The organism is Bradyrhizobium sp. 154, assembly GCF_023073875.1.
Classification (GTDB): Bacteria; Pseudomonadota; Alphaproteobacteria; order Rhizobiales; family Xanthobacteraceae; genus Bradyrhizobium.
Window position 1 is genome coordinate 111287 of the sequence record NZ_JADPKG010000027.1, and the last position, 56029, is coordinate 167315.

A 56029-nucleotide genomic window follows, 5' to 3' on the forward strand; every position below is an offset into this window, starting at 1 on the left:
CATTTGGTCTCGGCCGAGCAGCTCAACAGCCCGGTGAATGCAAGACAACTCGCAGCCTTCCGCGGCATCGCCAGCGAGTTCTCCGGCGTGCCGGCGGCGCTCGCCAATTCCTCCGGCATCTTCCTGGGCGCGCCCTTCCAGTTCGACATGGTGCGGCCTGGGGCCGCACTCTACGGCGTCAATCCGACGCCGGAGGCCGATAATCCGATGCAGCAAGTCGTGGATCTCAAGGCGCGCATCGTGCAGATCCGCACCATCGAGCGCGGCGAGACCGTCGGCTATGGCGGCACCTGGACCGCACGGCGGCCGACCAAGCTCGCGATCATCGCGGTCGGCTATGCCGACGGCTATTTCCGCGCCGCCAGCTCCAATGACGGCACCCGCGGCGCCGAAGTCATCGTGGCCGGAAAACGCTGCCCGGTCGCGGGCCGCATCTCGATGGACCTGATCGCAATCGATATCACCGACCTGCCGCCGAACGCGGCGCGGCGCGGCCACATGGTGACGCTGCTCGGCGAGGGCATTACCGTCGACGAGCTCGCGCATCATTTCGGCACGATCGGCTATGAGGTGCTGACCAGCCTCGGCCGCCGCTATGCCCGCCTCTACAAGGGCGGCAATATCGTGGAGCCGGTGACAAAGCCAGCTGCCGCACAGGCAGTTGAGCAGCCGCCCTCCCCGCCGTCGATCGAGCAGCCGGCAAGCCCGCCGCCGCTGCGGAGCTGAACTGCTCCTCGCTTACTTCTTTTTCCGGTTGTCCAGCGCCGCCTTGCAGGTCGCGCTGAGCTGATCGCGCTTGCCGTTCAGACAGGCGACGATGCCGCCGCCGGGCGCGATGCCGGCGCAGAATTTGTCATAGTCCGCCTTGCACGCGCCGCGCGGATCGGACGATTGTGCCGATGCGCCTCCGGAGAACGCGACGACAAGTGCGATGGCAATAAAGCTCAACTTGGACATTGTGTCTCCGGAATCGGAAGGCAGAAGCGTCAGCCCTACATGAAGATTGCGACATTCAACATCAACAACGTCAGTCGCCGCCTGCCCAATCTCTTGGCATGGCTGCGGATCGCGAAGCCCGATGTCGTCGCGCTTCAGGAGTTGAAGGCAAGTGATGGCGAATTTCCGGCGGCGGCCATCGAAAAAGCCGGCTATGGCGCAGTCTGGCGTGGACAAAAGACCTGGAACGGCGTCGCCATCCTCGCCCGCAGCGCCGAGCCGGTGCTCACCCGCGACCGCTTGCCGGGGACGACCGACGATCACGAAGCCCGCTACATCGAAGCCGCCGTCCGCGGCGTCATCGTCACGAGTATCTATCTGCCGAACGGCAACCCGCAGCCCGGGCCGAAATTCGATTACAAGCTGGACTGGTTCGCGCGGCTGAGGCGCCACGCCAAGAGCTTCATCAAGCAGGAGCTACCGGTGGTGCTCGCCGGCGACTACAACGTCGCGCCGACGGCGATCGACATCTATCCGACGCGCTCATGGGACAAGGATGCGCTGATCCAGCCGAAGAGCCGTGCGGCGTTTGCCTCACTGGTCGAACAAGGCTGGTGCGACGCGATCCGCGAACTGCATCCCGAAGAGCGCATCTACACGTTCTGGGACTACAAGCGAAACCGCTGGCCGCGCGATGCGGGCCTGCGGCTTGATCATCTATTGCTCAGCCCTGCCCTCGCCCCGCGCCTGGTCAAAGCCGGCGTCGACAAGAAGATCCGCGGCGAGGATGGCGCGAGCGATCACGCGCCGGCGTGGATCGTGTTGCGGTGACTCCTCACCACAGATTCCTGCCGTCGATCACGTTCACCGGTACCGCGTCCAAATCGAAATCGTCGAACAGGCGCGCATTCACGGCGACCTTGGGATTGTCGAAATCGGGCTTGCCCGTCGACCAGTCCGGCGATTCCGAATAGGTGCCGCAGCCGCAATTCGCACAGAAGTGATGCTTGACGGAGCGGCTGCCCCAGAGATAGGTCGCGACGTTGTCGGGGGCAGGCGGAACTGCGCCGGTGTGTAATAGGCCCATAGCGCGCCGCGCTTGGTGCAGAGCGTGCAGGTGCAGCGCGTCACGCTCGACGGCGCCTCCGTCACCTCGAACACCGTCTCACCGCAATGACAGCTTGCCTCGATCGGCATGATCCTCTCTCCGTTTAGTCAGGACATGGTCGTAGCCGGCCGCTGCTGCCAACATGCTGTCAGCAGCCTCGCCATTGGGTTTCAAAACCCACGCGGATGGCGGTCATCCGGTCGCTCCAACAGAACATGGAAAACAACCCCATGCACAGTAGCCCACCCCTATCCGCTCAATGGGTTACGCGTATTCCGATTCCATTTGACTCGTCGGCCTCCAAGCCGGCCGTCTGGAAGCAGTTCGCGCATTTTCCGACCCATTCAATGTTGAGCCTCTTGACCTCAGCGGTGCTGGTTATCATACTGGTCTGACCAGGATCAGACCAAGAGACGTGGGATGGAGCTCAAGCGGGCGGTCGAAGGCGAAAAAGGGTTCGAGAAGGTGTTCGCCTTCTTGCGCGAGCGCCTGCTGGCGGGCTCGCTCAAGCCCGGCGACCGGCTGATTTCCGAACGCGAGCTGGCGACCCTGCTCGGCGTCAGCCGGCCGATTGTCCGCGAAGCGCTGCGGGCCCTGACCGTCCTCGGCATCGTCGAGATCCGCCACCGCATCGGCACCGTGGTGACGCGGCCGGACGTCTCCGTGCTGAATGACTTCTTCACCTTCGCGCTGGCCCAACAGGCGGACATGCTCGATGACGTCATGCAGGCCCGCGTGGCGATTGAATGCCAGGCGATCAGGCTGGCCTGCGAACGCGCCAACATAGCCGATTTCGAACGTCTCCAACGCGCGCTGGCAAAAATCGGGGAAACGATCGACGAGGCGGATGCCGGCGGCATGGCCGACTTCGACTTCCATCGCGCTATCGTCGTCGCCTCGCATTCGGAGACGTTGACGGTTCTACACAGTTCGATGGGAGGCCTGTTGACGCATTCGCATCGCAGCCGCCGCGAGCTGGTCCAGGCTTTCCCGTCGATGAAGACGTATCTGATCGATGATCACCGGCGCATCTTCGAAGCGGTCATTGCACGTGATCCGGAGCGCGCAGATGCGACGCTGCGCAAGCATTTTGCCATCGGCGACGAATACCGGCGGCGCGCCGTTGCCGGCGACATCGACAAGACCAGCGCCTCAGGTTGATCGCGGCAGGCCAATCAAGCAAGAAACCAATCAAGCAAGAAACGGACTGACACCATGGGACGGAACGACAAGGGCAATGTCGGCTTCATAGGCATCGGCACGATGGGACGCGAGATGGTGCGCAACCTTCTGGCGGCCGGACACGCGGTTCGCGTCTTCGATCTGAACGAAGTCGCGCTGGCGGAAAGCGTCAAGGAAGGTGCGACCCGCACCAACAGCCCCGCCGACGCCGCGCAAGGCGCCGAGATCGTCATCACCATGCTGCCCGACACGCCCCATGTCGAGGCGACCATTTACGGCGACCATGGGCTCCTGAAGTCCCCTCCTCCCGGCAAGCTGATCGTCGACATGAGCACGATCTCGCCGGTCGCCGTCCGTCGTATCCATGCCGAGCTGCAAAAAGCCGGTGTCGGCTTCATCGACGCGCCGGTCTCGGGCGGGCCTGTGGGCGCCAAGAACGCTGCGCTGTCGATCATGGCCGGTGGCGATGCCGAAGCCTTTGCCAAAGCCGAGCCGTTCTTCCGTGCGATGGGCACGACCATCACGCATGTCGGAGCCTCCGGCGCTGGCCAGACCGTCAAACTCTGCAACCAGCTGATCTGCGGCATCAACATCCAGGCCATTTGCGAGGCGGTTGCGCTCGGGCGCGCCTCGGGGGTCGATCTCAACCTGCTGCGTCGGGTGCTGCTCGGCGGCTCGGCTGCCTCGTGGATGCTCGACAAGCTCGGCCCGTCCATGATCGAGGGCGACGTCGGCGCCGGCTTCCGCATCGACCTGATGCTGAAAGATCTGCGCCTGGTGCAGGAGCACGCGCAGGCGCTGAACGTGCCGCTGCCCGGCACTGCGCTCGTCACCAGTCAATATGTCGATGCGCGCGCGCATGGCGAAGGCAGCAACGGCAACCAGGCGCTGTTCCGCGTCTATGACCGCATGACCAACCAGGTGACGGGCTGAACCCGATACGATGACCCTCCAACTCGACTTTCCCGCAGTGCTGGAGCGCTGGCCAAGTTTTCTGGCCGGTGCCGCGCTCACGTTGGAGTTGGCATTCTTCGCGACCGTGCTCGGCGCCCTGCTCGGAACGCTTGCGGCGGTCGGGCGCGGCACGCATAACGCGCTGATCGCGGGCGCCTGCAAGGTCTATGTCGAGACCATCCGCAACACCCCACTGCTCGTGCAGATCTTCCTGGTTTATTTCGGCCTCGCCAGCCTTGGCCTAAAGTACTCCGCCTTCACCGTGGCGGTGGCCGCGCTGACCATCAATGTCGGCGCCTATACCGCCGAGATCATGCGGGCCGGCTTCGAGGCGATCCCGCGCGGACAGATCGAGGCCGCCGAAGGGCTGGCACTGTCGCGTCTCCAGATCTACTGGCACATCATCCTGCTGCCGGCGATCGAGAAGGTTTATCCGGCGCTGACCAGCCAATTCGTGCTGCTGATGCTGGCCTCCTCGGTCTGCTCGCAGATCTCGGCCGAGGAGCTCACCGCGGTCGCGAACTACATCCAGTCGGACACGTATCGCGCCTTCGAGACCTACATCATCGTGGCCGTTCTCTACGTCATCCTGTCGTTGGTGATGCGCGCGGGCTTCTGGGGCCTCGGCCTCGTGCTGTTTCCGCGCCGACGCCGGCTCGGCACGCCGTTGTGAGATGACCATGGGCGGACATCTCAACATCAATCATCTGATGTTCCTCGGCCAGGGCGCGCTGTGGACGATCGGATTGTCCATGATCGCGCTGATCGGCGGCGGCATCGTCGGCTTCGTGATTGCGCTGGCGCGTATCTCGCCGCTCAAATCGGTGCGGATCGCCAGTGCCGTCTATGTCCAGCTCGTCCAGGGCACGCCGCTGCTCGTCATTCTGTTCCTCGGCTATTTCGGCTTGGCCGCCATCGGCCTGAAGGTCTCGCCGCTCGCGGCGGCCGGCGCCTCGCTGACGCTCTATGTTGCCGCCTATCTCGGCGAGATCTGGCGCGGCTGCATCGAGTCCGTGCCGAAGCCGCAATGGGAGGCTGCCGAAGGCCTGGCGCTGAGCCGGACCCAGCGCATGATGAAGGTGATCCTGCCGCAGGCGATCCGCATCGCGACGCCTCCGACCGTCGGCTTCATGGTGCAGATCATCAAGAACACCTCGCTCGCCTCCGTCGTTGGCTTCGTCGAGCTGATGCGCTCGGGCCAGATCGTCAACAACTCGCTGTTCGAGCCGTTCGCCATCTACGCCATCATCGCCGCCACCTACTTCGCCATGTGCTATCCCCTGTCGCTGTTCAGCCAGAGGCTGGAACGGCGGATGGGGTATGGCAGGTCCAACCTCGCGCCGGCCTGACATGCAACAAAACGCCCTCTCCTCCGAGCCCATCGTGTCACTTCGCGACGTGCAGAAAAGCTTTGGCCCGCTGCGGGTGCTCGACGGCGTCTCCTTTGCCGTCGAACGCGGCGAGGTGCTGGCGCTGATCGGACGCTCCGGCTCCGGCAAGAGCACGGCGCTGCGCTGCATCGACCGCTTCGAGAAGGTCGACGGCGGCGAGATCGTCGTCTGCGGACACCGGGTCGACCGACCGGACGTCGATCTGCGTGCGCTGCGCCAGGACGTCGGCATCGTGTTCCAGAGCTACAATCTGTTTCCGCACCTCACGATCGAGCAGAACATCACGCTCGCGCCGTGTGCCGTGAAGGGCCTGACCGCTTCGCAAGCCAAGGACCTCGCGCGAAAAGTGCTCGCACAGGTCGGGCTCGAGGAGAAACTGCATGCCTATCCCGAACAGCTCTCGGGCGGCCAGCAGCAGCGCGCCGCGATCGCCCGCTCGCTTGCCATGCAGCCGAAGGTGATGCTGTTCGACGAGGTCACTTCCGCGCTCGATCCGGAGCTCACCGGCGAAGTGCTGAAGGTGATCGAGCAACTCGCGGCTGATGGCATGACCATGGTGATGGTCACCCACGAGATGGGCTTTGCCAAAGGCATCGCCGACCGAATCGTCTTCATGCATCGCGGCAAGGTCCACGAGACTGGGCCCGCCTCGATCCTGACGTCGCCGGTAACGCCCGAGCTCATGCAATTCGTGGGCACGGGAAACCTGAAATCATAATAGGAGAGGAGAACCAAGGATGACAAACAAGACATTGCTGGGGGCGGCCGCGCTGTGCTGCCTCGTCATGATATCAGCCACGCCGGCATCTGCCGATCTGCTCGACGACATCACGAAGGCGAAGAAAATCCGCATCTCGACGGACCTTGCCATTCCGCCCTCGGGCATGATGGATTCCACGATGAAGCCGACCGGCTCCGACGTCGAAGTCGCCCAGCTGCTCGCCAAGGATTGGGGGCTCGAGCTGGAATTCATCCAGACCACCGGCGCGACCCGGATCCCCAACGTCCTGACCGGCAAGGCGGACATCATCATCTCGACCCTGTCGGTGACGCCGGACCGCGCCAAAGTGATCGACTTCACCAAGCGCTATGCGACGCTGCAATCCGATGTCGGCTGCCTGAAATCGTCGGCCGTCAAGGACTGGCCCGACCTGAAGGACAAGCCGATCGGCGTCTCGCGCGGCACCACGCAGGACACGACGCTGTCCAACATGAAGGACAAGGACCTCAAGATCGCCCGCTACGACGATGATGCCACGATGGTGACGGCGGCCGTCTCCGGCCAGGTCGACTGCGTCGCCTCGTCCGCGACGATCATCAACCAGATTGGGGTGAAGAACCCCTCGCGGGTGTTCGAGTCCAGGATTCCGCTGGCGACCTTCGACCTCGCCATCGGCCTGAAGAAGGGCGAGCAGCGCCTGATGGACAAGCTCAACGCCTGGATCACCGAGAACGTCAAGAACGGCAAGCTCAACGCGATCTACAAGAAATTCCACGGCGTCGAACTGCCGCCCGACATGCGCAGCTGAATCAAACGGACAATCGTGACAGCCGCATACGGCTGTCACGATCAATGCAAGCTCAAGAAGGATATTACATGCGTCTCGTCATCGGATCCGACCACGCCGGCTGGCCGCTCAAGCAGACCGTCATCGATCACATCCGCAAGCTCGGCCACGACGTTATCGACGTCGGCTCCTATGACGACAAGCCGGTGGACTTCCCCGACATCGCGCGCGCGGTGGCGCAGAAGGTGACTTCGGGCGAAGCCGCACGCGGCATCATGGTGTGCGGCACCGGCGTCGGCGCCTCGATCGCGGCCAACAAAATGAAGGGCATCCGCGCCGCGGTCTGCCATGACGTCCATTCCGCCCATCAGAGCGTCGAGCACGACGACGTCAACGTCATGTGCATCGGCGCGCAGATCGTCGGCGCCTGGCTCGCTGTGGATCTCGTGTCCTCCTACCTCTCGGCCGAATTCTCGACCGACGAGGATTTCCGCCGCCGCGTGGAGAAGCTGCGCGTCATGGACGAGCAAGGCTGACCGCCTCTCCATGACCCTGGTGTTCGGCTCGCCGGCCGATACGATGGGGCCGGCGATACCTTTGTCGGCGCATTCGCAGCCATGCTCAGGGAAAGCGTGTCGCTGCAGCGCGCTCGTGGTAAGCTGCAAAGCCGCGGCATTGAAATGTCTCAAAGCCGGCCAGACCGGCATGCCGATGCGTCGCGCGATCGGTTCCCTCGCCTCACGGATCGCCCATATCGCTGGGCGCGGCTAAACTCTCCCGATTCGCGGAGCCCATTTTGGCCTTTCTCTTCGTCCTCAGCGTCGGCCTCATCGCCGGCACCATCTCCGGCATCGTCGGCACCGGCTCGTCGATCATGCTGATGCCGCTGCTGGTCTATGCCTACGGGCCGAAGGAAGCCGTGCCGATCATGGCGGTGGCCTCTGTGATGGCGAACTTTTCACGGATTTTGGCGTGGTGGCGCGAGGTCGACTGGCGGGCTTGCGTGGCCTATTCGGTGACGGGCATTCCGGCCGCAGCGCTCGGCGCACGGACGCTGCTGGCGCTGCCCGCGCACGCGGTCGATCTCACCATCGGCATCTTCCTGATCGCGATGGTTCCGGTGCGACACTGGTTGGCGCAGCACGACCTGAAGGCCAATCTCTGGCATCTCGCGATCGGCGGCGCCGTCATCGGCTATCTCACCGGCATCGTGGTCTCGACTGGCCCGCTCAGCGTGCCCTTGTTTCTGTTTTACGGGCTCAGCAAGGGCGCCTTCCTCGCGACTGAAGCTGCCTCCTCGCTTGGCCTCTACTTCGCGAAATCCGTGACCTTCGAGCGCTTCGGCGCCCTGACCGGCGAGGTCTTCGTCAAGGGCCTGATCGCGGGCGCCTCGCTGATGTCGGGCGCCTTCGTCGCGAAGCGTTTCGTGCTGCACCTGAAGCCGGAGATGTTTCGCCTGCTGATGGATGGCATCATGCTGGCGGCGGGCTTGACGATGCTGTTCAACGCGTTCTGACTGCGCTCCCTTCGAGACATATCGCCGAGAAGGACCAATGCATGCACACAGTGCCCCTGATTGTCGCTGCCGCCGGCATCGTCCTTTCCGCACCACAGCCGACTTTCGCCGCGCAGCCGTTCGACGGTTTATGGGCTCTAACCAAGCAGGATTGCCGCGACAAGAACGCCCCGGACAGCAAGACGATGATCGATCTCGACAACGCCATCAAGGGCAAGCCGGCCCCGCTGATCGATCGGTAAGAAAACCACTGCCGCGTCGACCGCACAGTGCCGGCCGGCGACGGCCTTGTGCTGTCCGCCACCTGCTTCGAATTCTCGGACGACTTCACCAGAGGCGCGAACGGCAGCAAGGTCGCGATCAAGTTGGCCCCGGGCGCAAACGGCGCGATCAAGATCGACGGGAGGCCATACGTGCTGTGCAAGCGCAAGGACGAGTTGCCAAGAGCGCGATAGCGGGAGACGGTTCGCAACTTCGGGTCTGATCGTGCTAAGCACGCCGCACCCAAAGTAGCGACTCACTTCGTTCCATGGCCAAGAGCACCCTCTCCTTCGTCTGCCAGAACTGCGGCGCGGCCTATAATCGCTGGCAGGGTAAGTGCGAGTCCTGCGGCGAGTGGAACACGCTGGCCGAGGAGGACACCAGCGGCAGCGTGCCGGTGTCGATCCGTTCCAAACGCAAGGGACGGACGTTTGCGCTGGAGAGCCTTGCCGGAAGAAGCCCGGATGCGCCGCGTTTGTCGTCAGGGATGACCGAGCTCGACCGCGTCACCGGCGGCGGGTTCGTCCGCGGCTCGGTGCTGCTGGTCGGCGGCGATCCCGGCATCGGCAAATCCACCCTGCTGACGCAGGCGACAAGCCTGCTGGCGCGCGCCGGCCACCGCGTCGTCTACATCTCCGGTGAAGAGGCGGTCGCGCAGGTGCGCCTGCGCGCAGAGCGGCTTGGGCTGTCGGATGCGCCGGTGCAGCTCGCCGCCGAGACTTCGGTGGAGGACATCGTGTCGACGCTGTCGGAGGGCGCGGTCCCTCGGCTGATCGTGATCGACTCGATCCAGACGATGTGGACCGACACGGTGGAATCCGCGCCCGGCACCGTGACCCAGGTCCGTGCCTCGGCGCAGGCGCTGATCCGCTTTGCCAAGAAGACCGGTGCTGCCATCATCCTGGTCGGCCATGTCACCAAGGACGGCCAGATCGCCGGCCCCCGCGTGGTCGAGCACATGGTCGATGCCGTGATGTCGTTCGAGGGCGAAGGCTCGCAGCAATTCCGCATCCTCCGTGCCGTGAAGAACCGGTTCGGGCCGACCGACGAGATCGGCGTGTTCGAGATGACGGGCCTCGGCCTGCGCGAGGTCACCAACCCCTCCGAGCTGTTCCTGTCCGAGCGCGATCTCGGCACGCCCGGCACCGCCGTGTTCGCAGGAATCGAGGGCACAAGGCCCGTCCTGGTGGAATTGCAGGCACTCGTGGCCCCGACCTCGCTCGGCACCCCGCGCCGGGCCGTGGTCGGCTGGGACCCGAGCCGGCTCTCGATGGTGCTGGCGGTGCTGGAAGCCCATTGCGGGGTCAAGCTGTCCGGCCATGACGTCTATCTCAATGTCGCCGGCGGCCTGCGCATCAACGAGCCGGCGGCGGATCTGGCCGCTGCGGCGGCACTGGTGTCGTCCCTGGTTAATGCGCAGTTACCGACCGATGCCGTCTATTTCGGTGAGATCTCGCTGTCCGGCGTGGTCCGCCCCGTCGCGCAGACCCCAGCCCGGCTGAAGGAAGCGGCAAAACTCGGCTTCCAGCGCGCCGTGCTGCCCGAATCGGCCCGGGGTGAGACCAGCGCCGATGCCGGGTTGTCGCTGAACGCGGTCAACAGCCTGACGACATTGGTGGCCGAAATCGCCGCCCGCGGCTCGCGCCGGGGCGAATCGAACGGGCCGGCAGAGAAAAATGCCACACCGGCAAGATTCCGCCGTGGAGATGGTTAGCCGGAGGTGACGTCGGAGGCCCCCGCCGCTATACAGCCGTCACAAAAGCAGCATGGGATTGAGTGGTTGCGGCCTTGCCGGGAACGCCGTCTGCCCGTCTTTTAGGGCAGCGGCCAAACACCGATTCGCTAGAGCACCTTTGAGAGTACGAGCGGACCAGACCAGCCGATGCCAGTAACACTCCTCGACCTGATCCTGCTCGGTGTGATGCTGATTTCGGGCCTGCTCGCCATGGTCCGCGGCTTCATGCGCGAAATCCTGTCGATCGCAGCCTGGGGCGCTGCCGCGATCGTCACGCTGTACTCCTTCTCGAAGCTGCTGCCGACCGCCAAGACCTATTTCAACAACGACACTGTGGCGAGCGTGGTCGTGGTCGCCGGCGTATTCGTGGGCACCCTGGTCGTGGTCTCCGTGATCACGGTCCGAATCTCGGACATGATCCTGGATTCGCGCATCGGCGCGCTGGACCGCACGCTCGGCTTCCTGTTTGGCCTGGCTCGCGGGCTTTTGATCGTCGTGGTCGCCTTCCTGTTCTTCACCTGGCTGGTTCCAGACAAGCAGCGTCCGGACTGGGTTACAGGGGCGAAATCCCGCGTGGTGCTCCAGGGAACCGGGGATTGGCTGATGGCCCTCTTGCCCGACGACCCCGAGAACACCATCTTGAAGAGATTCAAGAAAAACAAACCAGATGATGATCAAGCTGAATCCGAGCAGCAGCCTTCGGGCAGTGGCGACGGATACAGTAAACCGGCTCGTGACAGCCTGAAAAAGCTGATCGAGAAACCTGCGGCGCGTTGATTGGCCCTAAAGAAAGGCGCGGACGAGATGCGACACCCTGACCAGGACGCCCAGCTTGATCTCGATCCAAGGGCCGGTTTGGGCCCGGCCGCTCTGGAGGTCCAGGACGATCTGGAGGGGGATACGCTGCGAGAGGAATGCGGCGTGTTCGGCATCTACGGCCATCCCGATGCCGCCGCCATCACCGCGCTCGGTCTCCACGCTCTTCAGCACCGCGGCCAGGAAGCCGCCGGCATCGTCTCCTACGACGGCAGCCGCTTTCACTCGGAACGCCGCCTCGGCCTCGTCGGCGACACCTTCTCCCGCCGCGAGGTGATCGACCGCCTGCCCGGCAATGTCGCGGTCGGCCATGTCCGTTACTCCACCACCGGCGCCACCATCCTGCGCAACGTGCAGCCGCTGTTCGCCGAGCTCAACGCCGGCGGTCTTGCCGTCGCGCATAACGGCAACCTCACCAACGGCCTGACACTGCGCCGCGAGCTCGTGAAGAACGGCGCGATGATGCAGTCGACCACCGACACCGAGGTGATCCTGCATTTGGTTGCGCGCTCCAAGCGCAGCCGTTTCATCGAGCGCTATGTCGACGCGCTGCGCGAGATCGAAGGTGCCTATGCGCTGGTCTCGCTGACCAACAAGAAGCTGGTCGGCGCGCGCGATCCGCGCGGCATTCGTCCGCTCGTGCTCGGCGAGCTCGACGGCTGTCCGATCCTGACCTCGGAGACCTGCGCCCTCGACATCATCGGCGCGCGCTTCGTGCGCGACATCGAGCCCGGCGAAGTCATCGTGTTCGACGAGAACGGCCAGGACATCCACAAGCCGTTCCCGCCGATGGCGCCCCGCCCCTGCATCTTCGAATATATCTACTTCTCCCGTCCGGATTCCATCGTCCACGGCCGTTCGGTCTACGAGGTGCGCAAGAACTTCGGTGCGCAGCTCGCGCGCGAGAGCCACGTGCCGGTCGACGTCGTGGTGCCGGTGCCGGATTCCGGCGTACCCGCGGCGGTCGGCTACAGCCAGTTCTCCGGCGTGCCGTTCGAGCTCGGCATCATCCGCAACCATTATGTCGGCCGTACCTTCATCCAGCCGACGCAGGCGATCCGCGAATCCGGCGTGCGCATGAAGCACTCGGCCAACCGGGCTGCGATCGAAGGCAAGCGTATCATCCTGATCGACGACTCCCTGGTGCGCGGCACCACCTCGAAGAAGATCGTGCGCATGATGCGCGATGCGGGTGCGACCGAAGTGCACTTCCGCCTCGCTTCGCCGCCGATCCTCTATCCCGATTATTACGGCATCGACCTGCCCGACCGCGGCGGCCTGCTCGCGGCGACGCATTCACTCGAGGAGATGCGCGAGATCATCGGCGCAGACTCGCTCGCCTTCCTGTCGATCGACGGCATGTACCGCGCCATGGGCGAACCGGGCCGCGATCCCGCCAATCCGAAATTCTCGGACCACTGCTTCACCGGGGCGTATCCGACCCATCTCACCGACCAGACCCAGACCGAGCCGCAGCCGCGGCAGCTCTCGCTGCTGGCGGAGGCGAGCTGACCACTGTCATTCCGGGGCGCGCGCAGCGCGAACCCGGAATCTCGAGATCGTGTCGTAAGCTCTGGATTCCGGGGTCGGTCCTGCGGACCGCCCCGGAATGACGAGACCATGGGGGCTTGTCCCGGCCATCCACGCCTGTAAAACCCCGCCATGACCAAACCCCTCACCGACCGCATCGCTCTCGTCACCGGCGCCTCGCGCGGCATCGGCTTCGCCACGGCCAAGGCCCTCGCTAAAGCCGGCGCGCATATCGTGGCGGTGGCGCGCACGCAGGGCGGGCTGGAGGAGCTCGACGACGAGATCCGGAAAGACGGCGGCAGCGCCACCTTGGTGCCGCTCAACCTCATCGACTCCGACGGCATCGCTCGGCTGGGCGCAGGCCTGCACGAGCGCTACGGCAAGCTCGACATCCTGGTGGGCAATGCCGGCGTGCTCGGCCCGTCCTCGCCGGTCGGCCATATCGAGCTGAAGGCCTTCAACGACGTGATGGCCGTGAACGTCTCCGCGAACTTCCAGCTGATCCGCTGCATGGAGCCGCTGCTGAAGCAGTCCGATGCCGGCCGCGCCGTGTTCATCACCTCGGGTGCGGCCAACAAGGCTACCGCCTATGTCAGCCCCTACGCGGCGTCCAAGGCCGCACTGGAAACGCTGGCCCGCGCCTGGGCGCAGGAGACCGCGAACACGAAACTGCGCGTCAACCTGTTCAACCCCGGCCCGGTCCGCACCCGCATGCGCGCCACCCTGATGCCGGGTGAGGATCCGGCGACGCTCGACACGCCCGAGCAGGTGGCCGAATTCATCGTGCCGATGTGCACGCCCGACTGGACCGAGACCGGCAAGTTCTACGATTACAAGACGCGCAGCCTGATGAGCTTCCGCGCGCCGGCCTGATTGACTCGGATGCCTCCCCGCGATTGACTGCCGCCGCTCAAACGGCAGCAAGCCGCAAAGCCAAAAAAGGGAGGTTGTCATGGCGCCATGGCATGATCGCGCAGGCCCTGCGCGTGCGCTCGCAAATGTCTCTCGAGCTTTCTTCGTCCTGATCGCAGCCAGCGCATTCGCGCTTCCCGTTGCCGCAACCGCCGGCGACGTCCCGACCTTCGCGGTCGATGCCTCCTGGCCAAAGCAGTTGCCGAACAACTGGATCCTTGGCCAGGTCGGCGGCATCACCGCCGACTGGCAGGGCCACATCTGGGTAATCCATCGCCCGCGCTCGCTGACGGACGACGAGAAAGGCGCGAGCCTCAATCCGTCGCGCTCGAAATGCTGCGTGTCGGCACCGCCCGTGCTCGAATTCGACAGCGATGGCAATCTGCTGCGGTCCTGGGGCGGTCCGGGCCAGGGTTATGAATGGGTCGGCCGCGAGCACGGCATCGAGGTCGACGAGCGCGGCTTCGTCTGGGTCGGCGGCAATGCCGACAACGACAACGCGATCCTGAAGTTCACGCTCGATGGCAAGTTCGTCGCCCAGATCGGCAAATTCGCGCCGAGCCTCGGCAGCAACGACACGACGCAGCTTGGCAAACCCGCTGAGACTGCGATCGACAAGGAGGCAAACGAGATCTACGTCGCCGACGGCTACGGCAACCGCCGCGTCATCGTGTTCGACGCGACGACGCTCGCCTACAAGCGGCACTGGGGCGCCTATGGCAACAAGCCTGATGACGCCAAGCAGGCACCCTACGATCCCAAGGCGCCGGCGGCCCAGCAATTCGGCAACCCGGTCCATTGCGTGAAGCTCGCCAATGACGGACTGGTTTACGTCTGCGATCGCATCAACAACCGTATCCAGGTGTTCCGGAAGGACGGCAGCTTCGTGAAGGAGTTCTTCTACGAGAAGAACACGCTCGGCAACGGCGCCGTCTGGGACGTCGCGATCTGGCCTGATCCGAAGCAGACCTATATGCTCACTGCCGATGGCGAGAACAACGAGATCAGGGTGATCAAGCGCGAGGACGGCAGCGTGGTCGGCAGCTTCGGGCACAACGGCCGCAACGCCGGCCAATTCCACTGGGTGCACGCCATGGCGATCGACGGCAAGGGTAACGTGTATACCGCCGAGGTTGACACCGGAAAGCGCATCCAGAAGTTCAGGCTGACATCGGACGCGCTCAAATAGCGACTTGACGCATTTTGCCCAAAAGTTAACCGATGGATGACGCTACGACGCAGCGTCATCCGGCTTTAGGCGCATTGCCGCCGGCCATGGGACAGGCTAGAGCCAACAGCCGGAAACAAGGCTCCGCAAGAGAGCCGTCCGCTTATTTGACAATGGAGGGAACCTTTCATGACGACGACATTCGCGCGCCGGTCGGCGGCGCTTCTGGCCTGTGCCGCTTTCGGTTTTGCCACATCCGCCTACGCCCAGGACAAGACCGTCAAGATCGGCGTGCTCAACGACATGTCGAGCCTCTATGCCGACATCGGCGGCCCGAACTCCGTGGTCGCAATCAAGATGGCTGTCGAGGATTCCGGCCTGCTCAAGAAGGGCTGGAAAATCGACCTCGTCAGCGGCGACCATCAGAACAAGCCTGACGTCGGCGTCAACATTGCCCGGCAATGGATCGATACCGAGAAGGTCGACGCCATCGCCGACACGCCGAATTCCGGCGTGGCGCTCGCGGTCAGCAATGTCGTCAAGGAGAAGAACGCAGTGCTGCTCAATTCGGGCGCGGCCACTGCTGACCTGACGGGCAAGGCTTGCACGCCGAACACGATCTCGTTCACTTACGATACCTACATGCTCGCCAACGGCACCGGCAAGGCGCTCACGAAAGCGGGCGGCGACACCTGGTTCTTCCTGACAGCCGATTATGCATTTGGTCATGCGCTCGAGCGCGACACCAGCGCGGTCGTCACCGCCAATGGCGGCAAGGTGCTCGGTGGGGTCAAGCATCCGCTGAACACGGCCGACTTTTCGTCCTTCCTGTTGCAGGCGCAATCCTCCAAGGCCAAGGTGATTGGGCTCGCCAATGCCGGCGGCGACACCACCAACGCGATCAAGCAGGCCGCCGAGTTCGGCATCGTTCAGGGCGGCCAGAAGCTCGCCGCGCTGCTGCTCTTCATCAACGACGTGCATTCGCTCGGTCTGAAGACGGCGCAGGGACTGACCTTCACCGAATCCTTCTATTGGGACCTGAACGATCAGACCCGCGCCTGGTCGAAGCGCTTCTCGGCGCAGGCCAACAAGAACGCGATGCCTTCGATGACCCAGGCCGGCAATTACGCCATGGTGCTGCACTATCTCAAGGCGATGGAAGCGCTTGGCGGCAATCCGCATGACGGCGCCAAGGTCGTCGCCAAGATGAAGGAGCTGCCGACCGACGACCCGCTGTTCGGTAAAGGCCCGCTGCGCGAGGACGGACGCCGCCTGATCCCCGCCTACCTGTTCGAGGTGAAGAAGCCCGAGGAATCGAAGGGGCCGTGGGACTATTACAAGCAGATCGCCACGATCGCGGCGGAAGACGCGGCCAAGCCGCTCAAGGACAGCGATTGCCCGCTGGTGAAGAAGTAGGCGAGGCAACGCTGCCGTAGGGTGGGCAAAGGCGCGTAAGCGCCGTGCCCACCTTCTCTCCGCGAACTGACGAAGCAGCGGGGGGCACGCTTCCGCCTTCGCTCTTCGAGCTACGGCGGACAAGCCGCTCCTGCCATCCTACGAGACTGTCTTGGTCGCACCCAGCGACCGCACCGCGATCGCCACGCAGACCACCATCAGCACCGCCGCAAGCAGGAACGGCGCGCCGGGCAGATGCAGCGGCGCGCTGGCCCCGATGAAGTAGGAAAATGTCAACGTGAACAGGAACGGGCCGACGAGCTGCGACACGCTCTGCACGCTCGCGGTCGCGCCCTGCAACTGGCCCTGCTGATCGGGTGCAACCAGCCGCGTCATCAGCGATTGCGAGGCGGCGCCGGAGATCCCCCATAGCGCCAAAACGGGAATGCCGAGCCAGGATAGCGGTCCGGTCGGCGCAGCGCCCAAGACCACAAAGCCGATCGCGCCACAACACAGGCCCAGCAGCAGCGCGTTCCGCTCGCCGAGCGCGCGCACAATCGGGCCGATGGCGAGTCCCTGCACCACCATGGCACAGATGCCGACCATGGCGAGCGTCAGCCCCACGGTCTTGGAATCCCAGCCGTAGCGATATGTCGCATAGAGCACGAAGGTCGAGGGCAACACAACATGCGCGACCTGCGCAATGAAATTGACGACCGACAAGGCGGCAAGCACCGCGTTGGACCGCAGCAGGTGCAGCGCGCCGACCGGATTGGCACTCCTCCAGCGGAACGGCGCACGCCTGTCGGGCGAAAGCGATTCCGGCAGGACGAAAAGCCCGTAGAGCGCATTGGCGAAGCTCAAGGCCGCCGAGGCCCAGAACGGCAGGCGTGGATCGATGTCGCCAAGCAGGCCGCCGAGCGCCGGGCCCAGGATGAAGCCGGCACCGAAGGCCGCGCCGATCCTGCCGAAGACCGCCGCGCGCCGCTCCGGCGGCGTGATGTCCGAGATATAGGCGAAGGCGGTCGAGATGCTCGCCGAGGTGATGCCAGAGATCACGCGGCCGATGAACAGCCAGACCAGCGACGGCGCCAGCGCCATCAGCACGTAGTCGGCCGCAAGCCCGAAATTCGACAGCAGCACCACGGGCCGCCGCCCGAAGCGATCCGACAGCGCGCCGAGCAGTGGCGAGAACACGAACTGCATCAGCGCCCAGGCGGTGCCGAACAGGCCGAAGATGCGGGCCGCGTGCGCGGTGTCGTTGTCGACGAAGCTCTCGATCAACTTCGGCAGGATCGGCATGATCACGCCGAGTGCCAGCATGTCGAGCAGGATGGTGACGAAGATGAAGGCGACGGCACCACGCCGGACCGGCGCGGCGCTCTGCGCCATCGCCTCGCCCGTCTCCCCGCTCACGACGGCCGCTTGCGCTTATGCGCGAAGGGATTGGCCTTCTCGCGCAAGGTGATGCGCACCGGAGTACCCGGCAGCTCGAAAGTCTCGCGCATGGAATTGGTGAGGTAGCGCAAGTAGGACTGCGGCACCGCATCGGCACGCGAGCAGAACAGCACGAAGCTCGGCGGGCGCGCTTTCGTCTGGGTGATGTAATTCAGCTTCAGCCTGCGGCCGGACACCGCGGGCGGCGGATTGGCCTGGACCGCCTGCTCGAACCAGCGATTGAGCGCGGCCGTCGGCACCCGACGGTTCCAGATCGCGTAGGCGTCCTGGATCGCGTGCATCAGGCGGTCGATGCCCTCGCCCATCAGGCCTGATACGGCGACGATTGGCACCCCCTTGAGCTGTGGCAGCCAATGGTCGGCATCACGGCGCAGGCCCGAGATCGCGCCGCCGCCCTTGGTCTCCATCAGGTCCCATTTGTTGACGGCGAGCACGACCGCCCTTCCCTCACGCTCGACCAGATCGGCGATGCGAAGATCCTGCTCCTCGAAGCGGTTCTGCGTGTCCATCATCAGCACGACGACTTCGGCAAAGCGCACCGCGCGCAGCGCGTCGGCCACCGAGAGCTTTTCCAGCTTCTGCTCGATGCGCGAGCGACGGCGCAGGCCTGCGGTGTCGAACACGCGGAAATCGCGGCCCTTCCAGTTGATCTCCACTGCAATAGAATCGCGTGTGGTGCCGGCTTCCGGGCTGGTCAGCAGGCGCTCCTCGCCGAGCAGATGGTTGATCAGCGTCGACTTGCCGGCATTGGGCCGGCCGACGATAGCGACCCGGATCGGGCGCGTCGCTGCCTCTTCTTCGGAAAGCTGTTCGTCGTCCTCGTCTTCGTCGTCGTCAACGGGCGCGGGCATCAGCTTAGCCAAGGCATCGTAAAGCTCGCCCATGCCCTCGCCATGCTCTGCCGAGATCTGGATGGGATCGCCTAGGCCGAGGGCAAAGGCCTCCATCGCCCCCGCATCGCCATGCTTGCCTTCGCTCTTGTTGGCGACCAGCAGCACCGGCTTATTGGCCTTGCGGGCGAAATCGGCGAAAGCGCGATCGGTGGGCGTGAGGCCGATGCGGGCATCGATCACGAAGAACAGCGCGTCGGCCTGCGCGATCGCGGTCTCGGTCTGCTCCTGCATGCGCGCCGTCAGCGAGCCCTTGGCGCCCTCGTCGAGACCGGCGGTATCGATGATGGTGAATTCGAGATCGCCGAGCCTCGCCTCGCCCTCGCGGCGGTCGCGGGTGACGCCAGGGAGGTCATCGACGAGCGCCAGCTTCTGTCCGACCAGGCGGTTGAACAGCGTCGATTTGCCGACATTGGGCCGGCCGATGATGGCGATCGTGAAGGGCATCAGTCATTCGTGCGCTGCCGGAGCCGCGTCTGTCAATGCAGTGAAAGTAATTGTTTGAGCATGATCTTTTCGGAAAACCGCTTCACACTTTTCCGGATCATGCTCTAGCGCGAGAAGCTGCCACTCGGCAGCGGCGCCGGGAAAGCGCCCTGCGATTGCTGCTGCGTGGTCTGGGTCGGTTGCGCCTGCTGGACCGGCTGATCCGGCGGCGGCGCGGTGGTGCGCTTGCGGACGATCTTATGCTTGGGCGACGGAGCGGCGGTAGACGGCGCAGCCTCCGGCTGGGCCTCGCCATCGACCTCGGCGCCAGCGGGCGCGGCGGCCGCAGCGGCTGGCTGCCTGGACTTCGTCGCCTTCGCCCCCTTCACAGGCTTGGCCGGCTCGGGCGGCGGCTCCGCGGGCAAAGCCGCGACGGCAGGCGCGTTCGGATCGGGCTGCTGCTGCGCACCCTTGTACATCTCCTTCGGCACGCCCTGCTCGAGGCCCGGCACACCCTCTGGGAAGACCGGCTTGCGGTCGCCTGGCAGCTTCTTCTTGGTATCGAGGAAGTCGAGCATGTCGCTTGGATCGAAGCTGGAGCAGCCGCCTAGGACGCCCGTGAAGGCGATCAGGACGGCGGCTGCGATCAAGCGTGGCGTGCGGCGCATCTTGTGTCTCGTTTGCGTCAGAGGGCCGTCGTCAGCTCTTGGCGACGGGCGGCAGCAGAGCCTGGAGCGCCTCGGCGCGCGAGCGCAGGCCGGGCGGTGTTTCGCCGTCCTCGGCAATCGCGTCGAGCCATTTGCGGGCCGCGGTCATGTCGTTGTTGCGCCAGGCCGACAACGCCAGCATCTCGCGGGCGCTGTGGCGGAAGGTCGATTTGGGCGCGGCGGAGGCGTCCAGCCGTTGCTGCATGTCGGCGTAGCTGGCGCTGTCGAGGAGCAAGCCGGCCGCGCGGATCTTGGCCAGATCCTGCCACTCGCCGCCGACGCCGCGGTCGGCGGCAATGTCGTCATACATCTTCGCGGCGGCCTTGGGATCGCGGGCAGCGGCCTCTGCCGCAGCGCGCAGCCGCGCCAGGGTGCGATAGCCGGACGGGGCCTTGGCGGCGAGCTCGGTGAAGGCCTTTTCGGCGTCGGCGTGCTTGTCCTGCTCGGACAGCTCGACGGCCTTCTCGAAGGCGGCGCCGGCCTCGGCGGCCTTCTTGGCCTCCAGATATTGGTAGCCACGCCAGCCAGCAACGGCGGCCACGATCAGCACCATCAGGGCGATGAAGTAGATCGAATACTTGTCCCACAGCTTCTTGAGCTGTTCGCGACGTACTTCCTCATCGACTTCGTCAAATAGTTCAGACACTTATGCTAATCCCATGCCCGTCCGGGTGCGCGCGCCAAAGCATTCGCGTCAGGAATCCCGTCCCCGTGTGGCGGCGAGGTACCCTAACGATATGGCGGTGGCAAGGCAAAGCCAGCTCGATCAAGGCGTTAACCACTCCGGGACAGCCCGGAGCCGCCTGTCTGGCTCAGCTTCCGAGCAGCTCCCGCAACTGCCGCTTCAGCACCTTGCCATTGGCATTCCGCGGCAATGGCTCGGCGGTGATCGCCACGGTCTCGGGGACCTTGTAGTCGGACAGCCGCTCCGCGCACCAGGCCCGCAGGGCCTCGCTGGCAACCGGGCTGCGCGTCACCACTACCGCATGGACGCGTTCGCCCAGCACCGGGCAGGCCCTGGCGATGATCGCGCTCTCGACCACCGCGGGATGGCCGGCGAGCACGGATTCGACCTCGCGGCCGAATAGATCTTCAGGCCGCCGCGATTGATCATGTCCTTCTGCCGGTCGAACACGCGGACAAACCCTTCCGCGTCGACGGAGCCGAGATCGCCGGAGTGCCAGAAGCCGCCTGTGAAGCTTTCGGCCGTGGCCTTCGGGTTGTTCCAATAGCCCTTGATGACGGAGGCACTCTGGATCCAGAGCTCGCCGATCTCCCCGGGCGGCAGCTCGCGCCCCCCGGTGTCCATCGCGACAATGCGCGCGCCCGGGCACGGCAGGCCGACGCTGTCGATATGGCTCTGCGTCAGCTCGCCCGGCATGATGGTCGAGGGCGAGGTCGTCTCGGTCGCGCCGTAGCAATTCATCAGCTTCAGGCCGGGGATCTTCGCCTTGAGCTTCTCAATGGTCGCGACCGGCATCGGCGCGCCGCCAAAGCCGCCGATGCGCCAGCTCGACAGATCGTAGTTGTCGAAATCTGGTTGCAGCAGGCAAAGATTATACATCGCCGGCACCATCACCGTGTAGGTGACGCGCTCGCGCGCAGCGAGCTTGAGATAGTCGGCCGCCTTGAACTCCGGCATGATGATCAGCGCGCCTGCGCAGCGGATCATGGTCGTGACGTTGGCAACAACGCCGGTGACGTGGCCGAGCGGCACCGCGGCGATCGAGCGATCCGCCGCCGTCAATTGCAGGCAGGACACGAACACCATCGAGGAATGGATGATGTTGCAATGGGCCAGCATCGCGCCCTTCGGCTTGCCCGTCGTGCCCGAGGTGTAGAGGATCATCGCGGTGTCCTCCTCATTCACCTCGACCGAGGCAGGCGCCGACGCATTGTCAGCGAGAGCGGAGAAGCGCGACCGGGCCGGATCGTCGTCAATGGCGATGCGGTGGATCACATCGGGCACATCCTGCGCATCGGGCAGCCGCTCGGCGAGCGCTGCCTCGTGGATCAGGACCTTCGCGCCGCAATCCGTGAGCACATAGGCGATCTCCGGCTTCTGCTGGCGCGTGCTGAGCAGCACCGTGACCAGTCCCTCATGCGCGGCGGCGAACAGCAGCAGCGGAAATTCGATGCGGTTGCCGAGCAGGATGGCGACGCGGTCGTCGCGTTGCAGGCCGAGCTGGCGAAAGCCGGCCGCGATCCGCGCGGACTGCTCGACGGCTTGTCGCCAGCTCAGGCGGACATCGCCGCAAATCAGCGCGTCGCCATCACCGTTGCGCGCGGAGGCTTCCGCGATCATGGCCCACACGCTCGACGGCCGATCGCAAAATGCCGGCACCACCCGATCGCCAAAGCGCGCCTCGAACCGCATCGGCGGAATCTGAGATTGCGACCAATCCATCGAAGGGCCCTCGGCTTATTGCTCTTGCCAACTATCGCCCATGGACGTCCAGGCTTCGTCTTGTGCTGACCGGCTAGACGCCGATGACGGGAACACCGATTACGACCGGATGGAACGCGAAGGCCAGCGCGAGATAAGCGACACTTCCGACCGCGACCGCGATCAAATCGTTGGTGACACCGCCCACCGGGATCGGCGGACCGCCGGCATCGGTGCGGTGCTTGAGCGTGATACGATCATACACCGCCCAGCCCAGGAACGAGCCGAACAGAATGATGGAGCCGAGATCGCCATTGGCGAGCAGATGCGCGGCCGCCCACAGCTTGATGCCGGTCAGCATCGGATGCTTCAGTGTCGCATAGATGCGGCCGCGCAGGTACGAGGCCACCACCAAGATGACGGCCGGCAGCATCAAGGCGAGCGTGATGTGCTTCAGCACCTTCGGCGGGTACCAGACGTCGATCCAGCCGGAGCTGCGATAATGGGCAAAGCCCCAGATGATCAGCGCGAGCCCCGCGAGCGAAACGAGCGAATAGACAATCTTGTAGGTCCCCTCGCCCAGCCTCGCGATCGCCTCTGCGCGCGCCTTTCGTTTCGTCGTGAAAATATGGGCCGCGAAAAACAGCACCAGCCCCAGCATCATGACCAGCAGACCCACGACATCCTCCCCCTCAAGCAGCCCCGCATCTGAAGTATCATCGATTGGCCGCCGCTCGCAACTCTCACCGCTCATGGTGAGGAGGCGCGAAAGCGCCGTCTCGAACCACAGAGGCCCCCTCTGTCACAGCCCGGCCTTCATCCTTCGAGACGCGCGTGAAGAACGCGCTCCTCCGGATGAGGAGATAGAGCTGCGCTATTTGGCAAGCTCGCGATTATCGACATAGCGGATCGCGATCGGCCTGCCCGCCAGCGCGCCGCCAAGGCCGCTGGTGAATTTCAGCGGCAGGCATGCATTCAGCGATGCGTTGATGGCATTGAGATAGGTCGTGCGAGTGTCGGCCGGCACGCCCGCGGTCGCGTATGTCAGGCGCGGCGGGCCGATCAGACCACCCGACTTGTTGAAGCTGAAGCGCACCGACATCTGCATGCCGGCGCGCGAATTGTCCGACGGCGGCGACCAGCAGCTGCGCAGCGCGGCGAAGAGGTCGCCGATCGTGTTGAGATCGTGATCCGGCCTCTGATATTTGGCACGATCGGCCTCGGACGGCACGCTCTCGATCGTAAGCTGGAGGTTCTGCCCGTAAGGATAGTCGATCTCGGGAATGCAGGGACCCTCTTCGAGCACGCTGCAATAGGACGGCGTGCAGGGCCCGCCATCGAGCACGCTGCAGGGCTCGTGCGAGAACGGGATGGGATTGATCTGCCGGGGCCGCGCGGCGGCGACACTCACGGCCAAGAAGGTCAGCAGCAGAACCAGGATTGCGCGCAGCATTGAGAAGCACCGCGATGAGCGACCACCATCATCTTGGGAGATCTTGCAGCGGCTTCAAGCCCATCTCGTGTTCACATGCGCGCGTTCAAACGCGGTTTCGCCGCCGGGCCGAACCCGCTCACTATTCCAGGGGATGGTTGTTGAGCCGAGAGGCGCGCTGGATGCTCCACCTTCGCGGGCATGACAGCTGAGGGGTGGCTGCACAGCGGAGGGGTAGCCGCCCTACGCCTTCTTCTTGACGTCCTTGACGTTGGTGAACTCGATGCCCTCGGCGCGCTCGCGGGTGTAGCCGAGATAGAACTCGTTCCGCGCCAGATACACGGGATCGCCGTCGACATCGTCGGCGATGCTCGAGGTGTTGGCGGCAATGAAGGTGTCGAGCTTCTTGCGGTCCTCTGAGGAGACCCAGCGTGCCAGCTGGAACTCGCTGACCTCGAACTCGACCGGAAGTGAATATTCCGCCTCCAGCCGCGCTTTGAGCACATCGAGCTGGAGCGCGCCGACGACGCCGACCAGCGCGGGCGCGCCGTCGCGCGGGCGGAACACCTGCACCACGCCCTCCTCCGACATCTGCTGTAGCGCTTCCTTGAGCTTCTTCGCCTTCATCGCGTCGGTGAGACGGACGCGGCGGACGATTTCCGGCGCAAAGCTCGGCACGCCGACGAAGTTGAAATCCTCGCCCTCGGTCAGCGTATCGCCGATGCGCAGCGTGCCGTGGTTGGGAATGCCGACGACGTCGCCGGCAAAGGCCTCATCCGCAACCGAACGATCCTGCGCGAAGAAGAATTGCGGGCTCGACAGCGGCATGCTCTTGCCGGTGCGCACCAGCTTGGCCTTCATGCCGCGGCTGAGCTTGCCCGAGCAGAGCCGCGCAAACGCGATGCGGTCACGATGGTTCGGATCCATGTTGGCCTGGATCTTGAATACAAAGGCGCTCATGCGCGGATCGGTGGCCTCGACCTTGCGCTGGTCGCTGTCCTGCGCGCGCGGCTCGGGCGCGAACTTGCCGAGGCCCTCCAGGAGGTCGCCGACGCCGAAATTGCGCAGCGCGCTGCCGAAATAAACCGGCGTCAGATGGCCCTCGCGGAACGCTTCGAGCTCGAACGGTTTTGACGCTTCGGTGACGAGATCGAGCTCGTCCTTCACCGCGGACACGTCCAGATTGGCATTGAGCTTGGCGAGCTCTTCGATCTCGATCTGCTGCGCCGCGCCGGTCTTGGCGCCGCCGCCTTCGAGCAGGCGCACGCCGCCATTGACGACGTCATAAGTGCCGAGGAAGTCACGGCCGCGGCCGACCGGCCAGGTCATCGGCGTGGTGTCGAGCGCCAGCGTCTTCTCGATCTCGTCCAGCAGCTCGAAGACGTCGCGGCTCTCGCGGTCCATCTTGTTGATGAAGGTGATGATCGGGATATCCCGGAGACGACATACCTCGAACAGCTTTCGGGTGCGCGCCTCGATGCCCTTGGCGGCGTCGATCACCATTACGGCGGAATCGACCGCCGTGAGCGTCCGGTAGGTGTCTTCCGAAAAGTCCTCGTGGCCCGGAGTATCCAGCAGGTTGAAGACGAGGCCTTCGAACTCGAAGGTCATCACCGAGGTCACGACCGAGATGCCGCGCTCGCGCTCGATCTTCATCCAGTCGGAACGCGTGTTGCGGCGCTCGCCCTTGGCCTTGACCTGGCCGGCGAGGTTGATGGCGCCACCGAACAGCAGCAGCTTCTCGGTCAGCGTGGTCTTGCCGGCGTCGGGGTGGGAGATGATCGCAAAGGTCCGCCGCCGCGCCACTTCAGCGGCAAGCGGGGAACGGGCCGGCGATTCGGCTGCGGTGGCGACGATGTCGGACATGGCGGGAGCGTTTGGCAGGGAAACTGGGCCTGATCAAGCCTCATTTGGTGATTGCGTGGCCTTCCGGCCAGCCCCATATCGGCATTTGGGAAGGACGGCCTTCCCGTTCTCAGCACCTCAGCCGCGGGGACGACCCTGCCTAGAAAGGAGGGTCGTCATGGCCTGGAGTATCCTGTTGATCGCCGGGCTTCTCGAGATCACCTGGGCGATCGGCCTGAAATACACCGAGGGCTTTACCAGGCCTGTTCCGTCCGTCGTCACGCTCGCGGCCATGGCCGGCAGCGTCATCTTGCTCGGACTCGCTCTCAAATCACTGCCCGTCGGAACCGCCTACGCTGTCTGGACCGGAATCGGCGCGGTCGGCACCGCGACGCTCGGCATCATCCTGTTCGGCGAGCCGGCCACGGCGTTCCGCCTCGCCAGCATCGCGCTCATCGTCGCCGGAATTGCGGGCCTAAAGTTCGTTACTTGACGAAGATCTTGACCACCCACCAGGTCAGCGCGGCGACGATGGCCGAGGCCGGGATCGTGATCACCCAGGCATAGACGATCGAGCTCGCGACGTTCCAGCGCACCGCCGAGACGCGGCGGGCGGCGCCGACGCCGACGATGGCGCCGGTGATGGTGTGGGTGGTCGAGACGGGAACGCCGAGGAAGGTCGCCATGAACAGGGTCGCAGCGCCCCCGGTCTCGGCGCAAAAGCCCTGCATGGGCGTCAATTTGGTGATGCGCAGGCCCATTGTGCGGACGATGCGCCAGCCGCCCATCAGCGTGCCCAGCGCCATCGCGGCCTGGCAGGACAGCACGACCCAGAACGGCACCGAGAATTCGCTGCCGAGATGACCCTGCGAATAGAGCAGCACCGCGATGATGCCCATCGTCTTCTGGGCGTCGTTGCCGCCATGGCCGAGCGAATAGAGCGAGGCGGAGGCGAATTGCAGGATGCGGAAGGCGCGATCGACGGCGAAGGGCGTCGAGCGCACCGAGGCCCAGGACACGATCGCCACCAGCATCATTGCGAGCAGGAAGCCGACCAGGGGCGACAGCACGATTGCCAGCACCGTCTTCGACAATCCGCTCCACACTGCCGCCGAAATGCCCGCCTTGGCCATGCCGCCGCCGACGAGCCCGCCGATCAGCGCATGCGAGGACGATGACGGGATGCCGAGCGCCCAGGTCACGAGGTTCCAGACGATGGCCCCGACCAAGGCCGCAAAGATCACTTGGGCGTCGACGATGGAGGGATCGATGATGCCGGTACCGATGGTCTGGGCGACGTGCAACCCGAAGACCATGAAGGCGACGAAATTGAAGAACGCGGCCCAGAATACCGCAAATTGTGGCCGCAGCACGCGGGTCGAGACGATGGTCGCGATCGAATTGGCGGCGTCATGGAGCCCGTTCAAGAAATCGAACAGCAGCGCGACGGCGATCAAGCCGACCAGGACGGGAAGAGCCAACGCAGCATCCACAGCGGCCCTGCCTCAGTTTTTTCGCATGATCTCCGCGCAAACGCGTTCAGCGCTTGTCGCGAAGGAAAACCGCGGCACATTTTTCCGGATCATGCGTTACACTTGCTCGATCACGATGCTGTTGATCTCGTTGGCGACGTCGTCGAAACGGTCGGCCACCTTCTCGAGATGGTCGTAGATCTCTGCGCCGACGATGAAATCCATCGCGTTGCCCGCGCGATGCTTGAGGAACAGCTCCTTCAGCCCGATGTCATGGAGGTCGTCGACGCGGCCCTCCAGCTTGCCCAGCTCTTCGGTGATCGCCGTCAGCATGGCGACGTTCGGGCCGATCGACTGCATCAGCGGCAGCGCGCGCCCGACCAGATTGGCGCATTCGATCAGAAGCCCGCCGATCTCGCGCATCGGCGGCTCGAAGGCGCGGACCTCGAACAGCATCACGGCTTTCGCCGTCTGCTGCATCTGGTCGATGGCGTCGTCCATCGAGGTGATCAGGTTCTTGATGTCGCCGCGGTCGAACGGAGTGATGAAGGTGCGGCGCACCGCCGTCAGCACTTCGCGGGTGATGTTGTCGGCGTCGTTCTCGAACTGGTTGACGCGCTGGCAATAGACCGGCGTTTCCTCGCCCCCGTTGAGCATGCTCTGGAGCGCGATCGAGCCCTGGATCACGGTCTGGGCATGACGGTCGAACAGGTCGAAGAACCGTTCCTCCTTGGGCAGGAAAGCACGAAACCATCGCATCATGGGGATAGGCTACCGGTTGGAAAAATGGCCTGGCCCGAATGGGCCGTCATGAAACTGTCATAGACCATTTTCGATCCACGCGCGTGTCATCTCACGCCCGCGGCGCCGGATCATCCACCGCTTTCGAGCGACCGGTAAACCGATTTTAAATCAGCTACTTAGAGCGATCGCCGGAAGTAATGCGCGATTTCGCCGATGACCCCGCGGCGGAAGGTGAGCACGCAGATCACGAAGATCGCGCCTTGGATCACCGTCACCCATTGGCCGAAGCCCGCCAGATATTGCTGCATGGCGATGATCACGAAGGCGCCGATCACGGGACCGAAGATGGTTCCGAGACCGCCGACCAGCGTCATCAGGACGACCTCGCCCGACATCGACCAGTGCACGTCGGTGAGCGAGGCGTTCTGCGCCACGAACACTTTCAGCGCACCGGCAAAGCCGGCCAGCGTGCCCGACAGGATGAAGGCCAGGAACTTGTACTGGTCGGTACGGTAGCCGAGCGAGATCGCCCGCGGCTCACTCTCGCGGATCGCCTTCAGGACCTCGCCGAACGGCGAGTTGATGATGCGGAAGATCAAGAGGAAGCCGGCGAGGAAGCCGACCAGCACGACATAGTAGAGCACGGTCGGCTTGGACAGATCGAGTACACCGAACATGTACCCTTGTGGAATGCCCTGGATGCCATCCTCGCCATGGGTGAACGGCGCCTGCAGGTAGATGAAATAAAGAAGCTGCGACAGCGCCAGCGTGATCATCGAGAAATAGATGCCCTGGCGACGGATCGAGATGTAGCCGGTCACGATCGACAGCACGAACGCGGCGGCGACGCCGACGAGGATGCCGAGCTCGGGCGGAAGCGCCCATACCTTCAGCGCATGTGCGCTGCAGTAGCCGGCAATCCCCAGGAACATCGCGTGCCCGAACGACAGCAGGCCGCCATAGCCGACCAGCAGATTGAAGGCGCAGGCGAGCAGCGCAAAGCACAGCGCCTGCATCACGAAGAACGGATAGACTCCTGTGAACGGCACCGACGCCAAGAGCAGCGCCATCACTACGAACACGATCATCTCGTCGCGCACCGTGCGCGGGGTTACCGGCAGCGTGTCGTCCGTCAAGGCTGTCATATCAGGCCGCCCTTCCCGTCAATCCCGTTGGCTTCACCAAGAGCACCAGCACCATCAGCACGAACACGACGGTGTTGGAGGCCTCGGGGTAGAAATATTTGGTCAGGCCCTCGATCACACCGAGCGCAAAGCCGGTGATGATCGAGCCCATGATCGATCCCATGCCGCCGATCACGACCACCGCGAACACGACGATGATGAGGTCGGCGCCCATCAGCGGCCGCACCTGGTTGATCGGCGCCGAGAGCACGCCGGCGAGCGCGGCAAGGCCGACGCCGAGACCATAGGTCAGCGTGATCATGCGCGGCACGTTGACGCCGAAGGCGCGCACCAGCGTCGGGTTCTCGGTGGCGGCACGCAGGTAAGCGCCGAGCCGCGTCTTCTCGATCAGGAACCAGGTCGCAAGGCACACCACCAGCGAGAACACGACCACCCAGCCGCGATACACGGGCAGGAACATGAAGCCGAGGTTCATGCCGCCCTTGAGCTGGTCCGGAATGGCGTAAGGCAGGCCGGAGGAGCCGAAATAGTTCTGGAACACGCCCTGCACGATCAGCGCGATGCCGAAGGTCAGGAGCAGGCCGTAGAGGTGGTCGAGCCCGGTCAGCCATTGCAGCATGGTCCGCTCCAGGATCATGCCGAAAATGCCGACGATGATGGGCGCCAGCAGCAACGCCCACCAATAATTGATGCCGCCGAGGTTCAGCAGGAAATATGCGACGAAGGCGCCCATCATGTAGAGCGCGCCGTGGGCGAAATTGATGATGTTGAGCATGCCGAAGATCACGGCAAGCCCGAGACTGAGCAGCGCGTAGAACGAGCCGTTGATCAGTCCCACCAGTAGCTGAGCGTAAAGAGCCTGCATCGATCCCGCACCCGGTCCCTTCGGCGTTCCCTTAAAAAGTTGCTCGCAAGCCTGATGGCCTGCGGGCCGTCATCTTACTTCTTCAAGAGCGCGCACTTGCTCTCGGACAGCGGCGTAAAGGCCTGATCGCCCGGCACCGTGCCGACCAGCTTGTAGAAGTCCCACGGTCCCTTGGACTCCGAGGGCTTCTTCACCTCGAATAGATAGGCGTTGTGAATGGTGCGGCCGTTGGGCTGGATCTCGCCCTTGCCGAACAGATCGTCCTCGGTCGGCATCGACTTCATCTTCTCGACCACCTTGACGCCGTCATGCGGATTGCCGCCGAGCGCTTCGAGGGCCTTGAGATAGTGCCGCACGCCCGCATAGACGCCGGCCTGCACCATGGTCGGCGGCGCATTGTTCTTCATCTTCTCGGCGAAGCGCTTGGAGAACGCCCGGGTCTGGTCGTTCATGTCCCAATAGAACGTCTCGGTGAAGTTGAGGCCCTGCGCCGTCTCGAGGCCGATCGCCTTGACGTCGGTGAGGAAGAGCAGCAGCGCCGCCAGCTTCTGACCGCCCTTGACGATGCCGAACTCGGCCGCCTGCTTGATGGTGTTGGTGGTGTCGCCGCCGGCATTGGCCAGGCCGATGATCTTGGCCTTGGAGGCCTGCGCCTGAAGCAGGAACGAGGAGAAGTCCGGCGTGTTCAGCGGATGCTTGACGCCGCCGACCACCTTGCCGCCGTTGGCGGTGATGACCGCCGTGGTGTCGCGCTCGAGCGCCGCGCCGAAGGCGTAATCCGCGGTCAGGAAGAACCAGGTGTCGCCGCCGGCCTTGACCAGCGCCTGGCCGGTGGTGTGGGCCAGCATGTAAGTGTCGTAGGTCCAGTGCACGGTATTGGGCGAGCACTGCGCGTTGGAGAGGTCCGAGGTCGCCGCACCGGAATTGATATAGACGCCGTTCTTTTCCTTGATGACGTTGTTGACGGCGAGCGCGACGCCCGAGTTCGGCACATCGACGATGACGTCGACCTTGTCCACGTCGAACCATTGCCGCGCGATCGCGGTGCCGATGTCGGGCTTGTTCTGGTGATCGCCCGAGATGATGTCGATCTTCCAGCCCTTCGCCGCGAGGCCAGAATCCTCAACGGCCATCTGCGCGGCAAGCGTCGAGCCCGGCCCGCCGAGATCGGCGTAGAGGCCGGACTGATCGGATAGCGCGCCGATCTTGACGGACTTGTCCTGCGCGGACGCGACGCCTGCTGCGGCGAAGGTAAGCGCGGTCGTCAGCAGCAATGACGCAATCGACCTGGTCTTCATGCAACTTTCCTTTTTGAATTTTTTCGTTGGCAGTTCTAGACACCCAAATAGGTGTGGAGCTTGTCCATGTTGGCGGCAAGCTCCGCATTGGAGAATCCGTCGATGATCTTGCCGTGCTCGACCACGTAATAGCGGTCGGCAACAGTGGATGCGAAGCGGAAGTTCTGCTCGACGAGAAGGATGGTGAAGCCTTCCTTCTTGAGCCGCGCAATGGTGTGGCCGATCTGCTGGATGATGACGGGCGCAAGGCCCTCCGTCGGCTCGTCCAGCATCAGGAAGCTCGCGCCCGTGCGCAGGATGCGCGCGATCGCCAGCATCTGCTGCTCACCGCCCGAGAGCTTGGTGCCCTGGCTGTTGAGCCGCTCCTTCAGGTTCGGGAACAGGTCGAAGATCTGATCGAGCGGCAGCCCGCCTTCGCGGACCACCGGGGGCAGCAGCAAATTCTCCCGCACGTCGAGACTGGAGAATATGCCCCGCTCCTCGGGGCAGAAGGCGATACCCATCCGCGCGATCTTGTCGGAGGTCGCGCGGATGATGTCCTGATTGTTGAACTTCACCGAGCCGGTTCGCTTGCCGATGATGCCCATGATCGATTTCAACGTGGTCGTCTTGCCGGCGCCGTTGCGCCCGAGCAGGGTGACGACCTCGCCCGCATTCACGTCGAAGTTGATCCCGTGCAGGATGTGGGACTCGCCGTACCAGGCTTCCAGGTTGCGGACTTGAAGGATGTTTCCGCCGGTCGCGGCCTTTGCCGGAGCCTCGGCGATCGCAGTGTCAGGCATGACCGGCTCCCAGATAGGCTTCCTTGACGCGCTCGTCCTTGGTGAGCTCGGAGTAATGGCCCTGCGCGAGCACCTGCCCGCGCGTCAGCACGGTGATGATGTCGGAGAGATTGGCCACGACGCTCAAATTATGCTCGACCATCAGGATGGTATATTTCGCGGAGATGCGCTTGATCAGCGCCGCGATCTTGTCGATGTCCTCGTGACCCATGCCGGCCATCGGCTCGTCCAGCAGCATCATCTCGGGGTCGAGCGCGAGCGTGGTTGCGATCTCCAGTGCGCGCTTGCGTCCGTAGGGCATCTCGACCGCCGGCGTATTGGCAAACTCGCTGAGGCCGACATCGTTCAACAGCTCGCGCGCGCGATCGTTGAAGCGGTTGAGCACGGATTTGGAGCGCCAGAAGTCGAACGAAGAGCCGTGCTGGCGCTGAAGGGCGACGCGGACGTTCTCCAGCGCGGTGAGATGCGGAAAAACCGCCGAAATCTGGAACGAGCGAACCAAGCCCATGCGCGCCACGTCGGCCGGCGCCATCGCAGTAATGTCCTGTCCCTTGTACAGGATCTTTCCGGCAGACGGTTTGAGGAACTTGGTCAAAAGATTGAAGCACGTCGTCTTGCCGGCCCCGTTCGGACCGATCAACGCATGAATGCTCCCACGGCGAACCTTGAGCGCAACGTCGCGGACGGCGAAGAAGCCCGCGAACTCCTTGGTCAAGCCTTCCGTTTCGAGAATGAACTCATCGGCCAAACAGATTTCCCCCTGCCCGCGCGACGCGCTGGCCGCGCGTGGCTGTCCTTGTTGCTTCGGCTTTCCGGAGGCCTTGGAGCCCCTCCGGAACGCCGCCTCCGGGCGCGGAATATGCCGGAGGTGACGGGGGTTAGGCAAGGCGGAAAGCTGAGCAGATCAGGCCTCCGGCTGGGATACAAATGCTCCCTTAGTCGGAGATGTTTTGATGTCGTGCCTGCCCGGCCTCCCGGTTCGCAAGGCACCGGTCGTCAAGCCGTCGTTAACGGTCTTTCGTCTCCCGCGCCAGCCTTCATAGAAAATTTTCCCGCGGCATGGATCATGTGCGGGTTTTGACATGCCGGGAATATTGTTTTGGATTTCGCAAGCGCCGCGCCCTCCGTCGTCAAGTCGATCAGGCAGCGTGATCTCCTGAACACGTGGCTGCGACTTTATGCGCGCCAGCAGGTCGCACCGGCGATCTGGGAGTACCAGCCCGCGCGGCTCGAGGAAGAGCTGTCCGATCTCATCTATTACACGGTAGACAATTCGACGCCGACGCCGCACCTGATCATCCAGAGCGAAGGCACGCGCATTTCGCGCGCCTATGGCCACAGCGGCAAGGGCATCCTGCTGCACGACTATGTCGGACCGCGGCTCGCGCCCTTCGTGATGCCCATCTATCACGAATGCGTTGCGCGCGGGCTTCCGATCTACAGCGTTGCCGACATCGACGACATCTACGGTCGCATCGTCGCCTATGAACGGCTGTTGCTGCCGTTCTTGACCGAGGACAAGGTCAGCCACATCATCGCGTCGGTGAAGACCTTCTGCGAGGACGGCGGCTTCGAGATCAAGAATCTGATGCGCGGAAATGACGCGCCGCCGCGTCCGAGACTGCGCGTCGTGATCGACCGCGACCTCTTTCATCGCGCGCCTGGTCGCATCGCAGCAGCCGACGTGGTCGAGATCGCCGACCAGTCCGGCCCAAGCGTCACCGCCGAGACCATCGAACTGAATTAGCGCGCCTTGGCTTCAGCGTTCTTGGCGCCGACTTCCTTGGCATAGATATCGGGCTTGAATCCGACCAGCAGCTTGCCGCCAATTTCCAGCACCGGCCGCTTGATCATCGATGGTTGCGCTAGCATCAACGCCAGCGCCTTCTTCTCGCCGAGCCCTTCCTTGTCGGAATCAGGGAGCTTTTTGAAAGTCGTGCCGGCGCGATTGAGCAACGTCTCCCAGCCGACCTTTTCGCTCCATTGCTTGAGCTTGTCCTTCTCGACTCCCGCCGTCTTGTAGTCGTGAAACTCGTAAGGCACGCCATGGCTGTCGAGCCAGGTGCGCGCCTTTTTCATGGTGTCGCAGTTCTTGATGCCGTAGATGATGTTGGGCAAGTCGTCCTCGCGCATGCGTCGCATGGTGACCGCAGCGTTGTACGAAACTCCGGTTCGCGCGACAATATTGCGAACGACGCCATTTGCCGAACGGATGGACTATGCACGTCACTCACGACCCCGCGGCCGCCGCCTCGCCGGCCATCGACTTCAACAGCTTCCTCGCGGTCGATATCCGCGTCGGCACCATCGTCGACGCCAAGCCGTTTCCGGAGGCGCGCAAGCCGGCCTTTCGGCTATGGATCGACTTCGGCCCTGCGATCGGCGTCCGCAAGAGCTCGGCGCAGATCACCGAAAATCATCCGCTCGAGACGCTGGTGGGGCTGCAGGTCGCGGCCGTCGTCAATTTCCCGCCGCGCCAGATCGGCCCGGTCGTATCCGAGGTGTTGACCCTCGGTTTCCCCGATGCTGCCGGCAAGGTCGTGCTGGTGCAGCCGAGCAAGCCCGTGCCCAACGGCGGACGGCTGTTCTAGCGGCACACGAGCCAAGAGCCGCCCCGCCGCCGCTGGCAGGGCGCGTCAGCCACTTCACCGCCTTATCTCCCGGTCCGGCGCCGGCAGGTCTTGACCTCGCTGCCGCTCTGCTTTAAAAATGACTGATCGATCGGTTTTTATGTAGATCACCGAGAATTTGTGCGTCGCTGACAAACCTCCAAAGTGATCAATCTGTCAGTTATTTATGGACTGAGCCGATGCCCAAGATCAGCGACAAGAAGCGCGAAGGCCGGCGGCAGCAGATCCTCGAAGCGGCCCTCGCCTGCTTTGCCGAGAACGGTTTTCACCAGACCGGCATGGCCGATATCGTCAAGCGATCGGGCTTGAGCCATGGCGCGGTCTATCTCTATTTCCAGAGCAAGGACGATCTGATCGAAGCGCTCGCGGACGACCGGCATCGCCGTGAGGCCGTGCTCAACTCGGTCGCTCAAGGATCGGGCGATCCGATCGAAAGGCTGCACGCGCTGGTCCGCGTCTACGCGCAATGGCTTACCGATCCCGCCGGCGAGCCCCGCCGCCGTGTCGGCATTCATGGCTGGGCCGAAGCGCTGCGCAACCGCCGCGTCCGCAGCAGCGTCGTCGAAGGCATCGACATGCCGCGCGCGCTGATCGTGGCGCTGGTCGAGCGCGGCCAGCATGACGGACTCATCAAGCGCGACCTCGGCGCCGAGGCGATCGCGCGCGTGCTGATCGCAATTTTCCAGGGTTTTGTGCTGCAACAATGCTGGGGCGAGGATTTTGACGTCGACGCCTGCATGATGGCCGTTGACAGCGTGGTCGACGGCCTGCGCACGACCAAGGCGGACGTCAAGCGACGAACCAGGACATGAACGATGACCTGGATATATGAACTCCTCGCCGGCGCCGGCGTCGGTCTGGTCGCGGGATTGGCATCGGGCTTCTCGGGCACGAGCCCCGGCGGCGGCCTCGTCATCTTCTCCGTGCTGTTGCTCGGCGCCGAGCAGCACGTCGCCCAGGGCACATCTCTGATCGCACAAGTGCCGCCGACGGGCCTTGCGGGCGTACGCCGCTACTGGCAGAGCGGCAACCGCAGCCCGCTGCAATGGATCGTCTGGATCGGCATCGGATTTCTCATCGGCGGCGCCAGCGGTAGTTATGCTGCGGCCGCCACGCCCGACACAGTGCTGCAATGGACCTACGTCATCTATCTCGTCGCGCTGATCGCAGTGCTGGCGCTACGCCGCGACCGCAAGGACGGCGAGAGCAAGGCCGGCGATCCCGCCGAATTGCCGTGGCTCCCTCTGCTGCTTGTCGGCGTGCTCGCGGGCTTTTCGTCCGGCTTCATGGGCATCGGCGGCGGCCTCGCGATCACCGTCGGCCTCGCCGCGGGCCTGCGCGTACCGCAGCATCAGGCACAGCTCGTCAGCCTCATCTTCTCGGTGATCCCGACCAACAGTCCGGCGGCCTGGATTTACTGGAGCAAGGGACTGATGGTCAGCTGGCCGGCCATCATCGGCATTCTGGCCGGCCTCTGGATCGGCACCGATCTCGGCGCACGCATAGCCAATGGCGTCAGCAAATCGGTGCTGCGCCGGACCATGATCGCCCTCGTCGCGCTGATGGCGCTCTATATGACGTACAAGGCGCTGGGCTAGCCTCACGGCCGTTTCGGAATATTCAGCCCGCGCTGCACCGCCGGACGCGCGAGACCTCGTTCAAGCCAAGCGCCGACCGATTTGAACTGGCTGAACTCGACGAGATCGCCTGCGCCGTAGAAGCCGATGAGATTACGCACCCAGCCGAGCATCGAGATGTCGGCGATCGTGTAATCGTCATCCATGAACCAGTGCCGGCCGGCGAGTTGCGTCTCCATCACGCCGAGCAAGCGCTTGGACTCGCTCACGTAGCGTTCGAGTGGCCGCCTGTCCTCGAAATCCTTGCCGGCAAATTTGTGGAAAAAGCCCACCTGGCCGAACATCGGCCCGATGCCGCCCATCTGGAAATGCACCCATTGGATGGTCTGATAGCGGCGTGCGGCGTCTTCCGGCAGAAGCTTGCCGGTCTTCTCGGCGAGGTATTGCAGGATCGCCCCGGATTCGAACAGCGGTAGCGGCCTGCCGCCCGGGCCGTTCGGATCGAGGATCGCCGGGATCTTGCCGTTCGGATTGAGCGAGAGGAATTCGGTCGTCTTCTGGTCGTCCTTGCCGAAATCGACGAGGTGGACTTCGTAAGGCAATCCAATCTCTTCCAGCATAATCGAGACCTTGACGCCGTTCGGCGTCGGCAAGGAATAGAGCTGAAGCAGTTCGGGATGTTTCGCCGGCCAACGCTTGGTGATGGGAAAGGCGGAGAGATCGGACATCGAGACCTGTGGTGCATGGACTGAGGCGTGCACAATCTAGGCAGGACGCCGTCCGGCGCAAGTCACGATTCGTCCCGGCGAACCCGCGCTTATGGCGGCAGCGTTGCGAGCGCCACGATCGGAATCATTGCTTCATGTTGCAATCGGTACTCGATGAACCGTTGGCCCGTGATCAACAGCAGGGCCGTAAAGGCAACCGCGAGCATCGCGGTCGCCAATTGGCAGGTGTCATACATAGTTATCTTGTCCCTCAGCAGCCTTTGGCTTCAACGTCGGCTCAGGAACCATGTTCCTTGGCCGCTTGAAAATATTGCTACTTTTTCCCGGTCATCGAGACAAAGCCCCTTGCGCTGTTCCAAGCGCCCGCGCAGGGACCATTAAGCCTTCCAAGCGTTATCGCCGGATGAGCATCGAGAAGCGCGCACTGCTGGACCATGCTGAGCGGTGCCGCCGCGTCGCCGGCGATCTCGCACATAGCGAAGCTGCGCGGCGGCTGCAGTCCATGGCCGAGGAGTACGAACAGAGAGCAGCAAGGCTGGACGACGATGGCGTTCATCTGAAGCAGAGTTATCCTCGCCGGCGCTACACGGGAGACGGAAGCGATCGCGAGGGCTAAGGAGGGCTCAATAGTTGATCTCCATTCTCAGGCCTCGCGGATCGATCTCGTCGTCGCCGACACGTTGCGTGCTCTCGCGCGCCGCGACCGCGCAGGCGCAGGCATCGATCAGATCGTCACGGCCGATGCCGGTGCGATAGCGAAGCGTCAGCCATGTCTCGATCTTGGTGAAGCCCCGGTCTCTCAGCAGAGCAATACGCTGCGCTTGACCACGCGGTGACGTCTTCGGCTCAAGCCGAACTCGTCCGGCCAGATTCCAGAAGATCAATTCAGGATGGGCCTCGCCGATCGTCGGTTGCCGCGCCGGCGCCATGGCATCGTCGACCTCCTTGAGCTTGTCTCTGATGTTCCAGAGCTGCGCCGATACGCCCCTGCCCTTGCCCTCCTGATCCCAGTAATAGCGATTCGCCGCAGCCATATCCGGGAACGTCCACAGGTCGCGGCGCGCGCCGAGAAACACGGCAGGGCCGATCAATTCGCGCGCACGCAGATCGCAAGCGCGATAGCCGCTCGGATTCAAGCCGATCGGCATGTCGATCATCGCGCGCGCATGCGGCAACGCGAGCAGGCGCGTCAGGCCCGGTGAGTAATCGAAGCCGTGATCGCCGCGCTCATCGATCCAGGCAGCGACCCAGCCGAAGCGAAATCCATCGAGACCGAGATAGGTTGGCACTCATTCGTCCATGTCTTGCGTCCATATCTTGCAATTTCACACGCGCCGTTGCTTGACAACCGCGGGTTGCCTCCCGCGGCCTCGCGAGCACTTCCGTTCGCGACCGACAACATGAACCGAGCGATGCTGTACCGCTACGAAAGATTTGCGCGACTGTCGAACGGCCTTCGGCCAATCCGATGTCGCATGCCCGGCTCATCGGAGCGATCTTGCCTAACCGCAAGATCGACAGTCCGCTTCTCACGGACCCTCCCGAGCCTGCCGCTCCGGAGGGTTTTTTGTTGCCCGCGGCGCTTCTCCGAAGCCTCGGTTGCGTGGATCACTACCTCGAAGACGGCGTTGAATTAATGCGAAAGGACAGCGAATCCGGACGCGGGACTGCGCCTGGAACCAGCGAAATCTCTGACAGGAGCCGCGCGTCCACTCTGTGGTGCGCGCAGGAAGTGAAGCAGGAATCACGGCCATGCGACGATCCGATCCCTACATGGAACGCGCCCGCGAGCTCTGCCTCGCCGCCGGTATCGATCCCGACTCGCGCGTCGGCGAAGGACGCGGCCAGCCGGCCTGGTGCTCGTACCGCGACGCCGCGCGCAAGGAGCATCTCGCCCGCGAAGCCAACACCGCCGCGAGCGAGCTCGCGAAGCTGCGCCCGCAGGAGGCGCGCTTCCAGAATGCGCCGCTGAAGATCTTCGGTCCGCATGAGGAGGCGACCGTGGCGCAGATGCGCAACTGCATGGCGGTCGGCAATGTCGTATCCGGCGTGATCTGCGCCGACGGCCATCTCGGTTATGCCCAGCCGGTCGGCGGCGTCATCGCCTATGAGAAGCAGATCAGCATCTCCGGCGTCGGCTTCGACATCGGCTGCGGCAACATGGCCGCAAAGCTCGACACGCGCTTCGACGATATCGTCGACATCGTGCCCACGATCATCCGCGACGTCGCCAAGACGATCTCGTTCGGTGTCGGCCGGGCCAATGCCGAGCGGGCCGAGCACGCGCTGTTCGACGACGGCGATGCCTGGCGCGAGAGCGACATGGAGGCCTATCGTCAGAAGGCGGTGAGCCAGCTCGGCACGGTCGGATCGGGCAACCACTATGTCGATCTCATGCGCGACGAGGAAGGCTTTGTTTGGGTCGGTGTCCACTTCGGAAGCCGCGGCCTCGGGCACACCTCCGCGACGCGCTATCTCAAGGCCGCCGGCGGCAAGGATGGCATGAACGTGCCGCCTGCCGTGGTCGACGAGGAGTCCGAGCTCGGCCGCCGCTACATCGCGGCGATGCAGCTCGCCGGACGTTACGCCTATGCCGGCCGCGAGTGGGTCGTCGAGCGCGTCCGCCGGATCATCGGCGGCAGCGTGACCGAGAGCGTGCACAACCACCACAACTACGCCTGGCGCGAGACCCACGACGGCCGTGATTTGTGGGTGGTGCGCAAGGGCGCGACGCCGGCGTTTCCGGGCCAGAAGGGATTCGTCGGCGGCTCGATGGGTGACGACGCCGTCATCCTCGAGGGCGTCGACAGCCCCGAAGCCAAGGCCTCGCTGTACTCGACCGTGCACGGCGCCGGCCGCCTGTTCGGACGAAGGGAGGCGAAGCGGCGCTTCTCGCGCGCGGAGATGGACCGATGGCTGAGCGAGCGCGGAGTCACCCTTGTTGGTGCCGACCTCGATGAGAGCCCGATGGCCTATCGCCGCCTGCCGGACGTGCTGGCGCAGCACGCCGGCACCGTGCGGGTGCTGCACACGCTGCGGCCGTTCGCCGTCGCCATGGCCGGCGAAGGCGAGTTCGATCCGTGGAAGGACTGACGAGGACGGGCGGGAGGCAACGCCTCCGGCTCACCTTGTGTCTGGCACAGCCGACGAGCCAGGCCGAACTCTCGTCATGTCGCGCCGACCGCCTGATAGGCCAGACGCTTGAACTCGAAGAAAAAGGGATTCCAGAACCCCATGTAGCGCTGGGCCATCAGCACGCCGGCGGTGTTGGCGTCAGGGCAGATCCACCAATGGGTGCCTGCAAGCCCGCCCCACTGGAATTCACCGGTCGAGTTCGGCGGATCAAACGGCGTCGGCGCGAAGGTGACGGCGCCACCGAGACCGAACCCCTTGCCGGGGATCGGCCCGAGATTGGCGAAGCGGATGGTCTGGCCAGCGGGCAGCTGGTTCGTCATCATCAGCCGCAGCGTCTCCGGCTTCAGCAGCGCATCAGAACCGGGCAGCAACGCGCGCACCAGCGCCAGCATGTCGGGCAAGGTCGAGACCAGACCGCCGCCGCCGGACAGCCGCGGCAACGGCCGCCGATAGGCCTGCGAATAAGGCAGATGGTCGGCCCGCGTGAGGCCGGGCTTCATGGGATCGAGCACATCAGCGCCGTTATAGAGTGCCACCAGCCTGCCCTGCTGCGCTTCCGGCACATAGAAGCCTGTATCGGTCATGCCGAGCGGATCGAAGATGCGCGCCTTGAGGAAAGCGTCGAACTGCTGGCCGGAGACGACCTCGACGACGCGGCCGAGCACGTCGGTCGCCACCGAATATTCCCAGCGGTGCCGGGATGATAGGACAAGGGCAGATCGGCAAGCCGGTCGATCATGTCGGCGAGCGGCGTCAGCGGATTGAGCACGCGCGCCTCGTTGTAGCCTTTGAACAGCACCGTGCCCGGATCGAAGATGCCGTAGCTGAGCCCGGACGTGTGGGTCAGCAGCTGTCGGATCGTGATCGGGCCCCTCGCCGGCTCGACATCGGCAAGGCTCGCAGCCCCCGGCTTCAACACCGTGCGATGGCCGAGCTGCGGCAGAAATTTCTCGACGGGATCATCGAGCCCGACGCGGCCCTCCTCCACCAGCAGCATGATGGCGCAGGTGACGAAGATCTTTGTATTGGAAAATGCACGAAAAATGTGGTCGGGCCGAAGCGCGGTGTTGGCCTCGCGGTCGGCAAAGCCGACGCATTGCTGGTCGACGACATCGCGCCCCCGCAGCACAGCCCAAGATGCACCGGGGATGATCTCCTGATCGACGTAGCGCTGCATCGCCGTCCGCGCGGCGGAAAAATCAGGTGTCCTGGCGTCCATGTGTTTCCTCAAATTATGGTTGGGAACGATATAGCGCGAATTCGCCGGATATGAAGCCCGCGGCGCAGCTCATTCCTGCTTCATCAGCGCCGTCACGTGCAGGCGACGGCGAATCCGCATGCCCTGCCGCTGATAGAGCGCGATGGCGGACGCGTTGTTCGAAAATACGTGCAGGAAAGGAATTTCGCCGCGCGCCTCGATCTGCCGCGCGACCGCCGCGAGCAGCGCCTGCGCATAGCCGCGGCCGCGATGATCAGGATGCACGCACACGGCCGTCATTTCCGTGAAATTGCCTGGCTTCATCCGCTCGCCGGCCATGGCAACCAGCTCGCCGCCGGCACGGATGCCGAAGAACGTCCCCAGTTCGTGCGTGCGCAGCGCGAACGGGCCCGGCTTGGTCAGCTCTGTCAGCGCCATCATGGCGGGCACGTCGGCGGGTCCCAGCGTGACGATCTCGGCATCGCGGAGCGGGCTGTCGGCGGGCGATCCGATCATCTGCTCGCCGGTCTCGGCGAGCACGACCTTGAAGCCGGCGGGCACGTCGACCGGCTCCGGCGTAAACAGCGCAGCGACTTGCGATCCCGTCATGAGATCACCGAGCGCAGCAAAGCTTGCCGCGGACAGGTCGATCATGTCGGCAAACGGCGTCATGTCCACGGGATAGCGCAGCGCCCGCGGGCCGCCTTCGGCCAGATGCTTCTGACGCGTTGTCAGAGCGCTCCAGATCGGACGATCCAGCAGCGCCATATCGCTGTCGGACACCGGCCTAGTCCTTGTCGAAGCTGACGATCACGGCCGCATTGGCGATGAGGATGGGGTCGTTGGCCACTTCCGTGGCCGAGGGAATCTCCAGCCCGCCCTTGACTGCGTTGACAGTCACTGTGCCGTAAGGCAGCTCCTTGGCGACGGCTTCCTTGTCGACGGCTTCCGGATTGGGCACGGCGATCGTGACGTCGACAAACATGTCGTTCGCGGTCTTCCCGATCATCCGAAAAAAGCCGAGGCTCGAATGCCTGATCGCGTCCGACACCGCACGTTTCGCCGCCTTGGTGGCATCCCTGCCGTGGACGTCGACGCCCATGCCCATCTCGGTGACACAACGAACTCGGGTCATTTCATATTCCTGTGGTTGGTTGGATGTTGCCGCAAGTTGTTATCGCATTCGGGCTGGTCGGCATACCCCGTCATTGCGAGGAGCGAAGCGACGAAGCAATCCAGACTGCCTCTGCGGAACGGCTCTGGATTGCTTCGCTGCGCTCGCAATGACGGGTGTGGCGAAGTGTCGAACACACTTACGCCTTTGACTTTTCATGCGCCCGCAGCTCGTCGACCAGCACCCGCACGTTCTCCGAATAATCGATCGGAATCGAGACGAGGTGCACGCCGCCCTCCTTGAAGGCCGCCTCCAGCGTCGGGCCGAAGCTGTCGATGCTCACGATGCGATGCCCCTTGGCGCCGTAGGCCTTGGCATAGACGACAAAGTCCGGATTTCCAAAGGTCATGCCGTAATCGGCAAAATGATCTACCGCCTGCTTCCAGCGGATCATGCCGTAGGCGTTGTCCTCGAGCACCAGCACGACGAGATTGAGCTTGAGACGGACGGCACTCTCCAGCTCCTGGCTGTTCATCATGAAGCCGCCATCGCCGGCGACCGCGAGCACACGGCGGTCCGGATGGAGCATCGCGGCCATCATTGCCGACGGCAGGCCGGCACCCATCGTCGCCAGCGCATTGTCGAGCAGCAGCGTGTTGGCAACGCGAGTGCGGTAGTTGCGCGCGAACCAGATCTTGTACATGCCGTTGTCGAGCGCGACGATGCCGTTCTCCGGAATCACCTGGCGGATGTCGTGCACGATCCGCTGCGGTGTCGGCGGCCAGCGCGCCTCGGTGGCGCGATCGGCGATGTGCCTGAGAATCTCTTCGCGTAGCGGCAAAAGCGCCGCCGCCTGCGGCAGCTTGCCTTCGAGCCGATCGGCGAGCAGCTCCAGGCTCGGGCCGACGTCGCCGACGACCTCGGCGTCTGGAAAATAGACCAGCTCCACGCTCGCCGGTGTATAGCTCACGTGAATCACCTTCGGCCCCGCCGGCCCCATGATGAAGGGTGGCTTCTCGATGGGGTCGTGGCCGATCGCGACGATCAGGTCGGCGGCATCGATCGCGTCATGAACGTAGTCGCGTTCGGACAGCGCGGCGGTCCCCATATAGAGGTTGGTGCCGCCGGGCACGGTGCCCTTGCCCATCTGCGTGGTGAAGAAGGGAATGCCGGTCCGCCGCACGAAGCTTGCGATGCCATGCGTCGACCGCGGCCGGCTGGTCGCAGCGCCCATCATCACCAGCGGACGCTTTGCAGCCAGGATCATCTCGGCGGCACGGTCGAGTGCGGCACGATGGGCGACCGGAATTTCGATCGGATGGACAGGGATCACCGGGACGGCGGATACTTCGTCGCCCGCGATATCTTCTGGCAATTCGAGATGAACCGGCCCGGGCCGTTCTTCCATCGCGACGCGAAAGGCGTCGCGCACCACGGTCGGGATGCTGGAAGCGCTGACGATCTGCCGTGACAGCTTCGTCAGCGGCTTCATGGTCGCAACCACGTCGACGATCTGGAAGCGCGCCTGCCGGCTGCTCATGATCGGCTTCTGACCGGTGATCAGGATCATCGGCATCGCACCGAGATGCGCATAGGCCGCGCCGGTGGACAGATTAAGTGCGCCAGGTCCAAGCGTCGACAGACACACGCCGGGCCTGCCGGTCAGCCGCCCATGCGTGGCAGCCATGAAGGCGGCGGCCTGCTCGTGGCGCGTCAGGATCAGCTCGATCCTTGAGGTGCGGAGCGATTCGACGAGGTCGAGATTCTCCTCACCGGGGACACCGAAGATGCGGTCGACGCCCTCGTTCTCCAGCGCGGCGACAAACAAGTCCGATCCTTTGACTTTGTGGTCCTGTCCGCTCATGTGGTCTCCGCTTGCTGCACGTCCCACGCTCCGGGAGCGGCCGCATGGTAGCGGCTCGCGGCACGGGCACAACTCACAAAGAGGCGCGCGAGAGCTCCAGCCTCGTCATTGCGCGCGCAGCGAAGCAATCCAGCGTCTCTCCCGGATCCATTTCCTGCGCTCGCACTGAGAGAGTGTGGAGCGACAGCCTCCACCTCTCGCGTGTCCCGGCCGCGGTGTAGCACGCGTGACCGGCGGCTCCCGCGGCATCGCCGCGGCGATCTCCCGTCGGCCGGCGCAAGGGAAGCGCGGTTGCGATCTGCGCCATGCGAGGACCTCTTGACCTGCCCAAAGCGATTGACAGCAGGAGATACCTGACTAAAGTCAGACATCATGCTCGACCCCGTCTCCCGCGTCCGCCGCTTCAACCGCGCCGTCACTTCCGCTGTCGGTGCACTGGATACCTCGTTCCTGGGCCGCGGCCGGCCGCTTGGCGCGGCGCGGGTGCTCAACGCGATCGGCCACGGCCGCTCGGACGTGGCGGAAATCCGCGACTATCTCGGTCTTGATTCCGGATTGATGAGCCGGCTGCTTCGCAGCCTCGAGGACGAAGGGCTGATCGAGACCAATGCGCGCGAGGACGATGCGCGCCGGCGCATGGCAAAGCTCACGCGCGCGGGCCGGCGCGAGTTCGCAGCCTATGAGGCGCTGTCGAACGCGCAGGCGGACGGCATCCTCGCGCAACACTCGCAAGCCGAGGCGCTGCTGGCGGCGATGGACCTGATCGCCTCCGCGCTGACGCGCGAGCGTGTCACGCTGAACGAGATGGACCCGCAAGGCGCGGAGGCCCGCTATTGCCTCGGCGAGTACTATGCCGAGCTCGGGCGCCGCTTCAAGCAGGGCTTCGACGTGTCGCGCTCGCGTGATCCCGATGCCAAGGACATGCGCCGGCCGCGCGGCACATTCATCGTTGCGATCTCGGACACGCTGCCGATCGGCTGCGTCGGGCTGAAGGGCACCGATCACGGCTATGCCGAGATCAAGCGGCTGTGGGTTGCGCCCGCCGCGCGCGGATTGCGGCTCGGCCGCCGCCTGATGGATGCGACCGAAGATGCTGCGCGCGAGCTCGGCATCAGGCTGCTGCGGCTGGACACCAACAGCGCGCTGCCCGAGGCCGGCCAGCTTTACCGCAGCACCGGCTGGCGCGAGATTCCTCGCTTCAACGACGATCCCTATCCCGATCTGTTCTTCGAAAAGCGGCTGTGACGCCGCGAGGCGAATTCGCCTCCTGCCGCGTTATCCTTGCAGCATGGAGCTTCACGATGAACAGCGCCGATCTCGCCGACCGCTATCGCAATTACATCGCCTGCCTGAACCGGCAGGACTGGCCGGGCCTCGGCCAGTTCGTGCATGACGATGTCGTCCACAACGGCCGCCCGCTCGGCCTGTCTGGCTATCGTGCGATGTTGGAGCAGGACTTTCGCGACATCCCGGATCAGCGTTTCAACATCGCGCTGCTGACCTCAGATCCGCCCACCATCGCGTGCCGGCTGGCATTCGACTGCGCGCCGGTCGGACAATTCCTGGGACTCGAGGTGAACGGCAGGCGCGTGTCCTTTTGCGAGCACGTCTTCTACGCGTTTCACAATGGAAAGATCCGGCAGGTCTGGTCGGTGATCGACAAGGCGGCGATCGAGGCGCAGCTCTGATGCTGCGCCTCGATCACGAACTTATGCCGGCGCCGCTGCCACCTCGCCTTGCGGCTTTGCGAACGGGCGGAACGTCATTGCCATCAGGAAGGCCCCGAGACCCATCGCCCAGGAGGCGATATAGAGCCAGGCATAGCTCGAGAACGCGTCGTAGATCAGGCCGCCGGCGAGCGGACCGGTTGCCATGCCGAGGCTGCCGGCCATCGCCGTGCCGCCGATCACCGTGCCCATCATCTTGAGCGGAAAGTTCTCGCGGATGAGCACGGCGTAGAGCGGCATGGTGCCGGCATAGATGAAACCGAAGACGGCGCCGACCGCGTAGAACGTCGTGAGCTGATGCGCGAAGACGTAGGCGAGCGCACCGAACGCCTGGAGCAGGAGGCCGGAGACCAGCACCCGCTTGGCGCCGAAGCGGTCGCCGAGCACGCCGAAGGCGATGCGGCCGCCCAGGCCGGCAAAACCCTCGATGCTGTAGATCGTCACTGCCGCGACCAGCGGAATGCCGCAGCTCACGGCATAGCTGACGGTGTGGATGATCGGACCGGAATGGGTGGCGCAGCAGAAGAAGTTGGTGGCGAGCAGGATCAAAAATTGCGGCGAGCGCAATGCCTCGCCCATCGACAGCTCGCCCTGCCCGGCCCCCTCGCCCGTTGGTGCGGCGGCCGCGTGCGCGAGCGCCGGCGGACGGCGCACCAGGAACGAGACCGGGATCATGATGGCGCCGACCACCAGGGCGACAATCTGCATCGAGGTCCGCCAATCGTGGCCGGAAACGAGCCAGGCCGCGAACGGCGCCATCGTCATCGGCGCCATGCCCATGCCAGCCGACACCAGCGACACGGCGAGGCTGCGATGGGTCTCGAACCAGCCGGTCACGGTCGCCATCATCGGCGCGAAGATCGCCGCGCAGGCCGCCCCGACCAGGAGCCCGAACACAAACTGGAAAACGATCAGCGAGGTCGCATGGCTCGCGGCGAACAGGCTCAGCGCCAGCACGGTCGATCCCGTCAGCACCACCGGCCGCGGCCCGAATCGATCCGTCAGCGTGCCCCAGGCCATGCTGGTGAAGGCCATTGCCAGAAAGCCGATCGTCATCGCGCTGGAGATGCCGGTCACCGACCAGCCGGTGTCCTTCGCGATCGGCTGCAGGAACACCGGCAGCGAAAACATGCCGCCGATCGCGACGCAGCCGAGCAGGCCGCCGGCGGCGACGATCACCCAGCGATAGGGGGATTGGGTCATTTGGGTCTCCCGTTCAGGTCTGTCTTGCGTGGAAGACGAATGGGAACAGCCGGGGTCGACAAGCCGACGTAAAATTTTGCGGCACGTTTTGTGATCTGCCAATTAAAAGTCGCGAAAACAACCCCATGCACAGTAGCCGGGTGCTGCAAGATCAACGACTTAGGGTGCTGGCACCTCACGATGCGCGAGCCGCAATTTGACTCGTCGGGCAAAACAGCTGCACAATGGCATCATCCCACTGATCCTGACCTGGTCCACGATTGCGATCGTGACCATTCGTCCGTCCGCTCTCCAGACGCTCGCCGCGCCGCGTGCGGCTGTGTCCGACGATGCGTCGCGATGTGCTCCTCCATCGGCGCGCTGAAATGCAGGGAACCCGTCCATGCCCAAGATTGACCTCGCCAGGACGCCGGCCCGCAAGGGTTCCGGCTATCCGGCGCCCTTCAGCACCCCATGCGCCGACCGCATCCGGCAGCGGCTCGGTGATGCCGGAGGCCTGTCGGATTTCGGCGTCAACCTGATGCGCCTGCCGCCGGGCGGTTGGTCGAGCCAGCGGCACTGGCATTCGCACGAGGACGAATTCGTCTATGTGCTGGAAGGCGAAGTGACGCTGATCGAGAACGACGGCGAAACCGTGCTGCGCGCGGGCGATTGCGCCGCCTTTCCCAAGGCAAGCGGCAACGGCCATCACATGATCAACAGGTCGAATGCGACGGCGGTCTATCTCGAAATCGGCTCGCGCTCGCAAGACGACCTCATCACCTGCTCCGACATCGACATGATGAGCCCGGCATCCGACGGCCGCTTCCTGCACAAGGACGGCACGCCGTATCCGGACGCGTGATGCCCTGCATGACCATCCGCCCCCTCCTCCGCTACCCCGACCGCCGACTCGCGACGCCAGCGCGCCCCGTGACCGCGTTCGACGACGGCTTGCGCGAACTTGCGCACGACTTGCTCGACACGATGCGCGCCGCACCGGGCATCGGCATCACCGCGCCGCATATCGGAGTGCCCTTGCGCGTCGTGGTGCTCGAGCTCGACGCCAGGGACGACGGCCCGCTCACCTATGTCAATCCGGTCATTGAATGGGCCTCGCCCGAGATGATCCTGCATCGCGAAGGCAGCGTCTCGATGCCCGGCGTCAACGACGAGGTCCAGCGCCACGCGCGCGTGCGGATCAGCTATCAGGATCTCGACGGCAACACACGAACCGAGGAATCGGACGGCCTGCGCGCGGTGTGCCACCAGCACGAGATCGACCAACTCGACGGCATGTTCTGGATCCAGCGGCTGTCGCGGCTGAAGCGGGAGCGACTGGTGAAGCGGTTCGAGAAGATGTCGCGAAGTTGAGGCGTCGCCGGGGCGGCGATGAGGTTCAATCCCCTGCGCGCAGTAGCCTGATCTGCTTCAGTTCGCTGATGCTCATTCACATGAACAGTCATGGCCCGGCGGTCGTGGATAACGGCCTCTCCGTTGCTCGCGATCGGCTGGGACAGGCCGCGGTCCGAGGACCTATTTCAGCGGCAGAAAGAGCTCCGCGACCGTCTCATGCTCCGGCACCTCCGGGAAGAAGCTCAGCCGCTGGCAATAGATCGGGAAGTCGCGCGCTTCCTCGCCGCTGGCCGGAAGCCAGTCGCGATAAAGATAGAGCGCGGCGGGCTCCAGATTGTTGGTGTAGCCGACCACGCGCAGCACGGCGCAGCGGCCGCCGGGGATCTCGCCGGCCTTGATCCCTTCGCCATTGGCCACGATCGCCCGGTCGGTACCGACGCAAAGGTCCACGCTGTAGTCGGCGGGCGAGGCAGGACGCCGTTCGGAGCGCCAGACGTTGAAGGTCGGATTTGTCCTGGGGTGCAGGCCCGCTGCCTTGCGCCACGCGATGAAGCGCTGGAGGGTAGCTTGTAGCGTTGCCGGGTCGCCTCGATGCTCCATGATCGCCACCTTCGTGGTGGGCACATCGCGGATCGTCACGTCGTCACGGGTAAAGGTCGTCTGCATGAGCTTGCTCCTCGCGTTGTCGAGAGGCCCGAAGGCCGCAAGCCACGGTTCCCAGTCGGGAGATTTCCGGAACGACGACGGCGATTGCCCGAACCGTTGCCGAAAGGCGCGGGCGAAGGCGTCCGGTGCGTCGTAGCCGGCCTCGATCGCGATGTCCGTGACTCTCTGCGCGTCCGTGTAGGCGAGCTGATGCGAAGCGCGCTTCATGCGGGCGAGCTGGACATAGCGATGCACGGACAGCCCGAAGGTCGCCGAAAACTGCCGGTGGAAATGAAATTTCGAGAAGGCCGCAACACCGCTCAACGTGTCGAGGTCCAGATCATGGTCGAGATGCCGGTCGATATGGTCCAACACCCGTCGCATCCGGTCCTGATAGGTTTGCAGCGCCGCCTTCATCGTCCTTCCTCCGTGGCGGCTCCAGTTAGCTGCGGACGGCCATGGCGTGCTCGACCGATCTTGCGGTTTGTACTGTCGTCGCCCGGCTCGACCGGGCGACCCAGTACGCCGCGGCCTCTCGGTTCAATCATGATCGTCTCTGGATACTGGATCACCCAATCAAGTCGGACGATAACACCGAGCGTGTGGCGCGAACGGGCGCCTCGGCCACCCTACCCGCCCGCCATCAGCTCCTTCGCCAGCGCCATGTAGGCCGGCAGTGTCACGGGATCGTTGGCGGCGTTGCCCGCCATGGGATGCGAGGCATAGCGGGCGATCACCATTTCGGCTTTGGGATCGATGTAGATGCCCTGGCCGTGGACGCCGCGCGCCATATAGGCGCCGTGGGCATTGTGGCTGACCCACCATTGATTGCGGTAGGAGGCGCCCGGCAGCGTGGTGTAGCCGGCCGGCTTGAATTTCTGGGGATCGCCGCCGCGCGCGATGTCCTCGACCACAGACGAAGGCACGATCTGGCGGCCGTTGAAGCGGCCGTGATTGCGCATGGTCTCGCCGAAGCGGGCGAGATCGCGCAGTGTCGTGGAGAGACCGCCACCGCCGCTCTCGGTGCCGATGCGGTCGACGTGATAATGCGCGTCCTCCTCTGCACCCATCGGCTGCCAGATGCGCTCGGAGAGAAGATCGGACAGCGTCATGCCGCTGACGCGGCGGCAAATCCAGGCCAGCACGTCGGTGTTGATCGTCTTGTAGGCAAAGGCCTTGCCGTGCTCGCCCTGCTTCTTCTGCGCGATGAGGAAATCGAAGATCGTGGTCGCGCCGTCATAACCCGGCGGGATCGGCGCCATGCCGTTCGCACGTCGCAATCCCCACACATCCGAATTCTTGTCGGTGTAGACCTCCGTGTATGCGAGCCCCGTGGTCATATCCATGACCTCGTGCACGCGCGCGTCGGCGAACGCGCTTGCCTTCAGCTCCGGCACATAATCCGTGACGGGCGCCTGCGGATCGATCTTGCCCTCGGCGACCAGCATGCCCGCCAGCACGCCGGTGAACGACTTCGTCACCGACATCGCGATATGCGGTTTGTGCGGCTTCAAGGCACCGAAATAGCGCTCATAAATCAGCTTGCCCCGATGCAGCACCGCGATGCCGTCGGTGTAGGTCTCCTCCAGCATTTTTGCGAACGTAAGCGGGCGGCCGTCCATCGTAATCGAGGCGACCGCGCCGATGTCATGGTCCTCCCGCGGCAGCACCGACGCCGGCCCCGCCCCGCGCCAGACGTTCACCGTCGGCACCAGCTGGCGGATGTTGCTCCAGGCCCAGCGCAGTTCGGGGAAGCTGCGGAACGAGCCGTCCTGGAAGGTAATGGTGCGGTCGGGCGGCGGCGGAAAACCACGCATCCAGCCGAGGGTTTCGGGGTCGGTGGAGGTGGGCGTCGTGGGAGGTTGAGCGGTGGCGGCGGTCGACATAAACACAGCTCCGGAGGGCGGTGCAGTGTTGTATCATGGCGGAGCGCAACACACATCGGACGCCAGCGCTGGGCACCTGCGCGAGATCAGGACTACGGCAAGTCTCGAAACAGCTCGAGCACAGGACCGAGTCACACCATCGAAAGGGCCTCGTTTAAGATGGTCTGGCGCTTCAATCGGTCTAGAGATACCTCTCCTAAGGCCTGATAAATTTCCACGACCTTATTGAAAACCAAAGTCGCTGGCTGACCATGCTGGCCCATCGCCCCAATGATTTGGGCCGCTTCCACTTCCGCTCGCTTAGAGTTTAGCTGTGGGACAGTTTTACTACTTACGATCGCGCGAACCAGTGGCAACATGTGCCATTTAAAGCGTTTCATGTTCTGTGGAATGGTGCTGTTCGAAACAAGCAGATTGAAACGGTACATGGTCAAACACGATGCATAAAAGACCGACTCCTTCGTCTCGTCGGCAAAAATAGATTTCGTCAGCTCTTCGTACATCTGTTTCGGATATCGGGCAGCCAGTTCGGGCCGATTGCAAAACATTGCCGCCACACACTTCGCGGCATTGTGAAGAGAAAAGATTCTCGTTGCCGGGATATCTTGTCCGACGTACTGGCGATCTCGCCGTTCGAGATGAAGCCGACTCTCCATGCCATCGTAAGTGTTGAAGTACTGCTCAACTCGCTTGATTATTGGACGCAATGAAAGGAACTGCGTATCCTCCACTTTCGTCTGACTATTTGTTGCACGGACTAGCTCAGAGAAAACGTCCTCAAGCTGCGTCTTCACCACTTTGATGTTGACCATAACGTCGCCCAACGCATTGCGATTTTCAAAGAGCACGTTGGACGTCTGACATCCGTTGACGATCTGGTAGTTACGTAGATGCAGGGTGGTACCCTGCAATTTGATATCGGGACTGACGATTGTGATTCCGTTGTTCAATACTGGAAACCGGCTCGCCGCCTCTGATCCCAGAGTTGCCGCGATGGATTGGTTGACCGGATTATCGTGACCGAGGAACGAACGGACGTTCTCCTCGAATACCTGCGTCCGCAAATTTCCATCGTCCGACACAAGGAGGTTAGTTACAAAGTCGCTCGCCCGAACCACAGCCAAGTAAGCTTCGTCAATTCCGGCAATGTTCGGTAGGGCCGCTGTACTGAAAGCAGGCAAGCTCGCGTCAATCCCGGAGTACGTACTCACCCACATTCGTGTGAGTTCGTCTCGGTCGATAAACCGGACGTCAATGTCGTGAAACAAACCAAGCTCTTTAAGCTGAATTTGAAAATCAGCTAACGCGGTCTCAAGGGCCGCTGGTTTCTGATAAAGGCCGGTCGTGACAAAGCGCGCAGTCAACGAAGGCTTGCCGTTCCGAATTTTCGGCACTTCGTTGACTACAACGTCGAAGATTTGCCGTGCCTCTATCAATACATCATTAGTTACGAGGTAGGGCGATTGAGTCGCAAAACGAAGTATCGCCTCTTTGAACTTGAGAAAATCACCGAGATCGAAACCTTCGGACCGCTTAGCCTGAATAAACTGAACATCGACGTCGTGGTTTCGCCGAGACGAAGAAAAAATGTCCTTTGCGTCTTCGTTAGAAGTTGTAACGATCTCATCAATGACAATGGCGGCCCCATCGATCCCATCCTCGCCCGCCCCTGCGGAAATGTCGTCGAGATCGAACGCAGCGCTATAGCGCGACGAAAGAACACAGTAGATCGCAAACTTCTCAAACTGAATTGATTCTTCGTCCGCTTCGAGTCCTTGACTCTGAACAAAACTGTTTAGATGCGCCTTTATAATTCTATGCATCTATTGTTGCTCCTCAAAGCGCCTCAACACCGGCGAGACCACATTGGCCTCAACTCGCCCCCCTACTCCCACTCAATCATTCGGGAAGATGTTTTCGCGTTGATTTCCAAGCACAAATCCTTGGAGCTGACGGACAAATGCCGACGGTCCGGCCGTTCCAATTTTTCGGTCTTGAATTCACAGAAAAATTCGAGCCGTACGCGATCTTGGCCATTTCGCTACCTATCGGAGTCAATTGACTGATCAGCACTGCCTGCGTGCCCAAGGCTGCCATTACCGCACTGGTTCGGCGCAGGTTCAAATACCGTCAGAGAGCAGGAGCGCGCTTGTCCGGTCGTTCAATGCCCCTCACGTCCCTTGCCGCTGCGCTCCAGCCATACTGGCCTGCTTTGCGCCAGAAGCGACCTTCTCTGTCAGCTCGAGCTTTGTCGACCGAAAGTTCGCTCTGCGCCCGCCGCCGCCAACGCAAGTTTTCGGTTGAGCACCGCGAACCTCGGTTGCGATCGTACCACTAGTTTGCGGAGTGCCCGAATTTGTCGACGAACTGAAGATCCTGGCTCTCGTCAGGAGAGGCCTCTTGTCGGCGGAAGGGGTGTCTTGTCAACCTCGTTGAACCAACTGGCTTTTTCTTCGGCTTCGGACAAATTGCTACGGTGTTTGCAACGGTTGCCTCAACACCATCCCGACCGTAGTTGCGCATCCGAGCCCCGGCCGCGAACGTAAATCCAGAGAAGCCCATCGCGATCGCAAGCACTGTCCCTTGTACGCCGCTTAGCGGGGACGACTTCACTTGTTGCGGATCAGGTCAATCACGCCATTAGGCGGACCTTCATGCGACTTGCGGCGCAGCGTAGACGACTGGAATCGAGTGCGGCGCACCTTCCAGCTAGATTGCCGACCGCACCGGGGCTGGAGAATTTGAGCACGGCAAGGATAGTTCTTCCGGTGGGCCGCCGAGCGATCGGCGGCCATTTTGCTTTTCGCACGGCCCCGGATTTTCCCGGGTGTCTCGGCGTCCCGTTGGCAATACTTTGTCAAGGACTCAAGGCGACGCTACGGTCATATTCGCCACATCGATTTTTCGCATGCCCGCATTTTGGACGAAACAACTTCAAGACCTGATTGACCTGGCGCAGGAGCGCATCCGCCACCTGGAATCTGGCGATGCGGCGTCGGACACTGCTCGGATCGAGTCCGAACGCGTGATGATTGCGCGGCTGCAGAGAACGATCGATGCACTTAACGTTGGTCCTGCGCGGTCGAGGGCGTAGGCAATCTCTACCTGTGCAGAACAGGGGATCAGGATCAGGTCAAAAACCTGTATCCTTCATGAGCTTTTCCGCGCCCTGACGTGCCCAGAGAATTTTGATGAAGTGAAAGATTCTCCCATATTGCACTGTGTCGGCATCAAGCCGAATGTTCGGCCGCAGCGGTTTCTGAAACCGGGCAAATTCACTCGGACAAAGCAGAGGCCGGGCCCCGTCATCCCACGCCGCAAATTCGGCGTCGGTGAAGAGATCACCCCGATTGAGGCGATCAGACAACTCCTCCCAGAGTGCATACAGCGCTGGATAGTTCGGCGAGATGCGCGAGATGGGCCTTCGCGGCGTTCTGGTCTATTGCCACTGCGGCCGTCACGTTTCGCTCAGCGCCGATCGCTGGCCGGACGATGTTCGCCTGTCTGACGTCGAGCCCCGTTTCGTTTGCGGCGGATGCGGCAGCCGCGGAGCTGAGGTCAGGCCCGATTTCTCAAGTGGCAGACCACCCCAATTTTGCGATTCAGAAATGAAGCGTCCCGCCCCGCCTGCATGAGCCTGCGCCAGGATGGGATTGTTGGACAGTGGCCCACAAAAGGGCGGCCTCAGCGCTGGGCGCAGCCGAGGCCGCTAGGGTCTGCTCCGGAGCTCTTAGGGGCACCGGAGCGGAGACCCAATTTCCGCAATTGCCACTTGTTCCCGACTCGTAAAATGCTCCGAAATTCCTTATCTTTAGCCCATGCGTATGGCGTACGAGCTCTGCCTGGCGACCGCCGGCAAGCAGGTCCCCTCAGGGCCCGACTGGTTCCATGAAGTAAAGCACGATGGCTATCGGATGCTGGTCATTCGAGAGGACAAGCGCGTGCGTCTGCTGTCTCGCAACGGGACCGACTGGACCAAGCGCTATCCCTGGATCGCCGAGGCGGCGCTCAAAAACCGAGAGAAGCACTTCGTGGTCGATGGTGAAGCCGTGATCCTAGGAGTGGACGGTATCTCTGATTTCAATGCCCTGCACTCCCGCAGGCACGACCATGAAGTCCAGCTCTACGCTTTCGACGTGCTGGCAGTGGGTGGCGACGACCTACGCGATTTGCCGCTGCATGTGCGGAAGACAAAGCTGGAGCGGCTACTGGCGCAACGACCCGACGGCATCACCGTGGCTCCTTTCTAGCGCGGCGAGATCGGACCTGACTTGTACCGCGCTGCGTGCCGTATGGGCCTCGAGGGCTTGGTTTCCAAGCATTGCGATCGGCCGTATTGTGGCGGCCGGCAGAAACACTGGATCAAGGTGAAGAACCGCAGCCATCCTGCCATGGAGCCGGGAGTTATGACGGATGACGGTAAACCTTCAGGCTGGCAGCCGCGGACCGAACGGGACCATTTCATCCGCTGCCCGATCTGCGGAAAGATGCTGGACATGCGCGACCTGGGCGAGGTGATCTCCCACCTCCACGGCCAGGAAATCGAAGAAGAGCCAACAGTGCATTGAAAGGCGCGCCCGCGTGAACCGGCGGGCCACTGAGGCGGCTTACTGCGGAGGCTTGTATTCTCGGTTAAGCAGCTCCAGTCGTCGTTCGAGCTCTTCTTTCTTCGCCACTAGCCGCTGGGCGAGAATATCATTGACGACCGTGTGCAGTTGCCACAGTTCTTCGAGAGACATGCTTTCAAACGGCTTCCGCTCCATGAATCACCCGACCCACGCGTTCCCATAGCTTGGGCTTAGAAGCGGGAGCCTGGCAATTCTGTGTAGGTTGAGAGGGAAGGTTATCTACAGGTGCGGCGTCGGGCCACCTTCTTGAAAGCCGACCGGCTCGCCCTCAACCGAAAACGCCGCAACTCAGCCTGCGCCAGTCGATTCCGCAGGTTAGCCAATTCGGCCATCTGACCTTCGAGAAATGCAAATCGCTTCTGCAGTGAAATGGCGCGGTGGAAAACAACCTGATCAAAGGTACTCAACATTATCCCTCAACCCAATAAAATGATTTAAAGTACGCCAGATATCGTGGCAGAATAATCACTGCGTTTAATGTTCACTAGTGTGCACAA

Annotated in this window: 56 protein-coding genes and 5 pseudogenes (1 of these 61 only partly in view); 32 read left to right on the forward strand and 29 right to left on the reverse strand. The window is 63.5% G+C overall.

The genetic code is table 11. The annotated features are described in order from the left end of the window. Window positions 1-726 carry the 3' portion of an alanine racemase gene (gene alr / locus IVA92_RS05260; protein ID WP_247281688.1) on the forward strand. It extends 552 nt beyond the left edge of the window, so only the last 726 of its 1278 coding nucleotides appear in the window; its start codon lies beyond the left edge, outside the window; the stop codon is at window positions 724-726. A 12-nt stretch (window positions 727-738) separates the two neighbouring features. On the opposite strand, the gene IVA92_RS05265 is transcribed toward alr, so the two are convergent. After that, window positions 739-957, reverse strand: a complete 219-nt coding sequence (locus IVA92_RS05265; protein WP_247281631.1) for a cysteine rich repeat-containing protein — start codon at window positions 955-957, stop codon at window positions 739-741. Window positions 958-996: 39 nt separating this feature from the next. On the opposite strand from IVA92_RS05265, the gene IVA92_RS05270 reads away from it, so the two are divergent. Beyond that, the gene (locus tag IVA92_RS05270) at window positions 997-1767 is read left to right on the forward strand and encodes an exodeoxyribonuclease III (RefSeq protein WP_247281632.1); all 771 of its coding nucleotides are present in this window, start codon (window positions 997-999) and stop codon (window positions 1765-1767) included. A 4-nt stretch (window positions 1768-1771) separates the two neighbouring features. Here the strand turns inward: IVA92_RS05270 and IVA92_RS05275 are convergent. After that, window positions 1772-2133, reverse strand: a pseudogene (locus IVA92_RS05275) (GFA family protein). A gap of 331 nt (window positions 2134-2464) precedes the next feature. Between IVA92_RS05275 and IVA92_RS05280 the strand changes: the two are divergent. The 16 genes and pseudogenes from IVA92_RS05280 to IVA92_RS05355 all read left to right on the forward strand — a co-directional run bounded on the left by IVA92_RS05280 (window position 2465) and on the right by IVA92_RS05355 (window position 16433). After that, window positions 2465-3205: a FadR/GntR family transcriptional regulator gene (locus IVA92_RS05280; RefSeq protein ID WP_247281633.1), complete on the forward strand. Its 741-nt coding sequence runs from the start codon at window positions 2465-2467 to the stop codon at window positions 3203-3205. A gap of 27 nt (window positions 3206-3232) precedes the next feature. Next, window positions 3233-4159, forward strand: a pseudogene (locus IVA92_RS05285) (NAD(P)-dependent oxidoreductase); the annotation flags it as partial. 10 nt (window positions 4160-4169) lie between these two features. Continuing rightward, window positions 4170-4853 (forward strand): amino acid ABC transporter permease, encoded by a 684-nt coding sequence (locus tag IVA92_RS05290; RefSeq protein ID WP_247281635.1) that lies wholly within the window; start codon window positions 4170-4172, stop codon window positions 4851-4853. 7 nt (window positions 4854-4860) lie between these two features. Beyond that, window positions 4861-5529 (forward strand): amino acid ABC transporter permease, encoded by a 669-nt coding sequence (locus tag IVA92_RS05295; protein WP_247281636.1) that lies wholly within the window; start codon window positions 4861-4863, stop codon window positions 5527-5529. A gap of 1 nt (window position 5530) precedes the next feature. Beyond that, window positions 5531-6289, forward strand: coding sequence for an amino acid ABC transporter ATP-binding protein (locus tag IVA92_RS05300; protein WP_247281637.1), 759 nt, complete (start codon window positions 5531-5533; stop codon window positions 6287-6289). A 19-nt stretch (window positions 6290-6308) separates the two neighbouring features. Then, complete coding sequence (locus IVA92_RS05305) at window positions 6309-7100, forward strand: transporter substrate-binding domain-containing protein (RefSeq protein ID WP_247281638.1); 792 nt, start codon at window positions 6309-6311, stop codon at window positions 7098-7100. A gap of 68 nt (window positions 7101-7168) precedes the next feature. Further along, entirely contained in the window at window positions 7169-7615 is a 447-nt protein-coding gene (gene rpiB / locus IVA92_RS05310) for a ribose 5-phosphate isomerase B (protein WP_212433903.1), read from the forward strand. Between the two features lie 260 nt (window positions 7616-7875). Continuing rightward, window positions 7876-8595: a sulfite exporter TauE/SafE family protein gene (locus IVA92_RS05315; RefSeq protein WP_247281639.1), complete on the forward strand. Its 720-nt coding sequence runs from the start codon at window positions 7876-7878 to the stop codon at window positions 8593-8595. Window positions 8596-8636: 41 nt separating this feature from the next. Further along, window positions 8637-8837: a hypothetical protein gene (locus IVA92_RS05320; protein WP_247281640.1), complete on the forward strand. Its 201-nt coding sequence runs from the start codon at window positions 8637-8639 to the stop codon at window positions 8835-8837. Between the two features lie 27 nt (window positions 8838-8864). After that, a complete protein-coding gene (locus IVA92_RS05325; protein WP_247281641.1) occupies window positions 8865-9050 on the forward strand; it encodes a hypothetical protein in 186 nt (61 codons plus the stop codon). Between the two features lie 74 nt (window positions 9051-9124). Beyond that, window positions 9125-10570 (forward strand): DNA repair protein RadA, encoded by a 1446-nt coding sequence (gene radA / locus IVA92_RS05330; protein WP_247281642.1) that lies wholly within the window; start codon window positions 9125-9127, stop codon window positions 10568-10570. Between the two features lie 168 nt (window positions 10571-10738). After that, window positions 10739-11368 (forward strand): CvpA family protein, encoded by a 630-nt coding sequence (locus IVA92_RS05335; protein ID WP_018317599.1) that lies wholly within the window; start codon window positions 10739-10741, stop codon window positions 11366-11368. Between the two features lie 27 nt (window positions 11369-11395). Then, window positions 11396-12919, forward strand: coding sequence for an amidophosphoribosyltransferase (gene purF, locus IVA92_RS05340; protein ID WP_247281643.1), 1524 nt, complete (start codon window positions 11396-11398; stop codon window positions 12917-12919). 150 nt (window positions 12920-13069) lie between these two features. Continuing rightward, complete coding sequence (locus IVA92_RS05345; protein WP_247281644.1) at window positions 13070-13810, forward strand: SDR family NAD(P)-dependent oxidoreductase; 741 nt, start codon at window positions 13070-13072, stop codon at window positions 13808-13810. Window positions 13811-13889: 79 nt separating this feature from the next. After that, entirely contained in the window at window positions 13890-15038 is a 1149-nt protein-coding gene (locus IVA92_RS05350; protein ID WP_247281645.1) for a hypothetical protein, read from the forward strand. Window positions 15039-15206: 168 nt separating this feature from the next. After that, a complete protein-coding gene (locus IVA92_RS05355; protein WP_247281646.1) occupies window positions 15207-16433 on the forward strand; it encodes an ABC transporter substrate-binding protein in 1227 nt (408 codons plus the stop codon). 138 nt (window positions 16434-16571) lie between these two features. Here IVA92_RS05355 and IVA92_RS05360 read toward each other — a convergent pair whose 3' ends face one another. The 8 genes and pseudogenes from IVA92_RS05360 to IVA92_RS05395 all read right to left on the reverse strand — a co-directional run bounded on the left by IVA92_RS05360 (window position 16572) and on the right by IVA92_RS05395 (window position 25577). After that, on the reverse strand, window positions 16572-17828 hold the full coding sequence (locus IVA92_RS05360) for a TCR/Tet family MFS transporter (RefSeq protein ID WP_247281647.1): 1257 nt from the start codon (window positions 17826-17828) through the stop codon (window positions 16572-16574). After that, entirely contained in the window at window positions 17825-19207 is a 1383-nt protein-coding gene (gene der, locus IVA92_RS05365; RefSeq protein ID WP_247281648.1) for a ribosome biogenesis GTPase Der, read from the reverse strand. The genes IVA92_RS05360 and der overlap by 4 nt, the downstream gene beginning before the upstream one ends. 104 nt (window positions 19208-19311) lie before the next feature. Beyond that, on the reverse strand, window positions 19312-19854 hold the full coding sequence (locus IVA92_RS05370) for a hypothetical protein (RefSeq protein WP_247281649.1): 543 nt from the start codon (window positions 19852-19854) through the stop codon (window positions 19312-19314). A gap of 31 nt (window positions 19855-19885) precedes the next feature. Next, on the reverse strand, window positions 19886-20539 hold the full coding sequence (locus tag IVA92_RS05375; RefSeq protein ID WP_247281650.1) for a tetratricopeptide repeat protein: 654 nt from the start codon (window positions 20537-20539) through the stop codon (window positions 19886-19888). 166 nt (window positions 20540-20705) lie between these two features. After that, window positions 20706-22300: pseudogene (locus IVA92_RS05380) on the reverse strand (class I adenylate-forming enzyme family protein). 73 nt (window positions 22301-22373) lie between these two features. Then, window positions 22374-22958, reverse strand: coding sequence for an NnrU family protein (locus IVA92_RS05385; RefSeq protein WP_247281651.1), 585 nt, complete (start codon window positions 22956-22958; stop codon window positions 22374-22376). 195 nt (window positions 22959-23153) lie between these two features. Next, window positions 23154-23732, reverse strand: coding sequence for a hypothetical protein (locus tag IVA92_RS05390; protein ID WP_247281652.1), 579 nt, complete (start codon window positions 23730-23732; stop codon window positions 23154-23156). 222 nt (window positions 23733-23954) lie between these two features. Beyond that, window positions 23955-25577, reverse strand: coding sequence for a peptide chain release factor 3 (locus IVA92_RS05395; RefSeq protein ID WP_247281653.1), 1623 nt, complete (start codon window positions 25575-25577; stop codon window positions 23955-23957). A gap of 157 nt (window positions 25578-25734) precedes the next feature. On the opposite strand from IVA92_RS05395, the gene sugE reads away from it, so the two are divergent. Then, window positions 25735-26049 (forward strand): quaternary ammonium compound efflux SMR transporter SugE, encoded by a 315-nt coding sequence (gene sugE / locus IVA92_RS05400; RefSeq protein WP_247281654.1) that lies wholly within the window; start codon window positions 25735-25737, stop codon window positions 26047-26049. Here sugE and IVA92_RS05405 read toward each other — a convergent pair. From IVA92_RS05405 to IVA92_RS05435, 7 genes are all read right to left on the reverse strand, one after another. Beyond that, complete coding sequence (locus IVA92_RS05405) at window positions 26042-27049, reverse strand: inorganic phosphate transporter (protein WP_247281655.1); 1008 nt, start codon at window positions 27047-27049, stop codon at window positions 26042-26044. The two genes, sugE and IVA92_RS05405, sit on opposite strands and share 8 nt — an antisense overlap. A 96-nt stretch (window positions 27050-27145) precedes the next feature. Next, window positions 27146-27790, reverse strand: coding sequence for a DUF47 domain-containing protein (locus IVA92_RS05410; protein ID WP_247281656.1), 645 nt, complete (start codon window positions 27788-27790; stop codon window positions 27146-27148). Window positions 27791-27948: 158 nt separating this feature from the next. After that, the gene (locus tag IVA92_RS05415; RefSeq protein ID WP_247281657.1) at window positions 27949-28917 is read right to left on the reverse strand and encodes a branched-chain amino acid ABC transporter permease; all 969 of its coding nucleotides are present in this window, start codon (window positions 28915-28917) and stop codon (window positions 27949-27951) included. Between the two features lies 1 nt (window position 28918). After that, window positions 28919-29782 carry a branched-chain amino acid ABC transporter permease gene (locus IVA92_RS05420; protein ID WP_247281658.1) on the reverse strand — a complete coding sequence of 288 codons (864 nt, stop codon included), beginning with the start codon at window positions 29780-29782 and terminating at the stop codon, window positions 28919-28921. A 74-nt stretch (window positions 29783-29856) separates the two neighbouring features. Next, window positions 29857-31080 (reverse strand): ABC transporter substrate-binding protein, encoded by a 1224-nt coding sequence (locus IVA92_RS05425; protein WP_247281659.1) that lies wholly within the window; start codon window positions 31078-31080, stop codon window positions 29857-29859. Window positions 31081-31115: 35 nt separating this feature from the next. Then, a complete protein-coding gene (locus IVA92_RS05430; protein ID WP_247281660.1) occupies window positions 31116-31862 on the reverse strand; it encodes an ABC transporter ATP-binding protein in 747 nt (248 codons plus the stop codon). Next, window positions 31855-32610, reverse strand: coding sequence for an ABC transporter ATP-binding protein (locus IVA92_RS05435; RefSeq protein ID WP_008551999.1), 756 nt, complete (start codon window positions 32608-32610; stop codon window positions 31855-31857). The genes IVA92_RS05430 and IVA92_RS05435 overlap by 8 nt, the downstream gene beginning before the upstream one ends. 351 nt (window positions 32611-32961) lie before the next feature. Here IVA92_RS05435 and IVA92_RS05440 point away from each other — a divergent pair, with 351 nt between their 5' ends. Then, window positions 32962-33609: a hypothetical protein gene (locus IVA92_RS05440; RefSeq protein ID WP_247281661.1), complete on the forward strand. Its 648-nt coding sequence runs from the start codon at window positions 32962-32964 to the stop codon at window positions 33607-33609. On the opposite strand, the gene IVA92_RS05445 is transcribed toward IVA92_RS05440, so the two are convergent. Next, window positions 33606-33980: an ArsC family reductase gene (locus IVA92_RS05445; protein WP_247281689.1), complete on the reverse strand. Its 375-nt coding sequence runs from the start codon at window positions 33978-33980 to the stop codon at window positions 33606-33608. The two genes, IVA92_RS05440 and IVA92_RS05445, sit on opposite strands and share 4 nt — an antisense overlap. Before the next feature lie 101 nt (window positions 33981-34081). On the opposite strand from IVA92_RS05445, the gene IVA92_RS05450 reads away from it, so the two are divergent. The 3 genes from IVA92_RS05450 (at window position 34082) to IVA92_RS05460 (ending at window position 36090) form a co-directional block, all read left to right on the forward strand. Beyond that, complete coding sequence (locus IVA92_RS05450; RefSeq protein WP_247281662.1) at window positions 34082-34453, forward strand: tRNA-binding protein; 372 nt, start codon at window positions 34082-34084, stop codon at window positions 34451-34453. A gap of 218 nt (window positions 34454-34671) precedes the next feature. Further along, window positions 34672-35304, forward strand: a complete 633-nt coding sequence (locus IVA92_RS05455) for a TetR/AcrR family transcriptional regulator (RefSeq protein WP_247281663.1) — start codon at window positions 34672-34674, stop codon at window positions 35302-35304. Between the two features lie 3 nt (window positions 35305-35307). Further along, entirely contained in the window at window positions 35308-36090 is a 783-nt protein-coding gene (locus IVA92_RS05460) for a sulfite exporter TauE/SafE family protein (protein ID WP_247281664.1), read from the forward strand. Between the two features lie 2 nt (window positions 36091-36092). Here the strand turns inward: IVA92_RS05460 and IVA92_RS05465 are convergent, their stop codons facing one another. Next, on the reverse strand, window positions 36093-36797 hold the full coding sequence (locus IVA92_RS05465) for a glutathione S-transferase N-terminal domain-containing protein (protein ID WP_247281665.1): 705 nt from the start codon (window positions 36795-36797) through the stop codon (window positions 36093-36095). A 403-nt stretch (window positions 36798-37200) separates the two neighbouring features. Between IVA92_RS05465 and IVA92_RS05470 the strand changes: the two genes are divergently transcribed. Beyond that, window positions 37201-37413 carry a hypothetical protein gene (locus tag IVA92_RS05470; protein WP_247281666.1) on the forward strand — a complete coding sequence of 71 codons (213 nt, stop codon included), beginning with the start codon at window positions 37201-37203 and terminating at the stop codon, window positions 37411-37413. Between the two features lie 7 nt (window positions 37414-37420). On the opposite strand, the gene IVA92_RS05475 is transcribed toward IVA92_RS05470, so the two are convergent. Then, window positions 37421-38086, reverse strand: a complete 666-nt coding sequence (locus tag IVA92_RS05475) for a DUF429 domain-containing protein (RefSeq protein ID WP_247281667.1) — start codon at window positions 38084-38086, stop codon at window positions 37421-37423. Between the two features lie 463 nt (window positions 38087-38549). Between IVA92_RS05475 and IVA92_RS05480 the strand changes: the two genes are divergently transcribed. Then, on the forward strand, window positions 38550-39890 hold the full coding sequence (locus IVA92_RS05480; protein ID WP_247281668.1) for an RtcB family protein: 1341 nt from the start codon (window positions 38550-38552) through the stop codon (window positions 39888-39890). Between the two features lie 74 nt (window positions 39891-39964). Here the strand turns inward: IVA92_RS05480 and IVA92_RS35945 are convergent. From IVA92_RS35945 to IVA92_RS05505, 4 genes and pseudogenes are all read right to left on the reverse strand, one after another. Next, window positions 39965-41151, reverse strand: a pseudogene (locus IVA92_RS35945) (serine hydrolase domain-containing protein). Between the two features lie 69 nt (window positions 41152-41220). Next, window positions 41221-41913 (reverse strand): GNAT family N-acetyltransferase, encoded by a 693-nt coding sequence (locus IVA92_RS05495; RefSeq protein WP_247281671.1) that lies wholly within the window; start codon window positions 41911-41913, stop codon window positions 41221-41223. A 4-nt stretch (window positions 41914-41917) separates the two neighbouring features. Next, window positions 41918-42265: a Lin0512 family protein gene (locus IVA92_RS05500; protein ID WP_200454603.1), complete on the reverse strand. Its 348-nt coding sequence runs from the start codon at window positions 42263-42265 to the stop codon at window positions 41918-41920. 178 nt (window positions 42266-42443) lie between these two features. Beyond that, window positions 42444-44108 (reverse strand): acetolactate synthase large subunit, encoded by a 1665-nt coding sequence (locus IVA92_RS05505; protein WP_247281672.1) that lies wholly within the window; start codon window positions 44106-44108, stop codon window positions 42444-42446. Between the two features lie 372 nt (window positions 44109-44480). Between IVA92_RS05505 and IVA92_RS05510 the strand changes: the two genes are divergently transcribed. Together IVA92_RS05510 and IVA92_RS05515 are read left to right on the forward strand one after the other, a co-directional pair. After that, window positions 44481-45353, forward strand: coding sequence for a bifunctional helix-turn-helix transcriptional regulator/GNAT family N-acetyltransferase (locus IVA92_RS05510; protein ID WP_247281673.1), 873 nt, complete (start codon window positions 44481-44483; stop codon window positions 45351-45353). A gap of 56 nt (window positions 45354-45409) precedes the next feature. Next, window positions 45410-45796, forward strand: coding sequence for an ester cyclase (locus IVA92_RS05515; RefSeq protein ID WP_247281674.1), 387 nt, complete (start codon window positions 45410-45412; stop codon window positions 45794-45796). A gap of 21 nt (window positions 45797-45817) precedes the next feature. Here IVA92_RS05515 and IVA92_RS05520 read toward each other — a convergent pair whose 3' ends face one another. Continuing rightward, entirely contained in the window at window positions 45818-47038 is a 1221-nt protein-coding gene (locus tag IVA92_RS05520) for an MFS transporter (RefSeq protein WP_247281675.1), read from the reverse strand. A 382-nt stretch (window positions 47039-47420) separates the two neighbouring features. Between IVA92_RS05520 and IVA92_RS05525 the strand changes: the two genes are divergently transcribed. Next, a complete protein-coding gene (locus IVA92_RS05525) occupies window positions 47421-47882 on the forward strand; it encodes a cupin domain-containing protein (RefSeq protein ID WP_247281676.1) in 462 nt (153 codons plus the stop codon). 8 nt (window positions 47883-47890) lie between these two features. Then, window positions 47891-48391 (forward strand): peptide deformylase, encoded by a 501-nt coding sequence (locus IVA92_RS05530; RefSeq protein WP_247281677.1) that lies wholly within the window; start codon window positions 47891-47893, stop codon window positions 48389-48391. A 162-nt stretch (window positions 48392-48553) separates the two neighbouring features. On the opposite strand, the gene IVA92_RS05535 is transcribed toward IVA92_RS05530, so the two are convergent. The 4 genes from IVA92_RS05535 to IVA92_RS05550 all read right to left on the reverse strand — a co-directional run bounded on the left by IVA92_RS05535 (window position 48554) and on the right by IVA92_RS05550 (window position 54271). After that, complete coding sequence (locus tag IVA92_RS05535; RefSeq protein ID WP_247281678.1) at window positions 48554-49435, reverse strand: AraC family transcriptional regulator; 882 nt, start codon at window positions 49433-49435, stop codon at window positions 48554-48556. Between the two features lie 212 nt (window positions 49436-49647). Beyond that, the gene (locus tag IVA92_RS05540) at window positions 49648-50904 is read right to left on the reverse strand and encodes a serine hydrolase (protein ID WP_247281679.1); all 1257 of its coding nucleotides are present in this window, start codon (window positions 50902-50904) and stop codon (window positions 49648-49650) included. A 131-nt stretch (window positions 50905-51035) separates the two neighbouring features. After that, complete coding sequence (locus IVA92_RS05545) at window positions 51036-52727, reverse strand: AIPR family protein (protein ID WP_247281680.1); 1692 nt, start codon at window positions 52725-52727, stop codon at window positions 51036-51038. A 1310-nt stretch (window positions 52728-54037) separates the two neighbouring features. Beyond that, complete coding sequence (locus IVA92_RS05550; RefSeq protein WP_247281681.1) at window positions 54038-54271, reverse strand: hypothetical protein; 234 nt, start codon at window positions 54269-54271, stop codon at window positions 54038-54040. 31 nt (window positions 54272-54302) lie between these two features. Here IVA92_RS05550 and IVA92_RS05555 point away from each other — a divergent pair. The 3 genes and pseudogenes from IVA92_RS05555 to IVA92_RS05565 all read left to right on the forward strand — a co-directional run. After that, a pseudogene (locus IVA92_RS05555) lies at window positions 54303-54539 on the forward strand (hypothetical protein); the annotation flags it as partial. 189 nt (window positions 54540-54728) lie between these two features. Continuing rightward, a complete protein-coding gene (locus tag IVA92_RS05560; protein ID WP_247281682.1) occupies window positions 54729-55154 on the forward strand; it encodes a DNA ligase in 426 nt (141 codons plus the stop codon). 42 nt (window positions 55155-55196) lie between these two features. After that, window positions 55197-55472: a hypothetical protein gene (locus tag IVA92_RS05565; protein ID WP_247281683.1), complete on the forward strand. Its 276-nt coding sequence runs from the start codon at window positions 55197-55199 to the stop codon at window positions 55470-55472. Window positions 55473-56029 lie beyond the last annotated feature (557 nt).

What these genes read in the sequence shown, in the direction of transcription:
- IVA92_RS05265 (WP_247281631.1), bottom strand. Translation starts at nt 957, where the DNA reads ATGTCCAAGTTGAGCTTTATTGCCATCGCACTTGTCGTCGCGTTCTCC.
- IVA92_RS05270 (WP_247281632.1), top strand. Translation starts at nt 997, where the DNA reads ATGAAGATTGCGACATTCAACATCAACAACGTCAGTCGCCGCCTGCCC.
- IVA92_RS05280 (WP_247281633.1), top strand. Translation starts at nt 2,465, where the DNA reads ATGGAGCTCAAGCGGGCGGTCGAAGGCGAAAAAGGGTTCGAGAAGGTG.
- IVA92_RS05290 (WP_247281635.1), top strand. Translation starts at nt 4,170, where the DNA reads ATGACCCTCCAACTCGACTTTCCCGCAGTGCTGGAGCGCTGGCCAAGT.
- IVA92_RS05295 (WP_247281636.1), top strand. Translation starts at nt 4,861, where the DNA reads ATGGGCGGACATCTCAACATCAATCATCTGATGTTCCTCGGCCAGGGC.
- IVA92_RS05300 (WP_247281637.1), top strand. Translation starts at nt 5,531, where the DNA reads ATGCAACAAAACGCCCTCTCCTCCGAGCCCATCGTGTCACTTCGCGAC.
- IVA92_RS05305 (WP_247281638.1), top strand. Translation starts at nt 6,309, where the DNA reads ATGACAAACAAGACATTGCTGGGGGCGGCCGCGCTGTGCTGCCTCGTC.
- rpiB (WP_212433903.1), top strand. Translation starts at nt 7,169, where the DNA reads ATGCGTCTCGTCATCGGATCCGACCACGCCGGCTGGCCGCTCAAGCAG.
- IVA92_RS05320 (WP_247281640.1), top strand. Translation starts at nt 8,637, where the DNA reads ATGCACACAGTGCCCCTGATTGTCGCTGCCGCCGGCATCGTCCTTTCC.
- radA (WP_247281642.1), top strand. Translation starts at nt 9,125, where the DNA reads ATGGCCAAGAGCACCCTCTCCTTCGTCTGCCAGAACTGCGGCGCGGCC.
- IVA92_RS05335 (WP_018317599.1), top strand. Translation starts at nt 10,739, where the DNA reads ATGCCAGTAACACTCCTCGACCTGATCCTGCTCGGTGTGATGCTGATT.
- purF (WP_247281643.1), top strand. Translation starts at nt 11,396, where the DNA reads ATGCGACACCCTGACCAGGACGCCCAGCTTGATCTCGATCCAAGGGCC.
- IVA92_RS05345 (WP_247281644.1), top strand. Translation starts at nt 13,070, where the DNA reads ATGACCAAACCCCTCACCGACCGCATCGCTCTCGTCACCGGCGCCTCG.
- IVA92_RS05350 (WP_247281645.1), top strand. Translation starts at nt 13,890, where the DNA reads ATGGCGCCATGGCATGATCGCGCAGGCCCTGCGCGTGCGCTCGCAAAT.
- IVA92_RS05355 (WP_247281646.1), top strand. Translation starts at nt 15,207, where the DNA reads ATGACGACGACATTCGCGCGCCGGTCGGCGGCGCTTCTGGCCTGTGCC.
- der (WP_247281648.1), bottom strand. Translation starts at nt 19,207, where the DNA reads ATGCCCTTCACGATCGCCATCATCGGCCGGCCCAATGTCGGCAAATCG.
- IVA92_RS05370 (WP_247281649.1), bottom strand. Translation starts at nt 19,854, where the DNA reads ATGCGCCGCACGCCACGCTTGATCGCAGCCGCCGTCCTGATCGCCTTC.
- IVA92_RS05390 (WP_247281652.1), bottom strand. Translation starts at nt 23,732, where the DNA reads ATGCTGCGCGCAATCCTGGTTCTGCTGCTGACCTTCTTGGCCGTGAGT.
- IVA92_RS05395 (WP_247281653.1), bottom strand. Translation starts at nt 25,577, where the DNA reads ATGTCCGACATCGTCGCCACCGCAGCCGAATCGCCGGCCCGTTCCCCG.
- sugE (WP_247281654.1), top strand. Translation starts at nt 25,735, where the DNA reads ATGGCCTGGAGTATCCTGTTGATCGCCGGGCTTCTCGAGATCACCTGG.
- IVA92_RS05410 (WP_247281656.1), bottom strand. Translation starts at nt 27,790, where the DNA reads ATGATGCGATGGTTTCGTGCTTTCCTGCCCAAGGAGGAACGGTTCTTC.
- IVA92_RS05415 (WP_247281657.1), bottom strand. Translation starts at nt 28,917, where the DNA reads ATGACAGCCTTGACGGACGACACGCTGCCGGTAACCCCGCGCACGGTG.
- IVA92_RS05420 (WP_247281658.1), bottom strand. Translation starts at nt 29,782, where the DNA reads ATGCAGGCTCTTTACGCTCAGCTACTGGTGGGACTGATCAACGGCTCG.
- IVA92_RS05425 (WP_247281659.1), bottom strand. Translation starts at nt 31,080, where the DNA reads ATGAAGACCAGGTCGATTGCGTCATTGCTGCTGACGACCGCGCTTACC.
- IVA92_RS05430 (WP_247281660.1), bottom strand. Translation starts at nt 31,862, where the DNA reads ATGCCTGACACTGCGATCGCCGAGGCTCCGGCAAAGGCCGCGACCGGC.
- IVA92_RS05450 (WP_247281662.1), top strand. Translation starts at nt 34,082, where the DNA reads ATGCACGTCACTCACGACCCCGCGGCCGCCGCCTCGCCGGCCATCGAC.
- IVA92_RS05455 (WP_247281663.1), top strand. Translation starts at nt 34,672, where the DNA reads ATGCCCAAGATCAGCGACAAGAAGCGCGAAGGCCGGCGGCAGCAGATC.
- IVA92_RS05460 (WP_247281664.1), top strand. Translation starts at nt 35,308, where the DNA reads ATGACCTGGATATATGAACTCCTCGCCGGCGCCGGCGTCGGTCTGGTC.
- IVA92_RS05465 (WP_247281665.1), bottom strand. Translation starts at nt 36,797, where the DNA reads ATGTCCGATCTCTCCGCCTTTCCCATCACCAAGCGTTGGCCGGCGAAA.
- IVA92_RS05470 (WP_247281666.1), top strand. Translation starts at nt 37,201, where the DNA reads ATGAGCATCGAGAAGCGCGCACTGCTGGACCATGCTGAGCGGTGCCGC.
- IVA92_RS05480 (WP_247281668.1), top strand. Translation starts at nt 38,550, where the DNA reads ATGCGACGATCCGATCCCTACATGGAACGCGCCCGCGAGCTCTGCCTC.
- IVA92_RS05500 (WP_200454603.1), bottom strand. Translation starts at nt 42,265, where the DNA reads ATGACCCGAGTTCGTTGTGTCACCGAGATGGGCATGGGCGTCGACGTC.
- IVA92_RS05505 (WP_247281672.1), bottom strand. Translation starts at nt 44,108, where the DNA reads ATGAGCGGACAGGACCACAAAGTCAAAGGATCGGACTTGTTTGTCGCC.
- IVA92_RS05510 (WP_247281673.1), top strand. Translation starts at nt 44,481, where the DNA reads ATGCTCGACCCCGTCTCCCGCGTCCGCCGCTTCAACCGCGCCGTCACT.
- IVA92_RS05515 (WP_247281674.1), top strand. Translation starts at nt 45,410, where the DNA reads ATGAACAGCGCCGATCTCGCCGACCGCTATCGCAATTACATCGCCTGC.
- IVA92_RS05520 (WP_247281675.1), bottom strand. Translation starts at nt 47,038, where the DNA reads ATGACCCAATCCCCCTATCGCTGGGTGATCGTCGCCGCCGGCGGCCTG.
- IVA92_RS05525 (WP_247281676.1), top strand. Translation starts at nt 47,421, where the DNA reads ATGCCCAAGATTGACCTCGCCAGGACGCCGGCCCGCAAGGGTTCCGGC.
- IVA92_RS05530 (WP_247281677.1), top strand. Translation starts at nt 47,891, where the DNA reads ATGACCATCCGCCCCCTCCTCCGCTACCCCGACCGCCGACTCGCGACG.
- IVA92_RS05535 (WP_247281678.1), bottom strand. Translation starts at nt 49,435, where the DNA reads ATGAAGGCGGCGCTGCAAACCTATCAGGACCGGATGCGACGGGTGTTG.
- IVA92_RS05540 (WP_247281679.1), bottom strand. Translation starts at nt 50,904, where the DNA reads ATGTCGACCGCCGCCACCGCTCAACCTCCCACGACGCCCACCTCCACC.
- IVA92_RS05545 (WP_247281680.1), bottom strand. Translation starts at nt 52,727, where the DNA reads ATGCATAGAATTATAAAGGCGCATCTAAACAGTTTTGTTCAGAGTCAA.
- IVA92_RS05560 (WP_247281682.1), top strand. Translation starts at nt 54,729, where the DNA reads ATGGCGTACGAGCTCTGCCTGGCGACCGCCGGCAAGCAGGTCCCCTCA.
- IVA92_RS05565 (WP_247281683.1), top strand. Translation starts at nt 55,197, where the DNA reads ATGGGCCTCGAGGGCTTGGTTTCCAAGCATTGCGATCGGCCGTATTGT.